Genomic DNA, 56,589 nt, shown 5'->3' with positions numbered 1-56,589 from the left:
CTAACGCGGGCAACCCTAGACCTATTCCGCCGCGCACCCCGTTAGGCTCGCCGCGTCACTCCGACGGCGGATGCCCCACGGCGCGCCGCACGCCCGGATGTGAACGGTGTCTCATCCTCCGCCTTTGTGTGACCTCTACAAGCCACAAGCCTCCTGAGCAGTCAGAACGCCTGCATGCCCCCATGGTTCTGTTCGGTGCTACCAGGAAAACGCTCCGAGGACTGTACGGAGTCGACGTCTCGCTTTCCTTGGCGGGCTTCGTAAGGTCGCTACATGACCGTTTTGGAAGAGACGACGGGCGAACCGGACGCGGTGCCCTCGGAGCCCACGGACGCTCGCGGGCGGGTGGCCGAGCTGCACGGGATCCGTGCGCAGGCGCTGGCCGGCCCGAGCGAGAAGGCGACCCAGGCGCAGCACGCCAAGGGCAAGCTGACCGCGCGGGAGCGGATCGAGCTGCTGGTGGACCCGGGTTCCTTCCAGGAGGTCGAGCAGCTGCGCCGGCACCGCGCGAGCGGTTTCGGTCTGGAGACGAAGAAGCCCTACACGGACGGTGTCATCACCGGCTGGGGCACGGTGGAGGGCCGCACGGTCTTCGTCTACGCCCATGACTTCCGTATCTTCGGCGGCGCCCTGGGCGAGGCCCACGCCATGAAGATCCACAAGATCATGGACATGGCCATCGCGGCCGGGGCCCCGCTGGTGTCGCTCAACGACGGCGCCGGCGCCCGGATCCAGGAGGGCGTCTCCGCGCTCGCCGGCTACGGCGGCATCTTCCAGCGCAACACCAAGGCCTCGGGCGTCATCCCGCAGATCTCGGTGATGCTCGGTCCCTGCGCGGGCGGCGCGGCCTACAGCCCCGCCCTGACCGACTTCGTGTTCATGGTCCGCGAGACCTCGCAGATGTTCATCACCGGCCCGGACGTCGTCAAGGCGGTCACCGGCGAGGAGATCACCCAGAACGGCCTCGGCGGCGCGGACGTGCACGCCGAGACCTCCGGTGTGTGCCACTTCGCCTACGACGACGAGGAGACCTGCATCGCGGAGGTCCGCTACCTCCTGTCGCTGCTGCCGCAGAACAACCGCGAGAACCCCCCGCGCGTCGCCACCGGCGACCCGGCGGACCGGCGCGGTGACGTCCTGCTCGACCTGGTCCCGGCCGACGGCAACCGGCCCTACGACATGACCAAGGTCATCGAGGAGATCGTCGACGACGGCGAGTACCTCGAGGTCCACGAGCGCTGGGCCCGCAACATCATCTGCGCCCTGGCCCGCCTCGACGGCCAGGTCGTCGGCATCGTCGCCAACCAGCCCCAGTCCCTGGCCGGCGTGCTGGACATCGAGGCCTCGGAGAAGGCCGCCCGTTTCGTTCAGATGTGCGACGCGTTCAACATCCCGATCCTCACCCTTCTGGACGTCCCCGGCTTCCTCCCGGGCGTCGACCAGGAGCACGGTGGAATCATCCGCCACGGCGCGAAGCTGCTGTACGCCTACTGCAACGCGACCGTGCCCCGGATCTCGCTCATCCTGCGCAAGGCCTACGGCGGGGCGTACATCGTCATGGACAGCCAGTCCATCGGTGCCGACCTCACCTACGCCTGGCCGACCAACGAGATCGCCGTGATGGGCGCCGAGGGCGCCGCCAACGTCATCTTCCGGCGTCAGATCGCCGGGGCCGAGGACCCCGAGGCCATGCGGGCCCGCATGGTCAAGGAGTACAAGTCCGAGCTGATGCACCCCTACTACGCGGCCGAGCGCGGCCTGGTCGACGACGTCATCGACCCCGCCGAGACCCGCGAGATCCTCATCAGGTCGCTCGCGATGCTCCAGTCCAAGCACGCCGACCTGCCGTCCCGCAAGCACGGCAACCCTCCGCAGTAACCCGGCGGACTCTCCCCGATACCCCTGCGGAAACCTCTCTCACGGAGACTGACACCCATGAACACTCCCGACATTCGCGTCGAGAAGGGCCATGCCGAGCCCGAGGAGGTCGCCGCGATCACGGCGATCCTGCTGGCCCGCGCCGCCGCCCGCACCTCCGAGCCCACCCAGGCCCACCGCCCCCACCGCAAGGCCGGCTGGCGCCGCCTGGAGCGCGAGAACGGCTTCCGCGCCCCGCACAGCTGGCGCTGAGCCCCAAGGCACAGTAAGCAGGAAGAGCCCCTCTCCGGTCACCGGGAGGGGCTCTTCTCCGTACCTGCTTCCAGGGAGTGGCCATGGCCCTGCCGACGGATCTCGTGGACCGGGTGGTGCGGATCGACGCCCGGCTGAGGCCGATCGCCGAGCGACCGGTGGACACCACCGCCCCCGACTGGCACATCCGGACGCGCGAGCGGCCACGGCCCCTGGACGAGGCGGGCGTCCGCGGGGAGGCCGAGGCCGCACTGCGCGCACTGCTCGCCCGTTACGAGCACGGCGACGATGAGGACCGCGCCGCCGTACGCGCCCTGCTCGACCGCTGCTCCTCGTTCCGCTGGGCCACGCATCTGCCGTACGGGCGCACACCCGACGGATTCCGGCAGCAGCTGCTGCATCTGTCCGCCCGGAACCACGACGGCGACACCCGGGACGAGCTGCTCACGCTGCACGACCTGAGCGCCGAGGCCCGGGAGGCCGGGGTCGACATCCGGCCGCTGCTGCTGGAGGTCGCCGAACTCTCCAGCGCCGAGGACAAGTACGGGATGGGCTCCATCCGGAGAATGCTCCTGGGAGCCGCAGGCTGAGACGGGCCCGCGGAGGGCACGCGAACGGCCCCTGTGCTCCCCCGGGGAGGGGCACAGGGGCCGTGACGTGTCGGAGATCTACCGCAGGCGGGCCATCAGCGCGTGCTCGACGAGCGTGATGAGCGCGGACTTGGCGTCCGAGCGGTGCCGGGCGTCCGTCGTGATGATCGGGGCGTCCGGGCCGATCTGGAGCGCCTCGCGCACCTCTTCGGGGTTGTACGGCTGGTTGCCGTCGAAGCCGTTGAGGGCGATCACGAAGGGCAGGCCGCTGTTCTCGAAGTAGTCGACGGCGGGGAAGCAGTCGGCGAGGCGGCGGGTGTCCACGAGGACGATGGCGCCGATGGCGCCGCGGACCAGGTCGTCCCACATGAACCAGAAGCGGTCCTGGCCGGGGGTGCCGAACAGGTACAGGATCAGGTCCTGGTCCAGGGTGATGCGTCCGAAGTCCATGGCCACCGTGGTGGTGGTCTTGTCCCCGGTGTGGGTGAGGTCGTCGATGCCCGCCGACGCGGACGTCATGACGGCCTCGGTACGCAGCGGGTTGATCTCCGAGACGGCCCCGACGAACGTGGTCTTGCCCACGCCGAAGCCACCCGCCACCACGATCTTCGCCGAGGTGGTGGAGCGGGAAGGACCGCCGCTAGAGCTTGCGAAGTCCACTGAGCACCCTTTCGAGCAGTGTCACGTCTGGCTGGCCGCCGGCGCTCTCGTCGCCGCCGGGCTGATGGATGGCGACCAGTCCCGCCTCCGCCAAGTCGGCGACGAGGATCCTGGCCACGCCGAGAGGGATGGTCAGGAGGGCCGAGATCTCGGCCACCGACTTGATCTCACGGCACAGATTGCAGATCCGCTGATGCTCGGGCAACTGGCCCTGCATCTGGTGCGGCTGCGCAGTGGTGTGCACCAGCGCCTCGATGGCGAGCTGGTAGCGCGGGCGCGTCCGGCCGCCGGTCATGGCGTACGGGCGCACCAGGGGGTTGTTCGACGCCCCGGCGGGCGCCGGCTCGGGGGTGCGGCGCTGCGGCTGCACGGGCTGGATGCGCGGGGCCTGCGGCTGGTCGTACGGCGACGGCCCGGGGCCCTGCGGGCTCTGGGGTGCGTACGGCCGCTGCTGGCTCGGTGCGGAGGGGAAGTTGTAACGGTTCGGGTTGTGGGAACCGTCGCCCGGGCCCTGGGGAGGACCGTACGACCAATTACCCGTATTCGAACCGCCTGGGGGTGTTGCCACTTTCTCTCCTCCTCCGACTGTGCCGGGCACCCATCACTATGGAGCCGCGTCCCGAAACCCTACGGCCTCGGGACGCCAAAACGCACCGTCCTACTGTCAGTTGAGCAGGCTCCCTTGGAGCTCCGCACGAAGGTCGGGCGTCAGAACCGTGCCGGCACGGTCCACCAGAAGGGCCATCTCGTACCCAATGAGGCCGATGTCCGCCTCCGGGTGCGCGAGCACCGCGAGCGAGGAACCGTCGGAAATGGACATGAGGAACAGGAATCCCCGCTCCATCTCCACAACCGTCTGGTTCACGCTGCCTCCCTCGAAGATCCGGGAGGCGCCCGCGGTCAGGGACGTCAGACCGGAGGCGACGGCCGCGAGCTGGTCGGCACGGTCGCGGGGGAAGCCTTCGGACATCGCCAGAAGGAGTCCGTCGGCGGAGACCACCACCGTGTGGGACACCCCCGGGGTGTTGTCCACGAAGTTGGTGATCACCCAGTTCAGGTTCTGTGCCGCCTGGCTCATCGGGCTCACACTAACGCTCCTGGTTGTAGGTGCTGTCAGGACCGAAGCCCTGGCCGTTCGTTTCACTGCCTGCGTTGCGTCCGCGCTGGACACCCCGACGCAGGTTGCTCAACCTGCCTCGGACGTCCTCCGGGGCGCGGGAGACCTGTGGGCCTCCCTGAGGGGTGCTCTCGGCGGTGCCCTCGACCAGATTGGCCTTGGGTACCCGCCGCGGCAGACCGGACGAGGTGACCCCGCCTGCCTTGGGCTTCCGGAGCTGCGAGGCCTGCTGCCAGCGTGCGTCGTTCGCCGAACGCCAGGAGCTGTCGCCGTTGCTCTCCGAAGTGGGGGCCGGCGCTTCCGCGGTCACGGGCCGTGCGGCGCCGTTCGAACCGTTCGCCGCGGTGGATCCGCGGCGGGGAAGCCCGGCGTCGGTCAGCTCGTGGACGGCGGAGGGGGCCGGTCCCGGACGGTCGAAGCCTACGCGGTCCTGCTCACCCGCGTCAGCGGCCTGCGTGGATTCCGCTTCCGGAGCGTACTGGTCCGGGTAGCCGTTCTGGTAACCGGACTGCTGCGGCCAGTCGTCCTGGTAGGAGTTCTCCTCGTACGCCGGCTGGGCCGGTTCCGCATACGCGGGGTCCGGGTAACCGCCGTTGGGCGAGAAGCCGTTGCTCTGCGGCGTCCCGTTCGGGGCCGAGAAGGACTCGCCCTGCGGCATCCCGTCGCCCGGCGCGAAGTACTGCTCGTCGTACGCAGGCCGCTGCTGCTCCTCGTACGGCGCCTGCTGCCGCTCCTCGTACGCCGTACGGCCGCTCTGGCCGTTCGCGGCCTCGTACGCCCCCTGCTGGTCCACGAACGCCGTCTGGCTGCTGTCGAAGCCCGTCGGGGCCGCGTCGAAGCCGTTGTCGTACGCGGGCTGCTGCTGCGGGGTGCCGTCGAAGCCCTCCGCGAAGGCGGGGATCTCCTGGGTCTGCTGCGGGTGACCGGCCTGGGACTCCAGGGCCGCCTTGCGCTCCTCGCGCATCAGCGAGCGGCCCACCGGGTCCAGGTCGCGCAGGTCGTCGGGGACGTCGTAGCGGCTGTCGTCGAAGCCGAGCTCGGCGGCCGTGCGCATCGGCAGGCCGGTGTTGAAGTCCTCGCCCGGCAGCTGCGGCTGCTGGTGCTGCTCCGGGATGATCTGCGAGACGGTGAACTCGTCGCGCTCGGGCTGCTCGCCGCCGCCACCGTGGGTGATGGCGTCCGGGAGCATGACCAGCGAGGTGGTGCCGGCCTGCTCGCCCGAGGGGCGCAGCTGGACCCGGATGCCGTGCCGGTCGGAGAGGCGCCCGACCACGAAGAGACCCATGCGCTGCGAGATCGCGGCGTCGACGGTCGGCGGGTTCGCCAGCTTGTGGTTGATGTCCGCGAAGTCCTCGGCGGTGAGGCCGATGCCCTTGTCGTGGATCTCGATCATCACGCGGCCGTCGGGGAGACGGGTCGCGGTGACGCGGACCTTGGTCTGCGGCGAGGAGAACGTGGTGGCGTTCTCAAGGAGCTCGGCGAGCAGGTGCACGAGGTCGGTCACGGCGCGGCCGTGGATCTCGGCCTCCGGGACGCCGGAGAGCTCGATGCGCTCGTACTGCTCCACCTCGGAGGAGGCGGCGCGCAGCACGTCGACCAGCGGGACCGGCTGGTCCCAGCGGCGGCCGGGCTCCTCGCCGGCGAGGACCAGGAGGTTCTCGCCGTTGCGGCGCATACGGGTCGCGAGGTGGTCCAGGCGGAAGAGGTTCTCCAGCTGGTCCGGGTCGGCCTCGTTGTTCTCCAGGTCGGTGATCAGGGTCAGCTGGCCCTCGATCAGCGACTGGTTGCGGCGCGAGAGGTTGGTGAAGATCGCGTTGATGTTGCCCCGCAGCAGGGCCTGCTCGGCGGCGAGCCGGACGGCCTCGCGGTGGACCTGGTCGAAGGCGCGGGCGACTTCGCCGATCTCGTCGCGGGTGTTGATCGGGATGGGCTGGACGCGGGTGTCGACCCGGCCGGGGTCGGTGCGCGAGAGCTGGTCGACCAGCATCGGCAGCCGCTGCTCGGCGATGCCGAAGGCGGCGTTGCGCAGCTGGCGCATCGAGGTGCTCATCTGGCGGGCCATGAGCGAGGCGATGATGAACGCGGCCAGCAGGGCGATGATGACGATCGAGGCGTTGATGATCGCGTCGCGCTGGGCGTCCGAGGCGATCGAGCCGGCGTCGTCCACCGCGCGGTTGATGAGCTCGGTCTCGACCTGGCTGTAGCCCTGGAACTTCAGGGTCGCGGCGGCCATCCAGGACTTGGCGGTGACGCCCTGGGCGGCGAGCTGGGCCGGGGTCTGACCGCTGCCGATCAGCTTGATCATGTCGGCCATCGCCGGCGGCGCGGCGTACTCCTGGCCCGCGGCCTCCGCCTTGGCCTTGGCGTCGGCGGCGGCCTTCTCGCCCTCGGCCTGCTTCTCCTTGAAGACCTCGTTGAGGCGCGCGGCGTCCTGCACGGTGCCACCGGAGCCGTACTCCTGGACGGCGACCTGCTCCAGGTAGGCGTAGGAGGTGAAGGAGATGAGCTGCGACTTGTACGTCGCCTCGTCCGGGCTCGGCCGCACCAGCAGGTGCATGCCGATCGCGCGCTGGAGGGACTCGGCGCCCTTGGCGAGGGCGATCGCGTAGACCGTACGGCCGTAGGCGGTGATGTTGCCGGTGCCGAGACCGAGTTCGTTGGAGAACTCCATCAGCAGGTGCTCGACCGCGACGTAGCCCTCTTCGGTCTGGACCGGGTCCATCTTCTTGGTGTAGGCGGCCGCGCGGATCTTCGTCAGCGTCGGCTCGGCCTCCTCCACCAGGTTCAGCCGGCGCTTGAGGCCCTCCTTGTCGGGCATCCCGACGGTCTCCTGGTGGAAGGCGGCCGCCTTCGTGTCCGTGAGCGCCCGGGCCTGCTTGACGACCTCGGAGTCCTTCTTGTTCTCCAGCAGCGGCTCGGCGGAGATGTCGCGCTCGTTCAGCAGCGCCTCGGCGTACTCGCCGGCGGCGGCCACGATCTTCGCGGTCTTCTCGGCGTCGCGCGCCTCCTGCCAGGTGTCGATCGAGCCCTTCACCTGGAAGCCGCCCATGACCAGGCCGACCAGCACGGGTATGAGCAGGATCGCGTTCAGCCTCGTCGGCACCCGCCAGTTGCGCGGGGACAGCCGACCACCGCTCTTCGGGGGCGCGGCCGTCGGCTCCGAGCCGGGCACAGGGGCGGGCGCCACTCCGCGCGGCGGCGGCGTGAAGTTGCCCCGGGCCGCAGGCTCGGGACTTTTCTTGCTTCGCCTCACTCGACCAACAACCTCTCGGCGGTCGGCACCTTCCGTGCCGCAGTGTCTCAGAGCCCGGTCAGCCATCGACCATCAGTACGTCATTGACTATTGGGCAGTTCAGGCATTCCAGCACGACGCCCTGCGCGATTCCAAACATGGAGAAGTGCCGGTTCGAAGTGATGTAAGCCCCACGTAAAACGGTCAAAAAGAGCGAGCCCCGTCAAAAGACGGGGCCTTCGTGCGCACAGCGAGACCAAGTGACCGCGACGCGTGTCGATACCACCCGATTCCTCTGCCGAAACGTTATGAACACCGGAGCCGGCCGTGTCAAAGGCCACAGCCGGCTCCGAAGTATCTACGACAAGTGCCGTAGAGGTAATGGGAACTTGAAAGTTACCGCAGGCGGGCCATCAGCGCGTGCTCGACGAGCGTGATGAGCGCGGACTTGGCGTCCGAGCGGTGCCGGGCGTCCGTCGTGATGATCGGGGTGTCCGGGCCGATCTGGAGCGCCTCGCGCACCTCTTCGGGCTGGTAGGGCTGGCTCCCGTCGAAGCCGTTCAGGGCGACGACGAAGGGCAGGCCGCTGTTCTCGAAGTAGTCGACGGCGGGGAAGCAGTCGGCGAGGCGGCGGGTGTCCACGAGGACGATGGCGCCGATGGCGCCGCGGACCAGGTCGTCCCACATGAACCAGAAGCGGTCCTGGCCGGGGGTGCCGAACAGGTACAGGATCAGGTCCTGGTCCAGGGTGATGCGTCCGAAGTCCATGGCCACCGTGGTGGTGGTCTTGTCCCCGGTGTGGGTGAGGTCGTCGATGCCCGCCGACGCGGACGTCATGACGGCCTCGGTACGCAGCGGGTTGATCTCGGAGACCGCTCCCACGAACGTGGTCTTGCCCACGCCGAAGCCACCCGCCACCACGATCTTCGCGGAAGTGGTGGCCCGGCCCCCGTCAGAGCTTGCGAAGTCCACTGAGCACCCTTTCGAGCAGCGTCACGTCCGGAGCGCCACCGTTGTTCTCGTCGCCGCCCGGCTGGTGGATGGCCACCAGTCCGGCCTCGGCGAGGTCCGCCACCAGGATCCGGGCCACACCCAGCGGCATGGCCAGCAGCGCCGAGACCTCGGCGACCGACTTCACCTCGCGGCACAGGTGGCAGATGCGCTGGTGCTCCGGGAGCAGCCCCATCAGTGCTGCCGGGTCGGCCGTGGTGCTGATCAGCGCCTCGATGGCGAGCTGATAGCGCGGCCGGGTCCGGCCACCGGTCATCGCGTAAGGACGCACCAGCGGCTGGTCGCCCTCATCCCCGTACGGCTCCGCGTACGGATCATGATGGGCGGGGGGCGGGGTCATGGATCCTCCGGGCGGGACAGCATTCTCGGTCAGTCGTGCCGTCCGTCGAGGCCGGTGGGGGGATTGTGTCGGCCGGACGGTGATTTCGTGAGGTGGGTGGTGCCGGGGCAGGTCAGTGGAGCAGACTGCCCTGGAGCTCGGCGCGCAGGTCCGGGGTGAGGACCGCGCCCGCGCGGTCGACCAGCAGCGCCATCTCGTAGCCGACGAGGCCGATGTCGCACTCCGGGTGCGCGAGCACGGCCAGGGACGAGCCGTCCGAGACGGACATGAGGAAGAGGAATCCTCGCTCCATCTCGACCACCGTCTGGGCCACGTTGCCGCCCTCGAAGATCCGGGAGGCACCGGCCGTGAGCGAGGTGAGCCCCGACGCGACCGCCGCCAGCTGGTCGGCACGGTCGCGCGGGAAGCCCTCGGACATCGCGAGCAGGAGCCCGTCGGCGGACACGACGACGGTGTGGGACACCCCGGGGGTGTTGTCCACGAAGTTGGTGATCAACCAGTTCAGATTCTGTGCCGCCTGGCTCATCTGACTCAACTAACGCTCCTGCGGGTGAGTGGGGCTCGGGAAACTGCCGGTCTGACCGTTGCCGGCCTGACGACCCTGCGCGATGCCCCGACGAAGATTGGTCAGCCGTCCGCGTACGTCGTCAGGCGCACGCGAGACCTGCGGACCGGTTTGGTGCTGTTGCTGCTGTGCGGTGCCCGGGACCAGGTTGGCCCGGGGCACCCGGCGCGGCAGACCGGAGGTGGTGACCCCGCCCGCGGCGGGCTGCCGGACGCGCTCCGCCTGACGGACGAGTTCGTCGTTGGGCGAGGTGCGCCACGAGGAGGTGGAGGGACCGCCGGCCGCGGGCCGCTGGGGTGCGGCCGGAGCCTGCGGCTGCTGCTGCGGTGCCTGCGGCGCCGGAGCCTGGCCCTGACCGCCCGCCTGCGGACCGCCGTGGAACCAGTTGGTCTCCAGCGTGTCGTACAGCGGGGTGCGTCCGTCGCCCGGACCCGGGGCCGGCGGCAGGGCCTCCGGCTCGGGACGGTGGGCGGGGCGCGGCGGAACCTGCGGCCGCGGCGAACCGTAACCGTTGGTGCCGTTGATCTGGGGGCGCTCGAACTGGCCCGTGGACGTCATGTCCTGGCGGCCGGGCAGCGCGTGCTGACCCGTGCCGGAACCGTCGTAGCCCGGCGCGGCGAACTGGCCGGTGGAGCCGTTGTCGTACGCCTGCGGAGCGAACTGGTTCGGGTTCGCCGGGGTGTTCTGCCCGCCCGGGGCGCCGAAGACGTCGGAGCGGGTGAACCCGTTCTCGTCGCGGTCGGCGGTGCCCGGGCGCTGGAACTGGCCCGTGTCCTGGGGACCGGTGGGAGCGACGGCGGGGAACTGGCCCGTGCTCTGCAGTCCGCCCGCACCGCGGCCGAAGTCGGCCGGGCCCTGGCGGTCGTCGATGCGCGGCATGCGCGAGGTCTGCGCGACGTCCGGCTCCTCGTGGCCGCGCGGGGCGTCCAGCGGGGTGCGCGGCACCGGCGGCTGGGCGTTCTCGTCGCCCCAGCTGGTCACGCGCGGCTGCGGGTTGCCGCCGGGCAGCTCGGCGCGCGGGCCGCCGCGCGGCGGGAGCTGCGGCTGACGGCCGCGCGGCTCGGAGTTGTTCTTGCGCTGCGGGGGGCGCCCGCCACCGAAGAAGTCCTGGTTCTGGCCGTTCACACCGGAGTTCTGCAGACCCTGCGGCGCACCCGGCGCCTGACCGCCGAAGCCGGCGCCCGCGCCGGCCGGGGCCGGACGGTCCTGCTGGGGCGGGACGGGGGACTGCGGTCCGCGCGGGGGCTGGCCGCCGGGACGGCCACCGCCGTCACGGCCGGGCAGCGCGGCCCGGGGCCCCTGGCCGGCGGCGAGGCGGCCGCCCCCACCGGGAGCGGAGCCGGGACCCGCGCCGAGGGCGCCGCCCCCGCCCGGGGCACCGGCGCCGAGCGCACCGCCCTGCGGGCCGCCGTTCTGGCGACGCGCGGCGGCGGCGCCCGCGGCGGCCTGCGCGGCGACGGGACCGCCGGCGGAGCCGCCCTGGCCGGGCTTGGGCTGGGGCTTCTTGCCGCCCTGGGCGACATCCACGGGCAGCATGACCAGCGCGGTCGTACCACCGGAGTCGGACGGGCGCAGCTGGATGCGGATGCCGTGCCGCTGGGACAGACGACCGACCACGAAGAGGCCCATGCGGCGGGAGACGGAGACGTCCACGGTGGGCGGCGAGGCGAGCCGCTCGTTGATCGCGGCCAGGTCCTCGGGGGACAGACCGATACCGGTGTCGTGGATCTCGATCAGGACCCGGCCGTCGGGCAGCGCGTGACCGGTGACCTTGACCTTGGTCTGCGGCGAGGAGAACGAGGTGGCGTTCTCCAGCAGCTCGGCGAGGAGGTGCACGAGGTCGTTGACGACCCGGCCGGCCACTTCGGTGGACGGCACGGAGGCCAGTTCGATGCGCTCGTACTGCTCCACCTCGGAGGCGGCGGCGCGCAGGACGTCGACCAGCGGGACCGGGCGGGTCCAGCGGCGGCCGGGCTCTTCACCCGCGAGGACCAGGAGGTTCTCACCGTTACGGCGCATGCGGGTGGCGAGGTGGTCGAGCTTGAAGAGCGAGGACAGCTGGTCCGGGTCGGCCTCGCGGGACTCCAGTTCGGAGATGAGCGAGAGCTGACGCTGGATGAGGCCCTGGGAGCGGCGCGAGAGGTTGGTGAACATCGCGTTGACGTTGCCCCGCAGCAGGGCCTGCTCGGCGGCGAGGCGGACCGCCTCGCGGTGCACGTCGTCGAAGGCCGCGGCCACCTGGCCGATCTCGTCCCGGGAGTGCACACCGACCGACTCCACGGACGTGTCGACGTCCTGCGGGTCGGACTCGGAGAGCTGCTTGACCAGCTCGGGCAGGCGGTCCTGGGCGACCTTGGTGGCGGTCTCCTGGAGGCGGCGCAGCGAGCGGATCATGGACCGGGCGACGACGAAGGCGCCGACGAGCGACACACCGAGGACGAGCAGGATCAGGGCACCGTTGATGATGGCGTCGCGCTCGGACTCGGCGCGCAGCTCACGGGCCTTCTGTTCCATGTCCTCGAGCAGGGTGTGCTCGATGTTGTTCATCTGGCGGATCTTGGTCGACGAGTCGTCGATCCAGTCCTGGTACGACCGCTGGTCCTGCGAGGTCAGACCGGAGGCGGAGGCGAACGCACGCGAGGCGTAGGTGTCGGACTCCTCGATGACCGGGTTGCCCTGCTCGATGGGCTTCAGCAGCTCCTCGGCGCCGTCGTCGCCGTAGATGCTGCGGAAACTCGCGAGTTCGGAGGCCTCGTTGTCGAAGGCGGCGTCGGCGTACTGCCGCTCGTTGTTGGAGAGCTCGCCGTACGACGTGTTGTTCGCCGGCAGCGCGGCCGCGAGGACGGCGCGCTGGACCGAGGCGTACTCCTTGGCGTTGGAGAAGGCGGCCAGCGCACGCGTGCGCTGGATCATCTCCGGGTTGCTGGTGGCCTGGGCCATGTCCTGCGAGAGGTCGAGCAGGCTCGTGATGAGCTGGTGGTAGGCGTCGACCGTCTGGGAGGAGTTGCCCTTCTCCGCGTACGCCGTGGAGCGGATCTTCTGGAGGTTCGCCAGGTCGGAGAGCAGACCGATGAGGCTGTCGCGGACGCCCTGGAGGTTGCCGTCCTTGGAGGCGGTGTTGATCTCCTCGGAGGCGTCCTGGAACGCGGTCACGGCCCGGTCCGTCTTGGTCCGGTAGCCCTTGATGCCGAAGTCGGTCGCCTTGGTGCCGTGCGACATGGGGCCGGCCGAGCGGTCGCGCTCCTCCTGGAGGGCGACGGAGAGCTCGGTGGCCTGCTTGGTCATGTCCGTCAGCAGCCGCATGTTGTCGAGCTGCTGGATGTCGTCCATGGACTCGTTGATACGCAGCGCGCCCAGGGTGGTGGCCGCGACCACCGGGAGGGTCAGCAGCGCCACGAGACGCGTGGAGATGCGCCAGTTGCGCAGGGCCACGCGGGGGCCGGGCCCCACGGAGACATGCGGCGGCTTGATCGTCGGAGTCGGCTGAAGGGGGCTCGGCGACGCGGACGCGCCGGGGCGCCCGGAGCGCTCACCACCGTCGCCGGACGGGTTCGGGCCCGGGTTCTGGGCGTGCTGGAGCGAGGAGCTGCCATTGCTGGGGGCAGTCCCGCCGTGCGGCTCCGGCTCCGCCGAAGCACTGCCATCCCTCTTGAAACGTCCCTGCACTAGCGTCGCAACCTCTGGACCAGGCGCCCTTCCGGATGAACGGAAGGACGGTGTCGGCGTATTGAAGGACGCCCTGAATTACGTCCCTCGAATGGTCGTGAGTGACCGGCGCTGGCTCCCCCTTCCAACCGCCACTACGGCGCTGTCGCGCCCCGGTGCGCCGGCTCGATCCAGCGGCGGTCCGTGAGATTCCAGCACAGTGCCGGATCTCCAACAAGGTGTGTTGGCCGGGCTGTGACATGCGTGACAACGCGTGAGGGGTACGTTACGGGGCGTGGAGCAGGTTCCCGTGTAAAGCGGGCATAAAGGCCCGAAACGCGAAGGGAGGGCGGGTGTCCCAGTCGCCATGATCAGGAGCGGAATGAGCGCTTCAGGGGGTCAATGTCCGTTTCCGAGCGGTCGATAGGTGGCACGGTTTGACCACTTTGATCATCGATTCGTGAGCAAACTCACACGGTGATCATGCTGCCTTCACGAGTTCCCCGGGAATCGCGTGTTTAGCCTGACGCTTTACAGGGATGGCATATCCGACAACCCGGCACCACGAGCAGACAGGGCCCCGTACAACAGTGAAGACGACGACGATGTTCCACAAGATCGCCAACCCGCGACGCACGACGCTGGCGCACCTCGCGGGCGCCGACGCCCTGCAGCTCCCGGTCCAGCAGGAGCACGCCGTCGACCTGCCGGCCCAGACCGCCAACCCCAAGCGCACCATCCTCATGGAGGCCCCGGTCGCGGCCTCCGTCGCGGAGTAGATCTGCCGTACAGATCCACGAGATCTTCACGATCTCCGCGGACAGATACGCGCACCGGCCGCCGAATGCTCAAGGCGGCCGCACACGGATGTCAAGGGCGTCCCCGGCCGGGGGCGCCCTTCCGCGTTAGCCTGGAGCGTCACACTCCAGCCAGCCAAGGGGCCAACCAACCCGTGCGCATCGCCAGGTTCTCCATCGACGGCAACGTCGCCTTCGGCGTGGTCGAGGGCGACAAGCCGGACGAGCTCGTCCTCGACATCATCAAGGGCATCCCGTTCGCGGAATTCGAGCTCTCCGGCACGAAGGTGCCGCTGAGCAAGGTCCGGCTGCTGCCGCCCGTCCTGCCCAACAAGGTGGTGGCGTTCGGCCGCAACTACGCCGAGCACGCGCGCGAGCTGGGCAACGAGGTGCCGGACGCCCCGTTCGCCTTCTTCAAGCCCTCCACCTCGGTGATCGGCTCCGGGGACGACATCCAGTACCCGCCGTTCTCCGAGGAACTGCACCACGAGGCCGAGCTCGCGGTCGTCATCGGCCGGATGTGCCGCGAGGTCCCGCGCGAGCGCGTGGCGGACGTGATCTTCGGCTACACCTGCGCCAACGACGTCACCGCACGGGACGTCCAGCGGCGCGAGAAGCAGTGGGCGCGGGCCAAGGGCTTCGACACCTCCTGCCCCCTCGGCCCCTGGGTGGAGACGGATCTGGACCTCGCCACCGCGTCCGACCTCACGATCCAGCTCACCGTCGACGGCCAGCAGCGCCAGCTCGGCCGCACCAGCGAGATGATCCACTCCATCGAGGATCTGATCGTCAACATCACCGAGGCCATGACGCTGCTCCCCGGCGACGTGATCCTCACGGGCACCCCGGCAGGGGTCGGCCCCCTGGCTGTCGGCGACGAGGTCGCCGTCACCATCGAAGGCATCGGCACTCTCACCAACAAGGTTGTCAAGCGTGGCTAGCGCACCCGGCTCACCCGTCCGCGTACGTTTCTGTCCTTCCCCCACCGGTAACCCCCATGTGGGCCTGGTCCGCACCGCCCTGTTCAACTGGGCGTTCGCCAAGCACCACCAGGGCACGCTGGTCTTCCGCATCGAGGACACCGACGCGGCCCGCGACTCCGAGGAGTCCTACGACCAGCTGCTCGACTCGCTGCGCTGGCTGGGCTTCGACTGGGACGAGGGCCCCGAGATCGGCGGCCCGCACGCGCCGTACCGCCAGTCGCAGCGCATGGACATCTACAAGGACGTCGCTGCCAAGCTCCTCGACGCCGGCCACGCCTACCGCTGCTACTGCTCCCAGGAGGAGCTGGACACCCGCCGCGAGGCCGCCCGCGCCGCCGGCAGGCCCTCCGGCTACGACGGCCACTGCCGCGACCTCACCGCGGAGCAGGTCACGGAGTACGAGGCCCAGGGCCGCGCCCCGATCGTCCGCTTCCGGATGCCCGACGAGACGATCACCTTCACGGACCTGGTCCGCGGCGAGCTGACCTTCACCGCGGAGAACGTGCCCGACTACGGCATCGTCCGCGCGAACGGCGCCCCGCTCTACACGCTCGTCAACCCGGTCGACGACGCCCTGATGGAGATCACCCACGTCCTGCGCGGCGAGGACCTGCTCTCCTCCACCCCGCGCCAGATCGCCCTGTACAAGGCGCTGATCGAGCTGGGCGTCGCGAAGGAGACCCCCTCCTTCGGGCATCTGCCGTACGTGATGGGCGAGGGCAACAAGAAGCTGTCCAAGCGCGACCCCGAGTCGTCCCTCAACCTCTACCGGGAGCGCGGTTTCCTCCCCGAGGGCCTGCTCAACTATCTCTCGCTGCTCGGCTGGTCCCTCTCCGCCGACCAGGACATCTTCACGCTGGACGAGATGATCGCGGCCTTCGAGATCGCGGACGTCAACCCCAACCCGGCGCGCTTCGACCTCAAGAAGTGCGAGGCGATCAACGCCGACCACATCCGCATGCTCGACGTGAAGGACTTCACGGAGCGCTGCGCCCCCTGGCTGAGGGCGCCGTTCGCGCCCTGGGCGCTGGAGGACTTCGACGAGGCGAAGTGGGAGGCGATCGCCCCGCACGCCCAGACCCGCCTCAAGGTCCTCTCCGAGATCACCGACAACGTCGACTTCCTCTTCCTCGCCGAGCCGGTCACCGACGAGGCCTCGTGGACGAAGGCGATGAAGGAGGGCGCGGACGCCCTCCTCGTCACCGCCCGCGAGAAGCTGGAGTCGGCCGACTGGACCTCGGCGGAGTCGCTGAAGGAGGCCGTCCTGGCCGCCGGCGAGGCCCACGGCCTCAAGCTCGGCAAGGCCCAGGCCCCGGTCCGCGTGGCCGTCACCGGCCGCACGGTCGGCCTCCCCCTCTTCGAGTCCCTGGAGATCCTGGGCAAGGAGAGGACGCTGTCGCGGATCGACGCGGCGCTGGCGAAGCTGGCGGGCTGACCCACAGGTGTTCGTGAGGGGCGGTACCCGGAGTCTCCGGGTACCGCCCCTCAGCGTTGTTCACTGCGCGTCGGCTGCGTCGATCAGGTACGCGAACTCGTCGGAGATCTCCAGGTCGACGACGACCATGACGGCGCCGGCGGCCATGTATTCCAGCATTACGCCGGACGTCGCGTAGGCCCTGCGCAGGTGCTCGTCGGGCCCGAGCGGCGCGGTCGCGCCTTTCCGGAACGGGTCACGCGCCAGTATCCGCAAGGCATGGTCCAACCGGGCTCGCCGCTCGCCGGGCAGACCGTCGTAGGCTGCGCGGGCCTCGACGGTGAACTGGACTCGGTGCTCGATCATGCTCCGCAGTGTGCCAGCCCGCGATACGGTCGGAGCCATGAGCATTCGTGCCGTGGTCTGGGACGTCGACGACACCCTCTTCGACTACACGACCGCCGACCGCGAGGGCATGCGGGGGCATCTGGTGGCCGAGGGGCTGCTGGCGGGGTACGGGACGGCGGAGCGGGCGCTCGACCGGTGGCGGGAGGTCACCGATCGGCAGTGGGCCCGGTTCTCCGCGGGGGAGACCAGCTTCGACGGGCAGCGGCGGGACCGGGTACGGATCTTCCTGGACCGGCCGGAGCTGACCGACGACGAGACCGACGACTGGTTCCGGCGCTACCTCACGCACTACGAGGCGGCCTGGTCCCTGTTCCCCGACGTCCTGCCCGTGCTGGACGCGCTCGCCGCCAGCCACCGCCACGCCGTGCTCTCCAACTCCAGCCTCCATGTCCAGGACCACAAGCTGCGCGTCCTCGGGGTGCACGACCGCTTCGAGACCATCCTGTGCGCCGCCGAGCTGGGCGTGTCCAAGCCGGAGGCCGCCGCCTTCCTGGCCGCCTGCGACGCCCTGGAACTGGCCCCGCACCAGGTGGCGTACGTCGGCGACCACCCGGAGATCGACGGGCGCGGTGCCGCCGACGCCGGTCTGCTGTCGGTGTGGATCGATCGGTACGGCGGTACGGCGACCGTCGAGGTGCCACCCGGCCGGCACCGGATCGCCACCCTCGCCGAACTGCCCGCGATCCTCGGCGCGGATACCCGTTTTGGAGCCCCGTCCACCTTCGGGTAATGTTCTTCCTGCGCCGAGGGGAGCAAGCCGCAAGGCCGGAAACCCGAAGCGCGAAACTAGAGCAAGATCCCCTCTAGGGATTGCGTTCCAGTGGCCTATGGTGTAATTGGCAGCACGACTGATTCTGGTTCAGTTAGTCTTGGTTCGAGTCCAGGTAGGCCAGCTCGCAGAGCTCATCTGCAACGCCCCCGTTGTGTAGCGGCCTAGCACGCTGCCCTCTCAAGGCAGTAGCGCCGGTTCGAATCCGGTCGGGGGTACTGGTTCCGATCATGCAGGATCGTGTCGGAACTGCTAGGGCCCCCGTTGTGTAGCGGCCTAGCACGCCGCCCTCTCAAGGCGGTAGCGCCGGTTCGAATCCGGTCGGGGGTACGACTGGTCTAAACCACATTGGTCTATGGTGTAATTGGCAGCACGACTGATTCTGGTTCAGTTAGTCTTGGTTCGAGTCCAGGTAGACCAGCTCGGACCTGCGGCGTTGTACATTAAACGCGTGCAGTGTCCAGGCCCCCGTTGTGTAGCGGCCTAGCACGCCGCCCTCTCAAGGCGGTAGCGCCGGTTCGAATCCGGTCGGGGGTACACAGTCCGACAGGGCCTCCACTTCGGTGGGGGCCCTTCGGCATGTCCGGAGCGGCAACTCCGTGTACGACGTGAGCAGTTCGGCGCCCCGGTCGTAGCCGTCGAGGGCGTGGGAAGAGTCTGCCGCGGCGTTGAGGCCGACTCTTCCTGGCCCGGGAATCCGGTGATCCTCAGCCGGTGCGGCGCAGGGCCTCCGACAGGCGGGCTGCCGCGTCGATGATCGCCTGGGCGTGCATACGGCCGGGATGGCGGGTGAGGCGCTCGATCGGGCCGGAGACCGAGACGGCGGCCACGACGCGGTTGGAGGGCCCGCGGACGGGCGCGGAGACGGACGCGACGCCCGGCTCGCGCTCACCGATGGACTGGGCCCAGCCGCGGCGCCGGACGCCCGAGAGGGCCGTCGCGGTGAAGCGGGCGCCCTGCAGGCCGCGGTGGAGGCGCTCCGGCTCCTCCCAGGCCATCAGGATCTGCGCCGAGGAACCCGCCTTCATCGTCAGCGTGGAGCCGACCGGGACCGTGTCCCGCAGGCCGGACAGGCGCTCCGCCGCGGCGACGCAGATACGCATGTCGCCCTGGCGGCGGTAGAGCTGGGCGCTCTCGCCGGTCACGTCCCGCAGGTGGGTCAGCACCGGGCCCGCGGTCGCGAGGAGGCGGTCCTCGCCGGCCGCCGCGGCCAGCTCCGCGAGACGCGGACCGAGAATGAAACGGCCCTGCATGTCGCGCGCCACCATCCGGTGGTGTTCCAATGCCACGGCCAGCCGGTGAGCCGTGGGTCGTGCGAGTCCGGTGGCCGCGACCAGCCCCGCGAGGGTGGCCGGACCGGACTCCAGGGCGCTCAGGACAAGGGCTGCCTTGTCCAGAACGCCCACGCCGCTACTGTTGTCCATGAAACGATATTCCCGTCTCACTCTGTGAAACGCAAGTTCATTTTTCCGTGAGACGCGCAACCCTGGAGGCATGGCGGCCCGAAGACCGACGGGCCTGGCGGCGGGTGCCCGGGGAACAGGGGCCCGAGGGCGTCGCCTCCACAAGATCTCTAGTTGGGCCGGTGCGTCATTGCCGGCCGGAGGGAAAGCGATGGGTAGGACACTCGCGGAGAAGGTCTGGGACGACCACGTCGTCCGGCGCGCCGAGGGCGAGCCCGACCTCCTCTTCATCGATCTGCACCTGCTGCACGAGGTGACCAGCCCCCAGGCCTTCGACGGGCTGCGTCAGAACGGCCGCCAGGTCCGCCGTCTCGACCTGACCATCGCGACCGAGGACCACAACACCCCGACCCTCGACATCGACAAGCCGATCGCCGACCCGGTCTCCCGCGCCCAGCTCGAGACCCTGCGCAAGAACTGCGCCGAGTTCGGCGTGCGGCTGCACCCGCTCGGCGACGTCGAGCAGGGCGTCGTCCACGTGGTGGGCCCCCAGCTGGGCCTGACCCAGCCGGGCATGACCGTCGTCTGCGGCGACTCCCACACCTCCACGCACGGCGCCTTCGGCGGCCTGGCGTTCGGCATCGGCACCTCGCAGGTCGAGCATGTGCTGGCCACCCAGACGCTGCCGCTGGTCCGCCCCAAGACCATGGCGATCACGGTCGACGGCGACCTGCCCGACGGCGTCACCGCCAAGGACCTGATCCTGGCGATCATCGCGAAGATCGGCACCGGCGGCGGCCAGGGCTATGTCCTGGAGTACCGCGGCTCCGCCATCGAGAAGCTCTCGATGGAGGCCCGGATGACCATCTGCAACATGTCGATCGAGGCCGGCGCCCGCGCGGGCATGATCGCCCCCGACCAGACCACCTTCGACTACCTCGAGGGCCGTCCGCACGCCCCGAAGGGCGAGGACTGGGACGCGGCCGTCGCGTACTGGAAGACGCTGAAGACGGACGAGGACGCGGTCTTCGACGCCGAGGTCGTCATCGACGCCGCCGCCCTCTCGCCGTTCGTCACCTGGGGCACCAACCCGGGCCAGGGCGCGCCGCTTTCGGCGGACGTCCCCGACCCGGCTTCGTACGAAGACGCCTCGGAGCGCCTCGCCGCCGAAAAGGCCCTGGAGTACATGGGGTTGGAGGCCGGACAGCCGCTGCGCTCCATCAAGGTGGACACCGTCTTCGTAGGTTCCTGCACCAACGGCCGCATCGAGGACCTGCGCGCCGCCGCCGAGCTCGTGAAGGGCCGCAAAGTCGCCGACGGCGTACGGATGCTGGTCGTCCCCGGCTCCGCCCGGGTCGGTCTGCAGGCCGTCTCCGAGGGCCTGGACGTGGTCTTCAAGGAGGCCGGCGCCGAATGGCGGCACGCGGGCTGCTCGATGTGCCTCGGCATGAACCCCGACCAGCTGGCCCCCGGCGAGCGCTCCGCCTCCACCTCCAACCGCAACTTCGAGGGCCGGCAGGGCAAGGGCGGTCGTACGCACCTGGTGTCGCCGCAGGTCGCGGCCGCCACGGCCGTCCTGGGCCACCTGGCCTCCCCGGCCGACCTGTCCGCCGACACCCCCGCGCCCGCTGGAGTCTGATCAGTCATGGAAGCATTCACCTCGCACACCGGCCGGGCCGTCCCGCTGCGCCGCTCCAACGTCGACACCGACCAGATCATCCCTGCTCACTGGCTCAAGAAGGTCACGCGGGACGGGTTCGAGGACGGACTGTTCGAGGCCTGGCGCAAGGACGGGGAGTTCATCCTCAACCGGCCCGAGCGGCAGGGCGCGACCGTGCTGGTCGCCGGCCCCGACTTCGGCACCGGCTCCTCCCGTGAGCACGCCGTCTGGGCGCTCCAGAACTACGGCTTCAAGACCGTGATCTCCTCCCGCTTCGCCGACATCTTCCGCGGCAACTCGCTGAAGAACGGCCTGCTCACGGTGGTCCTGGACCAGAAGATCGTGGACGCGCTGTGGGAGCTCACGGAGAACGACCCGCAGACCGAGATCACCGTCGACCTCGAGGCCCGTGAGGTGCGCGCCGAGGGCGTCACCGCCGCCTTCGAGCTGGACGAGAACTCCCGCTGGCGGCTGCTGAACGGCCTGGACGACATCTCCATCACCCTCCAGAACGAGCAGGACATCTCCGCGTACGAGGCCAAGCGCCCGTCCTACAAGCCGAGGACGCTCCAGGCCTGACCCGGAGCCCCCGGGGCAAGTCGAGTTTCGGCCAGCCCAACCCCCTTCCTGTACCCCCGATCGGTCCGATCGGGGGTACAGCCGTGTCCGGGCCCGGAACCGCCCCCGAACCTTCGCTTTTCTTGCCAACTTCCCACGTTAGAGCCGTGGTTGCCGGGGTACGCGCCCTCTGTGGACGCTGCTCGCGGCGATGCCGTGAGGGCCGTTCGAGGGGGCAGTTGCCCCCTGGGCGGGCGACAACTCGCCCCAGATGGCACAATCTGTGCATGGAACACGACGGCCAACTCGAGCTCTATACGGCGGTCGCGAACCAGCTCAAGGAAGCGCACACAAGAGTGCGCGCACTGCAAGTCCCGGAGGGCGTACGGATGGCGCTGACCCGGAAGCTGCTGGTCATTACGGCCGCGGCCAAGCACGATCTCGCCGATGCGACAAGGCGTCTGGAGCGGTTCATGACGGACCTCGACGAGGGTCGAATGCCCGAAGAGGAGCGTTGATCGCCTCCGGAACAGCCGACTTCGTTGCGGCACAAGGGTGATTAGCCCGTTTCGTGTTTGATTTGCGGTATATATCTGCCTAACGTGCGAAAAAGCTTGAACACTTTCGTTCTGGCGAGGTCTCCGAAGGGGAAGACGTGAACAAGGCGCAGCTCGTAGAAGCGATTGCCGACAAGCTGGGCGGTCGCCAGCAGGCCGCCGACGCGGTCGACGCGGTCCTGGACGCCATCGTCCGCGCGACCGTCGCGGGGGACCGGGTCTCGGTCACCGGCTTCGGTTCGTTCGAGAAGGTCGACCGGCCGGCCCGCTACGCTCGCAACCCCCAGACGGGCGAGCGGGTTCGGGTCAAGAAGACGTCCGTGCCGCGCTTCCGCGCAGGTCAGGGCTTCAAGGACCTGGTGAGCGGCTCCAAGAAGCTGCCGCGCGGCGGCGAGGTCGCCGTGAAGAAGGCCCCCAAGGGCAGCCTCACCGGCGGCGCCTCCGCCACGGTCAAGAAGGCCGCGGCGAAGAAGGCCACCACCAAGGCCGCCGCCGCGAAGAAGACGACCGCGGCGGCGAAGAAGACGACGGCCGCCGCGAAGAAGACCACGGCCGCCGCCAAGAAGACCACCGCGAAGAAGACGACCGCCGCGGCGAAGAAGACCACGGCCGCCGCCAAGAAGACGACCGCCACCAAGTCGGCCGCCGCGAAGAAGACCACCCCGGCGAAGAAGGCCACCGCCAAGAAGGCCCCGGCCAAGAAGTCGACCGCCCGCAAGACCACCACCGCCAAGAAGGCCACCGCCCGCCAGTCGTAGACACCGACAGCAGCAAGGGCACTCACGCGCCGGGCCGGACTCCCTCACGGAGCCCGGCCCGCGGCGTGTTCAGAACGTCTGGAGGGTCACCAGGGTGATCCGCGGGCCGTCCTTCGGCCCCTCCACCTCGATCCGCACCCGCTGGCCCGGCCGCAGCAGCCGCAGCCCGCCCGCGTCGAACGCCGGCGCGTCGAAGGGCACCGGGGTGCCGTCGTCCAGCAGCACCTGTCCGCTGCGGGTGTCGGGGTCGTACGTGTATGCGGTCGCCTGCATGGGTCGAGCCTACTGCCCGATACCGAGCAGCCGCGCCGCCGCCGCGGCCGTCCGGGGACCCACCCCGAGGGCCAGCGCCGCCCGCAGATCCTCGCCGGTGTCCACGTCCTGGCGCACCGAATCGACCGAGACGGGCCGGAGTTCCTCGGCGCCCGACGCGTGATGCCGGGCGCGGGAATCCGTGCCGAATGCCGGGAGCAATTCCCGGTCCGCCGAGACGGCCAGCAGAGTGGTGCCGATTCCCGCCGCATCGGCGAGAAATGCGCGCGGGAATTCCGCCGCCGCATCCAGAACCCGGGCCAATTCCCCCGGGCGAAGTGCGGGGAGATCCGCATTGAGGGCCGCGAGCGGAGTTCCGGGACGCAGCCGCCGTACCGAGGCGGCACCGTGTGCGAGCGCCGCGTTCAGGCCGGTGCGGGGCTCGTCGGGCACGATCCGGGCGCCCAGGGCGGCCAGCGCGTGCCCCGCCGGCTGATCGTCCGTGACGACCACCACATCCCGTACCGCCGCGCAGGCCAGCGCCGCCGCCACCGTGTCCTCGGCGAAGGCGAGGGCCAGTCCCGGGCGCAGCTCGTCGCCCGCCGTGTCCGCGAGCCTGCTCTTGGCCAGCGCCAAGGGCTTCAGGGGTATGACCAAGGTCCACTGCACCGGCGTACCGTCCCCTCTCCTGTCGCGGCCATTGTCACCCGGCCCATCGGCACGCCGACGCGGCGGGCGTACGGTGTTCTCGACAGACCGGCGGCCTGGGGCGACACTTGTGCGGCTCACAGGCTCCGAGGAGAAGCCCCGAGCGAAGTACCGAGAGAAGTACCGGGAGAAGTCCCAGAGGGAAGGTGTCCGCGTGCCCCGCCGCAGAATCGGCTTCTGGTACCGCTTCGCAGCGGTCCTCTGCAAACCCTGGCTGGTGGTTCTGATCAAGCGGGACTGGCGCGGAATGGAGCACATTCCGGCCGAGGGTGGATTCATCACCGCCGTGAACCACAATTCCCACATCGACCCCTTCGCCTACGCGCACTACCAGTACAACAGCGGACGAGTGCCGCGATTCCTGGCGAAGAGCGGGCTCTTCAAGAAGGGGTTCGTCGGCGCCGCGATGCGCGGCACGGGCCAGATCCCGGTCTACCGCGAGTCCACGGACGCGCTCAGCGCCTTCCGGGCCGCGATCGACGCGGTGGAACGCGGCGAGTGCGTCGCCTTCTACCCCGAGGGCACCATCACCCGCGACCCGGACCTGTGGCCCATGACGGCCAAGACCGGCGCCGCGCGGGTCGCCCTGCAGACCAAGTGCCCCGTGATCCCCGTCGCCCAGTGGGGCGCCAACGAGCTGCTGCCGCCGTACAGCGGCAAGCCGCATCTCCTCCCGCGCAAGACCCACCATGTGCTCGCCGGCCCGCCCGTGGACCTCTCGCGTTTCTACGGCCAGGAGATGACCGCGGAGGTCCTCAAGGAGGCCACCGAGGTCATCATGGCCGCCGTCACCCGCCAGCTGGAGGAGATCCGCGGCGAGAAGGCGCCCGAGACGCCCTACGATCCGCGTCAGGAGCGCATCGAGCAGCGGCGCCGCACCGAGGCGGAGACCGGTGTGCAGACCGCCGTCCAGGCCGGTGCCCAGCCCAGTCACGAGGGGGAGAACAGCAAGTGAGCATGTCCGTCAAGGCGGCCGTCTTCGGTACCGGATCCTGGGGGACCGCCTTCGGCACGGTCCTCGCCGACGCGGGCTGCGAGGTGACGCTGTGGTCGCGCCGCCCCGAGCTCGCCGAGGCGGTCAACTCCACCCGGACCAACCCGGACTACCTGCCCGGCGTCGAGCTCCCCGAGAACCTCCGCGCCACGTCGGACGCGGCCGAGGCCGCCCGCGGCGCCGACTTCACCGTCCTCGCGATCCCCTCCCAGACCCTGCGCGCCAACCTCGCCGAGTGGAGCCCGCTGCTCGCCCCGCACACCGTCCTCGTCTCCCTGATGAAGGGTGTCGAACTCGGGACGACCATGCGGATGAGCGAGGTCATCGAAGACGTCGCCAAGGTCGGCCGGGACCGCGTCGCCGTGGTCACCGGCCCCAACCTGGCCCGTGAGATCGCCTCCCGGATGCCGGCCGCGTCCGTGGTCGCCTGCACCGACGAAGCTGTCGCCCAGAAGCTCCAGACCGCCTGCCACACGCCGTACTTCCGCCCGTACACCAACACCGACGTGGTCGGCTGCGAACTGGGCGGCGCGGTCAAGAACGTCATCGGCCTGGCCGTCGGCATCGCGGACGGCATGGGGCTCGGCGACAACGCCAAGGGCTCCCTCATCACCCGCGGGCTCGCCGAGACCACCCGGCTCGGCCTGGCGATGGGCGCCGACCCGCTGACCTTCGCCGGGCTGGCGGGCCTCGGCGACCTGGTGGCGACCTGCTCCTCGCCGCTGTCCCGCAACCACACCTTCGGCACCAACCTGGGCAAGGGCATGACCCTCCAGGAGACCATCGCGGTCACCAAGCAGACCGCCGAGGGCGTCAAGTCCTGCGAGTCGGTGGCCGATCTGGCCCGCCGGCACGGTGTCGACATGCCCATCACCGAGACGGTCGTGGACATCGTGCACGAGGGCAAGCCGCCGGTCGTCGCGCTCAAGGAGCTGATGTCGCGCAGCGCGAAGCCCGAACGACGCTGAGCGAACCCGGCGGGTGGACGCTGACTCCCGGCCCTACCACCGGGTACTCTCATGCCGATATGAGCACCGAGAATCTCCCCCAGAGCCCTGGGCAGCAGAGCCCCGAGCAGCCCCCGCGCAAGCCGCGGGTGGCCGTCGTGTCCGGTGGCCGCAGCTCCGAACACGGGATCTCCGTGGTCACCGCCGGCGCCGTCCTGAAGGCCATCGACCGGACCAAGTACGAGGTCCTCCCGATCGGCATCACCCGGGACGGGCGCTGGGCCCTCATCGCCGACGACCCCGAGCGCATGGCGATCACCGACCGCCGCACGCCCGACATCGAGGCGCTCGCGGAGTCGCGGGAGGGCGGCGTGGTGCTCCCCGTCGACCCGGCCAACCGCGAAGTCGTCTACAGCGAGCCGGGATCGGTGCCCAAGGCGCTCGGCGAGGTCGACGTCGTCTTCCCCGTCCTGCACGGCCCCTACGGCGAGGACGGCACCCTCCAGGGCCTGCTGGAGCTCTCCGGTGTCCCGTACGTCGGCTCGGGCGTGCTCGCCTCGGCCGTCGGCCAGGACAAGGAGTACATGAAGCGGGTGTTCACCTCCTTCGGGCTCAAGGTCGGCCCGTACGTGGTGATCCGGCCGCGCGAGTGGCAGCAGGACGAGTCCACCGCCCGCAAGAAGATCGTGGACTTCGCCGGTGAGCACGGCTGGCCGCTGTTCGTGAAGCCCGCGCGCGCGGGTTCGTCGATCGGCATCACCAAGGTCGACGACCTGTCCGGCCTGGACGAGGCGATCGCCGAGGCGCAGCGCCACGACCCGAAGATCCTGATCGAGGCGGCCGTACGGGGCCGCGAGATCGAGTGCGGGGTGCTGGAGTTCGAGGACGGCCCGCGGGCCTCCGTCCCGGCGGAGATCCCGCCGCCGGACGCGCACGCGTACTACGACTTCGAGGCGAAGTACATCGACTCCACCCCGGGCATCGTTCCCGCGCCGCTCACCCCCGAGGAGACCGCCGAGGTCCGCGCGCTCGCGGTGGACGCCTTCGAGGCGGCCTCCTGCGAGGGCCTGGTCCGCGCGGACTTCTTCCTCACGGAGGAGGGCGACTTCGTCATCAACGAGATCAACACCATGCCGGGCTTCACCCCGATCTCGATGTACCCGGCGATGTGGCAGGCGACGGGCATCAGCTACGAGGAACTGGTCGACAGGCTGATCCAGGCGGCACTCCGCCGCTCGACGGGGCTCAGGTAGCCCACCCGAAGGGGCGCGGGGCTGAATCGACATGCGGCTCCGCCGCGTGGGCGCGACCAGCCCCCACGGTCCGCACCCGAACGACGGCCTAGTCGGCGATCCCTTCCGGCACCGCCTTCTTGATCGCCGACGCCAGGTCGATCAACACCCCGGAACTGTCCGTCCCCTCCGGCACCGTCACCTCGACATAGGCGAGACGGCCGGCGGTGGTGAAGCGGTACCCCCCACCGCCCCGCTTCTCCATCAGCCAGTCGACCCCGTTGACGCCGCCGGCGACGGCATCCGCGTCCTGGCCCTGGGCCACCTTCGGGTCCACCATCTTCGGCGGCCGTTCCACACCGCAGCGCAGTATGATCGCCGGGTCCCCCCAGCCCGCGGTCAGCGCGGAGGCGGGCTCGGGATCCCGGCGGCTTCGGCCGTCCACCTTCGACGGCAGTGCCTCGTCCAGGTTCCGGCACAGCTTCACGGTCTTCGCCGTGGGACGGGGAACCGCCGCCGACGCGCTGTCGTCTGCCGAGGAGCAGCCCACGGCGGCACAGAGCAGAACGAGGGCGGGCAGGCGGGCGGGCAGACCACCGGGCCGGTGACGGAAAAGGTTCACCGGCCAAGGGTAGACGGGGGCTACAGATGCACGACCGGGCAGGTCAGGGTGCGGGTGATCCCGTCCACCTGCTGCACCTTGGCGACCACCAGTCGGCCGAGGTCGTCCACCGTGTCCGCCTGGGCCCGCACGATCACGTCGTACGGACCCGTCACGTCCTCGGCCTGGACGACCCCAGGAATCTTGCTGATCTCCTCGGCGACGGTCGACGCTTTGCCGACCTCCGTCTGGATCAGGATGTACGCCTGTACCACGGAACCTCCAGGGCGGCCACGAGGATCATGTGGGGAAAAGGAACGCCACGGTATCGCGTCGCCGAGCGCCACGGGGAGACCCGCGGGGCGCGCGGCCTCCGTGCCGGGGTGCAGGGAAGGCAGAGGTTGACGGTCACGTCGACCGTATCGAGGACACTGGTGCTGCGCGACCGGGCACGGACAGGGACAGAAGGGGCGACAGGGTAATGAAGGGCACTGTTGGTGAGCTCGGGGAGTTCGGGCTCATCAGGGAGCTCACCTCCCGTCTCACCACCACCTCGGCGGTGCGGGTCGGCCCCGGCGACGACGCCGCGGTGGTGGCCGCGCCCGATCGCCGGGTCGTGGCCAGCACCGACATCCTGCTGGAGGGCCGGCACTTCCGCCGTGACTGGTCCACCGCCTACGACGTCGGCCGCAAGGCCGCCGCCCAGAACCTGGCCGACATCGCCGCCATGGGCGCGGTGCCGACCGCGCTGCTGCTCGGCCTCGTCGTGCCCGCCGAACTGCCGGTGACCTGGCCGAGCGAGCTGATGGACGGCATCCGCGACGAGTGCCAGGTGGCGGGTGCCTCCGTGGTCGGCGGCGATGTCGTACGGGGCGACACGATCATGGTGTCGATCACCGCGCTCGGCGATCTGCGCAACCAGGAGCCGGTCACCCGGGCGGGCGCCCAGCCCGGCGACCTGGTCGCGGTGACGGGCTGGCTCGGCTGGTCCGCCGCCGGGTACGCGGTCCTCTCCCGCGGTTTCCGCTCCCCGCGCGCCTTCGTCGAGGCCCACCGCCGCCCCGAGCCGCCGTACCACGCGGGCCCGGCCGCGGCGGCCCTCGGCGCGACCGCGATGTGCGACGTCAGCGACGGACTGATCGCCGACCTCGGGCACATCGCCGAGGCCAGCAAGGTCCGCATCGACATCCGCTCCGGCGCCATCGACATCCCCACCCAGATGAACGACATCGGGTCGGCCGTCGGCGTGGACCCCATCCAGTGGGTGCTGACCGGGGGAGAGGACCACGCGATCGTGGCGACCTTCCCGCCGGACGTGAAGCTGCCCGCCCGCTGGAAGGTCATCGGCGAGGTCCTCAACCCCTCCGCGCTGCCCCAGGTGACCGTCGACGGGGCGCCCTGGACCCGGCAGGGCGGCTGGGACCACTTCGGGGACATAGAAGGGGCGTGAGGGGCGTGGAGGGCGTGGAGGGCGTGGAGGGCGTGAGGGGCGCGAGTGCCGTGCGACCGCGCGTCCTGACGGTGGCCGGCTCCGACTCCGGCGGTGGCGCCGGCATCCAGGCCGACCTGAAGACCATGCTCGCGCTCGGCGTGCACGGGATGAGCGTCCTGACCGCCGTCACCGCGCAGAACTCCCTCGGTGTGCAGGGGGCTTGGGAGCTGCCCGCCGAGGCGGTGCGCGCCCAGTACCGCAGCGTCGTGGACGACATCGGCGTCCAGGCCGTGAAGACCGGCATGCTCGCCTCCGCCGAACTCGTCGACACCGTGGCCGCCTTGATCGCCGCCACGGATGCCCCGGTCGTCGTGGACCCGGTGGGCGTCTCCAAGCACGGGGACCCCCTGCTCGCCGCCTCCGCCCTGGACTCCGTACGGACCCGGCTGCTCCCGGTGGCGACCGTCGCCACGCCCAACCTCGACGAGGTCGCCCAACTCGCCGGCGTCCGGGTCGAGTCGGAGGAGCAGCTGCGGGAGGCCGCGGCGGCCGTCCTGGCGTACGGACCGCGCTGGGTGCTGATCAAGGGCGGCCATCTCCCCGGCGACGCGGTGGACCTGCTGACCGACGGCACCGAGGAGCACTGGCTGCGCGCGCCGCGCCACGACAACCGGCACACGCACGGCACGGGCTGCACCCTCGCGTCCGCGATCGCCTCGCACCTCGCACGGGGGCGGTCCGTCCCGGAGGCGGTGACGGCCGCCAAGGAGTACGTCACCGGCGCGATCGCCGCCGGCTTCGCACTCGGCGCCGGGATCGGCCCCGTCGACCACGCCTGGTCCCTCACCCGCCGCGCCCCCGAGGCCACGGCCACTCCGGAAGCTCGAGGTCCGTCGCCGACTTCTCGGTGACCCTCCGCAGGAACGCCGCCATCGGCCGGGAGGCGAGCAGCCGGCACATCCGGTCCCGGCCGCGGATCCGCCGCTCGGCGGCCGGTGCGAAGAACGGGCCCGCGTTCGTGGTCCCCTACCCGGCGTCCCCGAGCAGCGCCCCCCGGCCGTGGGTGAGCCGGTCGAGGTGGATCTGGGCGATCGCGTCGAAGTACAGCTCGTCGGCCCCCTCCAGCGCCCGGAGCACGGTCGGCCCCCGTCCGGCCGGTCGAAGCGGTGGACGTCGACGGCGTCCGGCGCCGTACAGGCCCTCGGTCGGTCGAGCAGCAGCAGGGCGCAGGGGCCCGGAGTCCGTCAGGTCAGCCTGCTGTCAGGTACGGCAAAAAGCCGGCCCACCGAGGTGGACCGGCCAGATGCAGCGAACCAGCATGGCCGCGCACTCAGCAGTGCGTCAGCGCGAGACCTTGCCGGCCTTGATGCACGAGGTGCAAGCGTTCACGCGCTTCGGCGTCCCGCCGACCACGGTACGCACACGCTGGATGTTCGGGTTCCAGCGGCGGGACGTACGGCGGTGCGAGTGCGAGATGTTGTTGCCGAAGCCCGGCCCCTTGCCGCAGACGTCGCAGTTGGCAGCCACGGGTCACTCCAAAGACTTCAGATGCACTTACGGTTGGATCCCGGCATGCCGGGATCGAGATCGCAGGATCAAAGATCTGAGTGGCGTAGCCAGGGGAATGGCCCGATGGGATCGGGCAACCGGAGCAGCATACAACGACTGCGCCAGTAGAACGAAACTACCACGGCTGCTCTACGCTGCGTGCAGTCCAGCAGCTCAGGGAGGCGCAGGTGGCGCAGGTGCCGCAGACATTCTTCGATGCTCTCGCGGTGCGCACCTGGTGCTCGCTCGCGCTCACGGCACTGGGCCGCGCGCGCGAGGAGATCGACGCGATCAACGTCTACCCCGTCGCGGACGGCGACACCGGCACCAACCTCTATCTGACCATCGAGTCCGCCACGACCGCCGTGGAGGCCGTGTTCGCGGGCCACGAGACCGCTCCGGCCGCCGTGCGCAGCCCGTCCCTCGCCGACGCCGCGCGCGCGATGGCGCACGGCGCGCTCATAGGGGCGCGCGGGAACTCGGGGACGATCCTCGCCCAGCTCCTGCGCGGCATGGCCCAGGTCCTCGCCGAGGAGGGTGAGGCCTCTCACACCGACGGGGACGGACTGCGGCTCGCCCTGCGGCGCGCCGCCGACTCCGCCCGCCAGGCCGTCGCCCACCCCGTCGAGGGCACGGTCCTCTCCGTCGCCTCGGCCGCCGCCGACGCCGCCGCGGGCACCGGGGGCGACTGCGGGACCGTCGCCCGCGCCGCCTACCGGGGGGCGTGCGCGGCCCTGGCCGCGACCCCGGCCCAGCTCACCGTCCTGGAACACGCCGGGGTGGTCGACGCCGGCGGGCGGGGACTGGTCGCCGTCCTGGCGGCGCTGGTGGAGACGTTCACGGGAGAGGCACCGGTGTTCTCCGGGCTCTCCGGGGGAGCCGTGCACGCGCGCGAGGAGGCCGGTCCTGAGCCGGGCGCCGCGGACTGCGCCGACACCCCGGGCGGCGCGGACGGGCCCGCCTTCGAGGTGATCTACCTCCTGGAGGCCGAGGACCCGGCCGTCGCCCGGCTGCGGCTGCGGCTGGACGCCCTCGGGGACTCCCTCGTCGTGGTCGGCGGCGACGGCCTGTGGAACGTCCACGTCCATGTGGACGACGCGGGCGCCGCCGTCGAGGCGGGCGTCGAGGCCGGACGGCCCTACCGGATCCGCATCACCCACTTCGGCGCCGGTGACGCCCACGCGCGCGGGGGCGACCGTCCGGTCCGCGAGCGCGTCCAGCGGGCCGTCGTCGCCGTCGTGCCCGGCGAGGGCCTGGCCGGCCTGTACAGCGAGGCGGGCGCGACCACCGTCCTCGCCCGCCCCGGGGAGCCGCCCGCCAGCGGGGAACTGGTGGAGGCCGTACGACGGGCCCACGCGCGCGAGGTCGTCCTGCTGCCCAACGACGCCGATCTGCGTCACACCGCCGCCGCGGCCGCCGAACAGGCCCGCTCGGAAGGCATCCGGGTGGCCCTGATCCCCACCCGCTCCGCCGTCCAGGGCATCGCCGCGCTCGCCGTGCACGAGGCCGGCCGCCGCTTCGACGAGGACGTCGTCTCCATGACCTCCGCGGCCGGCGCCACCCGCTACGCCGAGGTCGCCGTCGCCGAGCGCCAGTCGTGGACCATGGCCGGCATCTGCCAGGCCGGCGACGTCCTCGGGCTCATCGACGGCGACGTCGCCGTCATCGGCGCCGACGTCATCGCCACCGCCGAGCGCACCCTGGACCGCATGCTCTCGGCGGGCGGCGAACTGGTCACCCTGGTGCTCGGCGACGACGCCCCCGAGGGCATCGCCGAACGCCTGGAGACCCGGGTGCGGGAGGCCTACCTCGCCGTCGACACGGTCGTCCACCGCGGCGGACGGCAGGGCGCGCTGCTGCTGATCGGCGTCGAGTAGCCGTTACGCGCCGGACTCGTCGGGCTGCTCCAACGCCACCTGCAACAGCTGCTCCGCCTCGGCCCGCCGGGCCGCGACCGTCCCGTCGTCGTCTCCCGGGCCCTCCCCGTCACCGTTCCCGGTCTCGTCGTCGTACCCCTCCGCGTACGCCCGCAGCACCGCACGCGCGCGTGCCGCCGCCTCCGCCGGCCGGCCCAGGTCGGTCTCCAGCCAGCCCGCGGCCAGCTCGGCCGCGGTCCGCGCGTGCAGCGCGTCGCCGTCCAGCGCGACGAACACCGCGACCGCCTCCGCCATCTGCGACAACGCCTCCTCCAGGGCGCCCCGGATCGAGTCGTCGTCGGCGTCCTCCGCGGCTGAGCGGGCCAGCAGGTCCCCGAACTGGCGGTGGGTGTGGCCGAGTTCGTCGACCAGCCGCAACCGTGCCTCCTCCTCGTCGTCCTCCACCACGGCGAGCGCGTCCACGCACTCCTCCACCGCGCCGGCCATCAGCGCCCGCGCCCCCTCCGTCCCGTCCTCGGTCCGCAGCGCCAGCCACGCCCGGGCGCGCAGCGAACGCACCAGCCCGTGCACGTTGCCCAGAGCACGCCACAGCTCACCCGCACGCACGTACGCCCGGTCCGCCTCCTCGTGCAGCCCCGCCTGCCCCAGGGACTCGGCGGCCAGATGCGCGAGCGTCGCGTGGTCGTGCTGCTCGGGCCAGTGGCGGGCGATCTCGGCGGCCTGGAGCCGGCGCTCGGCGGCGTCCCGGTGCTCGCCCAGCTCGCTCAGACAGTCGCCCAGCCACCACTGCGTCTGGACCACCGCCCCGTCACCGTGCGTCTCCTCCCGCAGATCGGCCAGCGCCGACTCCAGCACCTCCGCGGCCTCCGCCCAGCGCCCCAGCCGGACCAGATACCCGCCGAGCTGGTGGCGCGCCCACGCACCGAACGTCGGGCCCTCGCCCGCCTCGTCGGCCCAGTGCGCCGCCTCCAGGGCGTGCTCCGCGGCCTCCGCCGCCTCCCCCCGCTCCCCGACGACCTCGGCGAGCTGAAGATGCAGCTGGGCCCGCCCGACCGGCTCCAGCACGGGCCCGCCGTGCTCCAGGGCCGCCCGCAGCGCCCGCTCCGCCTCCGCCATGTCGCCCAGATGGTGCGCGAGACCCGCCAGCCGGGCCTCGTACTCACACGCGAACCACGGCAGCCCCGCCCCGGTGAACTCCGCCGCGGCCCGCGCGAACAGCTGGGCGCCCGTCTCGACGTCCCCGGAGTGCGTCGCGAGCTCCCCGAGCATCGCGTGCCCCTCGGCCAGCCGCGCGGTCAGCCGCACATCGTCCCCGGTCCGCCCCTCGACCAGTGCGAGCAGCTCCCGTACGGCCGCCTCCGCCTCGCCCAGGACCGTCTCCGCCATCGGCCCGTCGGCCTCGTGGACCCGCCGCATCAGGATCCGCGCCCGCGCCATCAGCACCCCCGCCGCCTGCCGCACCTGGGTGCCGCCCTCGGCGTACAGCGCCAGCACGTCGTCGTACGGCCCGGCCACCGCCGCGAGCGCCTTGCCGACGTCCTCACCGGCGAGCGCACGGACGTACGCCCCCCGCGCGCGTGCCGCCAGCGACTCCCCGGGGTCCTCCGCCTCCGCGTACAGCTCCGCGGCCCGCTCGAACGTTTCCGCACCCTGCGGGCCCAGCGCGATCGCCTCGTGCTCGGCGATCTCCGCGCGGTCGCGCGCGTCCAGCGCGACCCCCTCCGTGCCCTCGGCCGCCCGCGCCACCGCCGCCCACGCCTCCACGGCCTGCGGCCGCAGCGTGTCCGACAGCCGCCGGGCCTCGGCGAGCAGCTCCGGCAGCTCGGACCCCGCCGGCTCCGCCGCCGCGGTCGGCACCGGCGCGCCCACCGCGGCCGGCCGCACCGCACGCACCCCCAGCGGCAGCCGCTCCACCAGCGGGCGCTGCGCCATCCGCGCGCGGGCCCGCTCACCGACGTACTCCGTGCCGTTGCGCTCGTCGAACCGCGCCGCCAGCGCCAGCGCCTCCCCGCGCGCGTGGGCCGCCAGCTCACCCGCCGTCCACTCCCGCCCGGCCGGACCCGGCACCCGCTCCCCGCCCAGACCGAGCGCCGACAGCCGCTCCGTCAGCAGCACCACGACACTCAGGAACTCCAGCTTGCTGCGCGGATGCCCGTCGTCCGTGAAGTACGCCGGCCGCTCCGCGAGCAGTTCGAGACCCCGCGCCTCGTTCCCGGTCAGCGCACAGAACTCGACGTGGTCCGCGTACGCGCCCCGCATGCTCTCCATCGGCCGCACCAGCCGGAAACCCCGCAGATGGTGGGCGCGCGCCTCCTCCAGCCGCCCCAGCCGCAGCAGCGGCACCAGCGACGAGGCCAGCACCGTGTGCGGCTCGTGCGCACAGGCGTACTCACCCTCCAGGACCGGCGCCCACACCCGCAGCGCCTCCTCGTCCCGGCCCCGCTCCGCCAGCCACCAGCCCTGGCCGTGCAGCTCGCACGCGTGACAGTCCGCCATCGCGTCCCGGTCCGCCGCCAGCCAGGCGGCGTACGCCCGCTCCGCGCGCGGGACGTCCCCCACGTGCGCGGCCACACTGAACTCGGCACTGCGCACCGCACGCTCCGAGTGCCCGGCCAGCCGGTAGCGGTGCTCCATCTCGCCCAGCCACTTCTCCACCGACGCCAGCGGCACATGCGGCTGGTCGAGCATCCCGGCCGACATCCACTTGAAGACCCAGTGCAATGAATGCGTCTCGTAGTCGTCGAAGTCCCCGGGCCGCTCGTCCCACAGGCGCAGCAGCCGCGCGAACGGGACGAACATCTTGTCCTTCTCGGAGCTGTAGTTGTAGACCTTCAGCTGGTGCCCGAGCGCCTCGATCACCGCCAGCGGGATGTTCAGCCTCTCGGCCTCCGCCAGCAACCGCTCCGCGCGCGCGTTGCGAGCCGGACCCTCCGGCTGCTCGCCGTTCTCCGCCATCGCCCGGCGGAGCGCGTCGAAGTCCCTGATCTCACTCATCGGTGGTCGTCCTCCCCGTGTGCGGACTCCCCGTGCGTGGCCCACTCCAGAAGGCCGATGAACGCCCGGTTCAGCAAGGCCGAGTCCGCGGGCCTGAGCGGCCGCTGCGCCATCAGCAGCGCCTGCCCGTACAGGGACTCCGTGGCGGTGCCGATCAGTTCCGCCTCCCGCAGCGAACTGATCCGCCGGATCAGCGGGTTGAGATGGTTCAGCACCAGCCGCGCGCGGGGGGCCCCGCCGCGCAGCGAGCCCAGGATGCCCGCCCACAGATCGTCGGCCTGCGCCTCGGCCTCCGCCCGCGCCTGCTCGTGCCGCGCCGCCCGGTCGTCCAGGTGCAGCGCGGGCACCGACAGCGGATGGAACGCCCGCAGGACGACATCACAGCCCAACGGGTCCAGCTTCGCCCGCGCGGCCGCCAGGAACCCCGCCAGCGCCAGTTCCTCCGCCGGGTCCACCGCGTCCAGATGCGCCGTCACGGTGTCCGCGTCCAGCTCGGCGACCACCGTCCCCGGCCGCACCGACGGCAGCGCCTCGACCAGCTCGCTGTCGTACGTGTAACCGCCGTTGACCACCCCGACGCCCTGCGCGGCCGCGATCGGCGCCACCTGCCGGAACTCCTCCACCGTCCGCGTGAAGTGCACCACCGGGTGCCGCTGCGCGAACTCCTCCAGCGACAGCTGCCCGTCGCTCGTCTCGAACGGCAGCCACGGCAGCATGGTCCGCAGCATCTCCGGGTCGTGCCGCGCCAGCGACTTCACCCCCAGGTGGTGCACGGCCAGGAACGCCGAGAGCCGCTCCGGATCACCCGCCGCGAGCCCCGTCAGCCAGGCCCGGATCCGCTCCCCGAGCGCCTCCCGCACGGCGGCCAGCGTCTCGTCCTCGTACAGCGCCTCGCGCGAGGCCGTCGGCCGCAGACTGTCCGTGTCCAGCACACAGCGCACGAAGAACGCCCAGTCGGGCAGCAGCTGTTCGGCCCGTTCGGTCAGCAGCATGCCCTTCAGGTGCACCCGGTGCGTGGCCCGCTGGGCAGGACTCACGGCCGCCGGCAGCACGTACGCCACCCCGCGGATCCCCGCCAGCGGCACGTCCAGCTCGATCGTGTCCAACGGCGTGAACCCGAACAGCCCCTGGCAGTGCCGGGCCAGCGCCACCCGCCGGTTCGCGGGGGAGGGGTACGGCCGGTCCCAGGGCGCCGGCAGATCGGTGACCGCCTCCTCGCCCACCCGGACGTCGTAGGGCAGCAGCGAGCCGAAGTCCCGCGCCAGCTTCAGCACGCGCTCCTCGGTGAGCCACTCCCCGGCCCCGGCGCGCGCCACCAGCTGCACGGTGGTGCCCGGCTCGGGCCGTTCGTCGTGCGGCAGGGTCCGCACGGTGTACGAACCGTCGTCGCGCGCCATCCACTCCACGGGCGGCGCGGCGGGCGTACGGGCACTGCGGCTGACGACCCGGATCCGCTCGGCGACCACGAAACAGGCCAGCAGCCCGATGCCGAACTGCCCGAGGAAGTCGGAGCGCGCCTCCTGGAGGCCCTCCGCCCGCTTGGAGCTGCGCCCGATGGTCGCCAGCAGGTCGTGCACATCGGCCTCGGTGAGCCCGACGCCGGAGTCCTCCACCCGCAGGGTCCCGCCCGAGGCGTACAGCCTGACCCGTGCCGGGGCGCCGGGCTCCTCGGCCCGCCGGGCGGTGATGGCGTCCACGGCGTTCTGCAGCAGTTCCCGCAGATAGACCTTGGGGCTGGAGTAGAGGTGATGGGACAGCAGGTCCACCAGACCACGCAGGTCGACCTGGAACGTGTGAGGTGACGGTGATGCCTGTGATGACTGTGAGGTCTGGGAGTCCATCGCTGCAGCGCCGCGAAGTGGGGACGAGCACGGCGCGGGGTCGGGCGGTCCCGGTGGGGCGGTGACCGCGGATGATGGCCGGAGGCGCGTCATCCTAGAGCCCGAACGAGCCGTCTGACCAGGTGTTTCAGGACACGTATCGAGCAATGTCAGTGGCGTGGTGTGCAATGGATCTCGTGCCCGCACTCGAAGAACCACTGAAAAAGGTGCTCGGCCCACCGACCGCGAAGGTGATGGCCGAACACCTAGGCCTGCACACCGTCGGCGACCTCCTGCACCACTATCCCCGCAGATACGAGGAGCGCGGCCAGCTCACCCACCTGGCCGACCTCCCCATGGACGAGCACGTCACGGTGGTCGCCATGGTCGCCGACGCCCGGCTGCTCTCCTACGCCTCGGCCAAGGCTCCCCGCGGCAAGGGACAGCGGCTGGAAGTCACCATCACCGACGGCAGTGGCCGAGTCCAGCTGGTCTTCTTCGGCAGCGGCGTCCACAAACCCCACAAGGACCTCCTGCCGGGCACCCGCGCGATGTTCGCCGGCAAGGTCTCCGTATTCAACCGCCGCATCCAACTGATGCATCCGGCGTACGAATTGCTGCGCGCCGACAGCGACGAGACCGTGGAGACCTGGGCGGGCGCCCTGATTCCCCTCTACCCGGCGACGGCCAAACTGGAGTCCTGGAAGATCGGCAAGGCGATTCAGACCGTCCTGCCCAGCGCCCAGGAGGCCGTCGACCCCCTCCCGCCCGCCCTGCGCGAGGGCCGCGGCCTGGTCACCCTCCCCGAGGCCCTCCTCAAGATCCACCGCCCCCACACCAAGGCCGACATCGCCGACGCCCGCGCCCGCCTCAAGTGGGACGAGGCCTTCGTCCTCCAGGTCGCCCTGGCCCGCCGCCGGCACGCCGACGCCCAACTCCCCGCCGTCCCGCGCCGCCCGTCCCCCGACGGCCTCCTCACCGCCTTCGACGACCGCCTCCCCTTCACCCTCACGGAGGGCCAGCGGAAGGTCTCCAGGGAGATCTTCGCCGACCTCGCCACGGCCCACCCGATGCACCGCCTCCTCCAGGGCGAGGTCGGCTCGGGCAAAACCATGGTGGCCCTGCGCGCCATGCTCGCCGTCGTCGACGCCGGGGGACAGGCCGCCATGCTGGCGCCCACCGAGGTGCTCGCCCAGCAGCATCACCGCTCGATCGTGGAGATGATGGGCGAGCTGGCCGAGGGCGGCATGCTGGGCGGTGCCGAGCGGGCCACCAAGGTCGTGCTGCTGACCGGCTCCATGGGCGCCGCCGGCCGCCGCCAGGCCCTGCTCGACCTGGTCACCGGCGAGGCCGGCATCGTCATCGGCACCCACGCGCTCATCGAGGACAAGGTCCAGTTCCACGACCTGGGCCTGGTCGTGGTCGACGAGCAGCACCGCTTCGGCGTCGAGCAGCGCGACGCCCTGCGCGGCAAGGGCAAACAGCCCCCGCACCTCCTCGTCATGACGGCCACCCCCATCCCGCGCACGGTCGCGATGACCGTCTTCGGCGATCTGGAGACCTCCGTCCTCGACCAGCTCCCGGCCGGCCGCTCACCCATCGCCAGCCATGTGGTCCCCGCCGCCGACAAACCCCACTTCCTGGCCCGCGCCTGGGAACGGGTGCGCGAGGAGGTGCAGAACGGCCATCAGGCGTACGTCGTCTGCCCCCGCATCGGTGACGAGGAGGAGGACCCCAAGAAGGCCAGGAAGTCGGCGGAGGACGAGGCCGAGAAACGCCCCCCGCTCGCCGTCCTGGACGTGGCCGACCACCTCTCCAAGGGCCCCCTGCACGGCCTCCGGGTCGAGGTGCTCCACGGCCGGATGCACCCCGACGACAAGGACGCCGTCATGTGCCGCTTCGCCGCCGGGGACACCCATGTCCTGGTCGCCACGACCGTCATCGAGGTCGGCGTCAACGTCCCGAACGCCACCGCCATGGTGATCATGGACGCCGACCGCTTCGGCGTCTCCCAGCTCCACCAGCTCCGAGGCCGCGTCGGCCGGGGCTCCGCCGCCGGACTCTGCCTCCTGGTCACCGAGATGCCCGAGGCCAGCGCCGCCCGCCAGCGGCTGAACGCCGTCGCCTCCACCCTCGACGGCTTCGAACTCTCCCGCCTCGACCTCGAACAGCGCCGCGAGGGCGACGTCCTCGGCCAGGCCCAGTCCGGCGCCCGCACCTCGCTCCGCGTCCTGGCGGTGATCGAGGACGAGGAGGTCATCGCGGAGGCGAGGGAGGAGGCGGTCGCGGTGGTCGCCGCCGATCCCGAACTGACGGGACTCCCGGGCCTGCGCACGGCCCTGGACGCCCTGTTGGACGAGGAGAGAGAGCAGTACCTGGACAAGGGGTGAAGGGCGGTTCCGGTCAGGGGCGCGGGGAACTGCGCGAGCAACCACGACGGACCTGCTGCCAGACTGAATCCGAAACCACCCTCGACCAAGGACCAAAGATGACCCGCGTGATCGCCGGCAAGGCCGGCGGACGCCGCCTCGCCGTCCCGCCGGGGACCGGCACCCGGCCCACCTCGGACCGCGCCCGGGAAGGCCTCCTCTCCACCTGGCAGTCCCTCCTCGGCGGCCCCCTCGACGGCGAACGCGTCCTCGACCTCTACGCCGGATCAGGGGCGGTGGGACTGGAGGCCCTCTCCCGGGGCGCGAGCCACACCCTCCTCGTGGAGGCCGACGCCCGCGCCGCCCGCGTCATCCGCGAGAACGTGCGAAACCTCGCCCTCCCCGGCGCCGAGGTCCGCGCGGGCAAGGCGCACCAAGTGATCCAGACGGCGCCCACGCAGCCGTACGACGTCGTCTTCCTGGACCCGCCCTACGCCGTCACGGACGACGATCTTCGGGAGATTCTCCTCACACTCCGCTCGGGGGGCTGGCTCGCGCCCGAGGCGCTCGTCACCGTGGAGCGCAGCACCAGAGGCGGTGAGTTCGGCTGGCCGGACGGTTTCGAAGCGCTCCGGGCCCGTCGTTACGGCGAGGGAACGTTTTGGTACGGTCGCGCCGCCTCTACGTGCGAAGACGCACGATGACCGGACCGGAGAGCGAGGGATCACAAGTGCGCCGCGCCGTCTGTCCCGGGTCGTTCGACCCGATCACCAACGGACATCTCGACATCATTTCCCGCGCCTCCCGTCTCTATGACGAGGTCTATGTCGCGGTCATGATCAACAAGTCGAAGAAGGGCCTCTTCGAGGTCGACGAGCGACTCGACCTGATCCGTCAGGTCACCGCCGAGTACGGCAACGTACGCGTGGAGGCCTTCCACGGCCTCCTCGTCGACTTCTGCAAGCAGCGCGACATCCCCGCCATCGTCAAGGGCCTGCGCGCGGTCAGCGACTTCGACTACGAACTGCAGATGGCCCAGATGAACAACGGGCTGTCCGGAGTCGAGACGCTCTTCGTACCGACCAACCCCACCTACAGCTTCCTGTCCTCCTCCCTGGTCAAGGAAGTGGCGACCTGGGGCGGCGACGTCTCCCACCTGGTCCCGCCGCTCGTCCTCGAGGCCCTCAACGAACGCCTGCGCAAGGACTGATGGGGCTACAGTCGTCCCGTCCGTCTCCAACACAGCTGTAGAGAGTGGCGAGCACCCGGTGGACGTACAGAAGAAGCTCGACGAGATCGTCACGGCGGTCTCCAGTGCCCGGTCGATGCCCATGTCGGCCTCGTGCGTGGTCAACCGCGCCGAGCTGCTCGCCCTGCTGGAAGAGGTGCGCGCGGCCCTGCCCGACTCGCTCGCCGAGGCCCGCGAGCTGATCGGCGACCGCGACCAGATGGTCGAGCAGGCCCGCCAGGAGGCCGACCGGATCATCTCCACCGCGCACGTCGAGCGCGGCTCGCTGATCTCCGACACCGAGATCGCCCGCCGCTCCCAGGCCGAGGCCGACCGGATCCTCGCCGAGGCCCGCCGGGAGGCCGAGGAGGTCCGCGCGGAGGCCGACGACTACGTCGACTCCAAGCTCGCCAACTTCGAGGTCGTCCTCACCAAGACCATCGGCTCGGTCGGCCGGGGCCGCGAGAAACTCCTGGGCACCGGTCCGGGGCTGGACGAGCAGGGCTACGTGGACCCGGAGGAGGACGACGCCCCCGAGCGCAGCCACGACCCCGAGACCCTGCGCCGGGACGCCGACACCTACGTCGACACCAAGCTGGGCGCCTTCGAGGCCGTCCTCACCAAGACCCTGGAAGCCGTCGGCAAGGGGCGGCAGAAGCTGCACGGGCGGATCGCCAGCGACGACCTCGGCGCCCTCGCCGACGACAACACGACCTTCCAGCACTCCTCCGACGCCGACTACCTCGCCGACCTCGCGGCCCTCGCCGAGCGGGACAACGCGGCCCCGGCCGCCGTCGGACAGGGGACGCCGCAGCCGTCGTACGAGGAACAGCCGGTCGCCTACGCCTACCCGCAGCAGGACCAGTACGGCTACGACCAGACGTACGCCCAGCAGGACCCGTACGGCTACCAGCAGGCGGATCCCTACGCGGTGGCGTCCTACCAGGGCTACGACGCCCAGCAGAGCGGCTACGACCCGCACCAGCAGTCCCACCAGCCCCAGCAGTCCCACCAGCCCCAGCAGGCCCAGCAGCCCCAGCAGGCCCAGCAGGCCCAGCAGGCCCAGCAGTCCTATGCCCTCGACGAGACCAGCCTCTTCGACACGGGCATGATCACGCCGGAGCAGCTGCGCGCCTACGAACAGGGCCGCGGGCTCTAGAACCCCCCGGATTGGGCTGTGGGCGAAAGCTCCAGTATCCTGGCTCTTCGGTCGCGAGTACGTCCGCGATCACCGCTGCCCGCAACACCGAAGGGCGGCGGCCCTCAGAGTTCGAAAGATCGAAAGCAGGAATGGCCCCCAACGCTCGCCTCGACCACCGCAACCCCCTCGTGTTCGACACGCACGAGCTGGGCCGGCGTCCCGGCGCGCTGCAGCGGCTGGCCCGCACGGTCGACGCTCCCAAGGACTTCGGCGTCCAGGGAGTCATCGGAGTGCCGGAAGGCGCCCCGGTGGAACTCGAACTCCGCCTCGAGTCGGTCATGGACGGGGTGCTCGTCACAGGCACCGCCCGTGCACGGGCCGAGGGGGAGTGCGTAAGGTGTCTGGAGCCGCTCGAGCTCGCTCTCGAAGCGGACTTCCAGGAGATGTTCTCGTACCCCGACGCCGACGACCGTGGCCGCGTGAAGGCGGAACCGGTCGACGACGCTGAGGACGACGAGGACACGCTCTTCCTCGAGGACGGCCTGTTCGACCTCGAACCCGTGCTGCGCGATGCGGTGGTGCTCGCACTGCCGATGCAGCCGGTGTGCCAGGACGACTGTCCCGGTCTGTGCTCCGAGTGCGGGGCCCGGCTGGCGGACGACCCGGACCACCATCACGACGCCGTCGACATCCGTTGGGCGGCACTGCAGGGACTCGCCGGTTCACTCGAAGACGGCGAGAAGGACGAGATGAGCGGCGCTGACGCGGAAGCGGGCGTCGACGAGAAGCAGGAGAAGTAGCCGTGGCTGTTCCGAAGCGGAAGATGTCGCGCAGCAACACGCGCCACCGCCGGTCGCAGTGGAAGGCTGCGGTCCCCACCCTGGTTGCGTGCGAGCGCTGCCACGAGCCCAAGCAGCAGCACATCGCGTGCCCGTCTTGCGGCACCTACAACAAGCGCCAGGTCCTCGAGGTCTGAGCGGCTGGTGAGAGGCTCCGTGTCTAGCCCCAAGAAGGCGGAAGACGCCATGGCGGATTCCACCGCCAAGAAAAAGGCGGACAGCACGGCCTCGTCCCACACGCTTCTGGAAGGGCGGCTCGGCTATCAGCTCGAGTCCGCCCTTCTGGTGCGTGCGCTGACCCACCGTTCCTACGCGTACGAGAACGGCGGTCTGCCGACGAACGAGCGGCTGGAGTTCCTCGGGGACTCCGTGCTCGGCCTCGTCGTCACGGACACGCTGTACCGCACCCACCCCGATCTCCCCGAGGGCCAGCTGGCCAAGCTTCGGGCCGCGGTGGTCAACTCGCGTGCGCTGGCGGAGGTCGGCCGTGGCCTCGACCTGGGCTCCTTCATCCGGCTCGGCCGGGGTGAAGAGGGCACGGGCGGCCGGGACAAGGCATCCATCCTCGCCGACACCCTTGAAGCGGTGATCGGTGCGGTCTATCTCGATCAGGGCCTCGACGCGGCCTCCGAACTGGTGCACCGCCTGTTCGACCCGCTCATCGAGAAGTCCTCGAACCTCGGTGCCGGCCTGGACTGGAAGACCAGTCTCCAGGAGCTCACCGCGACCGAAGGGCTCGGCGTGCCCGAGTACCTGGTCACGGAGACCGGTCCCGACCACGAGAAGACCTTCACTGCTGCCGCCCGCGTCGGAGGCGTCTCGTACGGCACCGGCACCGGCCGCAGCAAGAAGGAGGCGGAGCAGCAGGCCGCCGAGTCCGCCTGGCGGTCCATCCGGGCCGCGGCGGACGAGCGCGCCAAGGCGGCGAAGGCGGCCCAGGCCGCGGAAGCCGTCGAGGCCGACTCCGGCGCGGACTCCGAGTCCGCCTCCGCCTGATAGGAACACGACAGTACGGCGCCCGTCCCTCACCATCGAGGGGCGGGCTCCGCACATCCGGGGGATCGCCATGCCCGAGTTGCCCGAGGTCGAGGTCGTCCGGCGCGGTCTGGAGCGCTGGGTCGCCCAGCGCACGGTCGCCGACGCCGAGGTGCTGCACCCGCGAGCCGTACGCCGTCATCTCGCCGGTGCCGACGACTTCACGCACCGGCTCGAAGGCCATCGCATCGGCACTCCCAGCCGTCGCGGCAAGTACCTCTGGCTGCCGCTGGAGGACACCGGCCAGGCGATCCTCGCCCACCTCGGGATGAGCGGCCAGCTCCTGGTCCAGCCCCAGGGTTCACCCGACGAGAAGCACCTGCGCATCCGCGTCCGCTTCGCCGACGCGCTCGCCACCGAGCTCCGCTTCGTCGACCAGCGCACCTTCGGCGGTCTGTCGCTGCACGACACCACCCCCGACGGGCTGCCCGACGTCATCGGGCACATCGCCCGTGACCCCCTCGATCCGCTGTTCGACGACGAGGCCTTCCACCAGGCCCTGCGCCGCAAGCGGACCACGATCAAACGGGCCCTGCTCGACCAGTCGCTGATCAGCGGCGTCGGCAACATCTACGCGGACGAGGCCCTGTGGCGCTCGCGTCTGCACTACGACCGCCCGACGACCGGCTTCACCCGGCCCCGCACCCTGGAACTCCTCGGACACGTCCGGGACGTGATGAACGCGGCCCTCGCCGTCGGCGGCACCAGCTTCGACAGCCTGTACGTCAACGTCAACGGCGAGTCGGGCTACTTCGACCGCTCCCTGGACGCGTACGGCCGCGAGGGGCTGCCCTGCAAGCGGTGCGGCACCCCGATGCGCCGGCGCCCGTGGATGAACCGGTCCAGCTACTTCTGCCCGAGGTGTCAGAAGGTTCCGCGCGTGACGTCGTAGCGCTCCCGGGCCGCCAGGACGTCGTCCATCCGGCCCTCCACACAGTGGATGAGGGCCAGCAGCCGCTCGGCGACCTCGCGGCCGAGCGGGGTCAGTTCGTAGTCCACGCGCGGCGGGTTGGTCGGCTGGGCGTCACGGTGCACCAGTCCGTCGCGCTCCAGCGCGTGCAGGGTCTGGGAGAGCATCTTCTCGCTCACGCCGTCGATCCGGCGGCGCAGCTCGTTGAAGCGCAGCGATCCCTCGTACAGCGCCCCGAGCGTCAGGCCGCCCCAGCGGCCCGTGACGTGCTCCAGAGTGCCGCGCGAGGGGCAGGCCTTGGCGAACACGTTGAACGGGAGGTCCAGGTCCTCCGCGCGCTCCTGGGTGCTGGTCATGACATCAGCGTACGCGACAGCAGCGCTAACCGACAGGTTGCACTAACTAAAAGTTAGTGCTTTCCTTTGGTCACTGTCTCCGAGCTGCCCTTTCGAGGAGTTCCCATGTCGTTCACGCCCAAGCCCGTGGTTTCCGTCGCCTATCACTCCGGTTACGGCCACACGGTCGTCCTCGCCGAGGCGGTCCGCGCCGGTGCCGTCGAGGCGGGTGCCGAGGTGCATCTGATCAAGGTCGACGAGATCACCGAGGAGCAGTGGACCCTGCTCGACGGCTCGGACGCGATCGTGTTCGGCTCGCCCACGTACATGGGTACGGCGTCCGGTGCCTTTCACGCCTTCGCGGAGGCCACCTCCGCGCGCTGGGCCACCCAGGCCTGGAAGGACAAGCTCGCCGCCGGCTTCACCAACTCCGGCTCCAAGAGCGGCGACAAGCTGCACACGCTCCAGTTCTTCCAGATCCTGGCCGCTCAGCTGGGCATGCACTGGGTCAACCTCGGTCTGCTGCCCGGCTGGAACAGCAGCACCTCCTCCGAGCACGACCTCAACCGCCTCGGTGTGTTCCTCGGCGCGGCCGCGCAGACCAACGTCGACGAGGGCGCGGAGGCCGTCCACAAGGCCGATGCGGCCACGGCGGAGCACCTGGGCCGGCGGGTCGCCGAGACCGCGACGGTCTTCCTGGCCGGCCGGGCCCAGGCTGCATGATCGTTTCTGCGTGACGCTGGACGACCGCGGGTCTAGTACCCGAAGTCCTGGGTCCACCAAGGGCCGCCGGAGCCGAAGTGCACCCCGACGCCCAGCGTCTTGAAGTCGCAGTTCAGTATGTTCGCCTTGTGGCCGGGGCTGTTCATCCAGGCCTCCATGACGGCGGCCGCGTCGGCCTGGCCACGGGCTATGTTCTCGCCGCCGAGGCTGGATATGCCGGCCTTCTCGGCCCGGTCCCACGGGGTCAGCCCGTCGGGGTCGGTGTGGTCGAAGAAGCCCCGCGCGGCCATGTCGTCGCTGAACTTCTCGGCCAGCTCCGCCAGCGAGCTGTTCGCGGACACGGCGCTGCAGCCGACCTTGGCCCGCTCCTCGTTGACGAGCGCGAGCACCTCGGCCGCCGCCTGCGCCTCGGCCGAGACCGTCACGGCGGACTCGGACTTCTGGGGCGCCTTGGTGACCGTCTTCGCCTTCGAGGCGGCGGTCTCCGGCTCCTCCGAGGGGGTGACCTCGGGCTTCTTCTCGGCCGTCTTGCTCGGCGAGGCCGAGGCGGAGGACTTCGAGGCGGACGGGGTGGGCGAGGTCGAGGCCGAGGCGGAGCGGCCCGCGTCCCGGCCGGTCGAGGTGCCGGCGCGGCCGCTCTCGGCGGAGCCGGAGGTGCCGCCCTGTTCGGCGTTGGAGTTGCCGGGGGTGTCGGCGGCCTGCACGTTGTCGCCGGGGCCGGTGCCGCCGCCGAGCCGGTAGCTCTCCAGGCCGGGCACCACGCCGGTGGCCACCGCGACGGTGCCGAGGGCGACCGCGGCGGAGACGCCGAGCAGCCCCGCCTTGACCGGGGTGGCCGCCCTCTTCTTGCGGCGGCGGCCCGCCCCGCCCCGTCCGCCGCCGTCCGGCGTGAAGCCACCGGCCGCGAACCCGCCGTCCGTGAATCCGCCGTCCGTGAATCCGCCGTCCGTGAATCCGTCGGCGGTGAAGCCGGTGCCGTACCGCTCCTCCGTCGCGTACAGGTACTCCCTGCTTCTCGCGACGGTGTCGGCGTACGCCTCCGGGTTCAGGTACGGCGCGATGCCGAGCGTGTCGGGGCCGTCCCGATAGGAGTCCCAGGAGTCGGGGCCGTCCGGGTCCGAGCCGTGCGTCTGTGCGACCCCCGTGGCGCGGCTCGTGGCGGCGCGGCCGGCGGCGGAGCGTCGGTGGCGTCCCATGTCCTTGCCTTCCTCGTCCATCGGTCAACCCGTCTCATACGATCTTGGGCGTAACCCATCTCACCCGATCGAGTGAGTTTCATATGAGAATCATTGGGTCGGGACGGTACCGCATGGCGCCCGGGGAGGAAGTGCCCCGAGGGACATTGCCCGGTTAGGTTGCACCCATGAGCGAGGATGTGCGACTGGTCGCCTGGGTACGCGGACACGTCCAGGGTGTGGGTTTCCGCTGGTTCACACGGGCCAAGGCCCTGGAGATCGGCGGGCTGAGTGGCTTTGCTCTCAATGTGGCCGACGGCCGGGTCCAGGTGGTCGCCGAAGGGTCCAAGGAGGGCTGCGAAGGCCTGCTGGACTGGCTGACGGGTGACGACACGCCCGGACGCGTGGACGGTGTCACCGAGATATGGGACACACCGCGCGGCGGCTACGACGGCTTCGCGATCCGCTGACCGCCCCCGCGCCGGGCAGCCGCCGGGAGGGGGAGGGACGTGCCACCGGCATGTGCCCCGGAGGGAAAGGAGCAGGTGGTTGCCAAGAATCGCTTGCACTGGCATGCTCCGCAGGCAAGGATGATCGCCACGTCTCCAGGGCCCCGCGTCCGTCGCAGCGCCGCCGTCCCGGCCGCGCTCCGGAGGGTTGCCCGCCAATACGGGGCGTGATCGTGTTGACCGTCAAACTTTTTGGTGAGACGCTGAAAGCACCCCGCGCACCTAGCTGTTTGGCATGGATGAACGGCAGCACGAACAAGATCTAGCCAAGACCGCGGGTGCGAATCCCTCACGACCCACACCGCTTCGGTCGGTCACTCAGTGTGGAGGACCATCCATCATGGCAAAGGCGCTTCTCGGTTACGTCGGCGGCTCCGACCCGCGACTCCTCGCCGAGATGCGACGGCTCCAGCAGCGCGTCCAGGACCTGGAATCCGAGCTCGGACGAATCCAGGCCGAGAACGACGCGCTCACGGCTGCCGCTTCTCACGACAGGTTCATGGAGAGCATCGACGCACACCAGGCGGAGCCTGCGCTCACCTGATCGCTGCACCGCTCCACGACAGCACCACGCAGTGGTCGGGCGACTCGTCTCAACCGCGTCGGACCGCTAAGTTGTCAGAAGTTGCAAGGGACGCCTCGGCGTCCCTTCTTTCTTTCCCCCGCGCTGTGTGTGCCCGTCCCCGTCCGTCCAGCGCCCCGCCCCCTCGGTCTTCTTAACGTGTGGTGTGCCCTGTGCGTTCATGGGTGAAACCGCGGGGTCGCCGGGCGTTCATGGAGTGAGACACCCCCGGAAGGTAGAGTCCAGCGCCGTGCACCTCAAGGCCCTGACCCTCCGGGGGTTCAAGTCGTTCGCCTCGGCGACCACGCTCCGGTTCGAACCGGGGATCACGTGCGTCGTCGGTCCGAACGGCTCGGGCAAGTCCAATGTCGTGGACGCGCTCACCTGGGTCATGGGCGAGCACAGCGCCAAGTCACTGCGCGGCGGCAAGATGGAGGACGTCATCTTCGCCGGCACCACCGGCCGTCCCCCGCTCGGCCGCGCCGAGGTGTCCCTGACCATCGACAACTCAGACGGGGCCCTGCCCATCGAGTACACCGAGGTCACCATCACGCGGATCATGTTCCGCAACGGCGGCAGCGAGTACCAGATCAACGGCGACACCTGCCGCCTCCTCGACATCCAGGACCTGCTCTCCGACTCCGGCATCGGCCGCGAGATGCACGTCATCGTCGGCCAGGGCCAGCTCGACTCCGTGCTGCACGCCGACCCCATGGGCCGCCGCGCCTTCATCGAGGAGGCGGCCGGAGTCCTCAAGCACCGCAAGCGCAAGGAGAAGGCGCTCCGCAAGCTCGACGCGATGCAGGCCAACCTCGCGCGCGTGCAGGACCTCACCGACGAACTGCGCCGCCAGCTCAAGCCGCTGGGCCGCCAGGCGGCGGTCGCCCGCCGGGCCGCCGTGATCCAGGCCGACCTCCGGGACGCCCGCCTGCGCCTCCTCGCCGACGATCTCGTCCGGATGCGGGACGCGCTCCGGGCGGAGGTGGCCGACGAGGCCGCGCTCAAGGAACGCAAGGAGGCCGCCGAGCAGGAACTGCGCAAGGCCCTCCAGCGCGAGGCGCTCCTGGAGGACGAGGTCCGCCGGCTCTCCCCGCGCCTCCAGCGCGCCCAGCAGACCTGGTACGAGCTCTCCCAGCTCGCCGAACGCGTCCGCGGCACGGTCTCCCTCGCCGACGCCCGCGTGAAGAGCGCCACCTCCGCGCCCCCCGAGGAGCGGCGCGGCCGCGACCCCGAGGACATGGAGCGCGAGGCCGCCCGGGTCCGGGAACAGGAGGCCGAGCTGGAGGCCGCCCTCGAAGCGGCCCAGCACGCCCTCGACGACACCGTCGCCCACCGCGCCGACCTGGAACGCGAACTCGCCGTCGAGGAACGGCGGCTGAAGGACGTCGCCCGCGCCATCGCCGACCGCCGCGAGGGCCTTGCCCGGCTGAACGGCCAGGTCAACGCCGCCCGTTCGCGCGCCGCCTCCGCCCAGGCCGAGATCGACCGGCTGGCGGCGGCGAGGGACGAGGCCCAGGAGCGGGCGTTCGCGGCACAGGAGGAGTACGAGACCCTCCAGGCCGAGGTCGACGGCCTCGACGCGGACGACGCCGACCTCGCCGAGCAGCACGACGCGGCGAAACGCCGCCTCACCGAGGCCGAGGCCGCCCTCACCGCGGCCCGCGAGGCGGCCACCGCGGCGGAACGCGAACGCGCCGCGACGCGAGCCCGCCATGAGGCTCTGGCGCTGGGCCTGAGGCGGAAGGACGGCACGGGAGTACTGCTGGGGGCACGGCTCACCGGAGTCCTGGGCCCAGCGGCGGAGCTGTTGACGGTGACACCGGGCTATGAAGTGGCCCTGGCAGCGGCGTTCGGGGCGGCGGCGGACGCTCTGGCCGTGGCTTCTCCGTCGGCCGCGGCCGACGCGATCCGGTTGCTGCGCAAGCAGGACGGGGGCCGAGCGGCTCTGTTGCTGGCGGGCGACGACGCGCCCCAAAGGGGCGCGGGGCTGTACCCATATGCGGCTTCGCCGCGGGGCGCGACCAGCCACAACGAACCCGCAGACGCCCAACAACGCCACGCAGCCGATTTCGTCCGCGCACCTTCCGACCTGATGCCCGCCGTACGCCGTCTCCTCCACGACATCGTCGTCGTCGGCACCCTGGAGGACGCGGAGGAGCTGGTCTACCGGCACCCCGAACTGACAGCGGTCACCGCCGAAGGCGACCTCCTCGGCGCCCACTTCGCCCACGGCGGTTCCGCCGGCGCCCCGAGCCTGCTGGAGGTGCAGGCCTCCGTGGACGAGGCGGCCGTACAGCTGGAGGAGCTGGCCGTACGGTGCGAGGAGCTCACCCTGGCCCAGCAGACGGCCGGCACCCGGCGCAAGGAGAGCGCCGCGCAGGTCGAGGAGCTGGGGGAGCGGCGCCGGGCCGCCGACCGGGAGAAGTCGGCCGTGGCACAGCAGCTCGGCCGGCTCGCGGGCCAGGCGCGCGGTGCCGCCGGGGAGGCCGAGCGGTCCACGGCCGCCGCCGCCCGTGCGCAGGACGCGCTCGACCGCGCGCTGGAGGAGGCGGAGGAACTCGCCGAACGGCTGGCCGTGGCCGAGGAGATGCCCGTCGAGGAGGAGCCCGACACCTCGGTGCGCGACCGGCTCGCCGCCGACGGCGCGAATGCCCGCCAGACCGAGATGGAGGCGCGGCTCCAGGTCCGTACGCACGAGGAGCGGGTGAAGGGACTGGCCGGCCGGGCCGACTCGCTCGACCGGGCCGCCCGCGCGGAACGCGAGGCACGCGCGCGTGCCGAACAGCGGCGGGCCCGGCTGCGCCACGAGGCCGCCGTCGCCGAGGCCGTCGCCTCGGCCACCCGCCAGCTGCTCGCGCACGTCGAGGTGTCCCTCGGCCGCGCGCAGGCGGAGCGGGCCGCCGCCGAGGCCGCCAAGGCGCGCCGGGAGCAGGAGCTGGCCGCGGCCCGCACCGCCGGGCGCGACCTCAAGGCCGAGCTGGACAAGCTGACCGACTCGGTGCACCGCGGTGAGGTGCTCGGCGCCGAGAAGCGGATGCGGATCGAGCAGCTGGAGACCAAGGCGCTGGAGGAGCTGGGCGTGGAGCCCGAGGGGCTCGTCTCCGAGTACGGGCCCCATCAGCTCGTACCGCCGTCGCCGCCCGCCGAGGGCGAGGTGCTGCCGGAGGACCCGGAGCACCCCCGCAACCAGCCGGTGCCGTTCCGCCGCGCAGAGCAGGAGAAGCGGCTGAAGGCGGCCGAGCGGGCGTACCAGCAGCTCGGCAAGGTCAACCCGCTGGCGCTGGAGGAGTTCGCCGCGCTGGAGGAGCGTCACAAGTTCCTCAGCGAGCAGCTGGAGGACCTGAAGAAGACCCGCGCCGATCTCCTTCAGGTGGTGAAGGAGGTCGACGAGCGGGTCGAGCAGGTCTTCACCGAGGCGTTCCGGGACACGGCCCGGGAGTTCGAGGGCGTCTTCAGCCGGCTCTTCCCGGGCGGGGAGGGACGGCTGATCCTGACCGACCCGGACAACATGCTGACCACGGGCGTGGACGTGGAGGCCCGGCCGCCGGGCAAGAAGGTCAAGCGGCTCAGCCTGCTCTCCGGCGGGGAGCGGTCGCTGACGGCCGTCGCCATGCTGGTGTCGATCTTCAAGGCCCGGCCCAGCCCGTTCTACGTCATGGACGAGGTCGAGGCCGCTCTCGACGACACCAACCTCCAGCGGCTGATCCGCATCATGCAGGAGCTGCAGGAGTCCTCGCAGCTCATCGTGATCACCCACCAGAAGCGCACCATGGAGGTCGCCGACGCGCTGTACGGCGTGTCCATGCAGGGCGACGGGGTGTCGAAGGTGATCAGCCAGCGGCTGCGCTGACCCACCCGGCTACCCCGACTTCGCATCTTCACTCCTTGAACGCTTCCCCCTCATGCCTGCCTGTTTTCTCACATCACTCCGGCTAGTGATTTCAGAACTTGAAGGCATAGGGTCTGCATCATTGTTCTTGCCTTCAGGCAGCGTTGCCGATGGCCTTAGGAGTTGAACGTGACGAGCACAGCGCAGGCACAGAAGTCAGGAGCCGCAACGGCTCCTCCCGATCATCTCGGGCACGTCATCTTCATCGCGGCGGCGGCGGCGATGGGCGGATTCCTCTTCGGTTACGACAGCTCCGTGATCAACGGTGCCGTCGAGGCCATCCGGGACCGCTACGACATCGGTTCCGCCGCCCTCGCCCAGGTCATCGCCATCGCCCTGATCGGCTGTGCCATCGGCGCCGCGACCGCCGGCCGGATCGCCGACCGCATCGGCCGTATCCGGGTCATGCAGATCGCCGCCGCGCTGTTCACCGTGAGTGCCGTCGGTTCGGCGCTGCCGTTCGCGCTGTGGGACTTCGCCCTGTGGCGGGTCGTCGGCGGTTTCGCCATCGGCATGGCCTCCGTCATCGGCCCCGCCTACATCGCCGAGGTGGCTCCGCCCGCCTACCGCGGCCGGCTCGGCTCCTTCCAGCAGGCCGCGATCGTCATCGGCATCGCGGTGTCGCAGCTGGTCAACTGGGGGCTGGTGAACGCGGCCGACGGCGACCAGCGCGGACGGCTGATGGGCCTGGAGGCCTGGCAGGTCATGCTCGGCGTGATGGTCGTCCCGGCCGTCCTCTACGGCATGCTCTCCTTCGCCATCCCGGAGTCCCCGCGCTTCCTGATCTCCGTCGGCAAGCGGGAACGGGCCCGGGAGATCCTCGCCGAGGTCGAGGGCGAGAGCGGCGATCTGGACGCCCGGGTCGCCGAGATCGAGCACGCCATGAACCGCGAGCACCGCTCCACGTTCAAGGACCTGCTCGGCGGCGCTTTCTTCTTCAAGCCGATCGTCTGGATCGGCATCGGCCTCTCCGTCTTCCAGCAGTTCGTCGGCATCAACGTCGCGTTCTACTACTCCTCGACGCTGTGGCAGTCGGTCGGCGTCGACCCGGCGGAGTCGTTCTTCTACTCCTTCACCACGTCGATCATCAACATCGTCGGCACCGTCATCGCGATGATCTTCGTGGACCGCATCGGGCGCCGCCCGCTCGCGATCATCGGCTCGGTCGGCATGGTGGTCGGCCTCGCGCTGGAGGCCTGGGCCTTCTCCTACGACCTCGTCGACGGCAGGCTCCCGGCCGCCCAGGGGTGGACCGCCCTGGTCGCCGCCCATGTCTTCGTCCTCTTCTTCGCCCTGTCCTGGGGTGTGGTCGTCTGGGTCATGCTCGGCGAGATGTTCCCCAACAAGATCCGCGCCGCCGCGCTGGGCGTGGCCGCCTCCGCGCAGTGGATCGCGAACTGGGCCATCACCGCGAGCTTCCCGTCCCTCGCCGACTGGAACCTCTCCCTGACCTACGTCGTCTACGCGGCCTTCGCCGCCCTCTCGATCCCCTTCGTCCTCAGGTACGTCAAGGAGACGAAGGGCAAGGCCCTGGAGGAGATGGGCTGACCACCCTCCCCACAAGCCCGGGGAGAAGGGCTCAAACCCCGCCGCCCCTCTCCCCGCCCCACCCGCCGCCCCCGCTCCGGCCACCCCGGCGCGGGGGCGGCGGCGTAGGGTCCGGCACGGGCCACAGGGCTCGACCGGCTTGCCGCCCGACGCGGCTCAGCGCGGCTCGACGGCTTGCCGTCCGGCGCGGCTCGACGGGGCTCGACCGGCTTGCCGTCCGGCGCGGCTCGACGGCCTGGCCGCCCGGCGCAGGGCGCCGCGCCCCGCGGCAGGGCGCCGTCTCTTGCTGGTCACTGTGGTCCGGCGGTCGGCCCCTCTGGCGCGGGTGATCGCGGTCCGGTGGTAGGCCGTCAGGCGCGGGGCGGTCGCGGCTCGGCGGTCGCCCGTCAGGGGCGGGGCGCTGCGTCCGGCCCCGGTGTGCGTGACCTCGGCCCGGCGGTCTGTCCGGAGCGGACACTTCTGCCCGGCGGTCAGCGCAGCCCGACAGTCGCCGTCAGGTGTGGGTGCCGCGGCTCGGCGGTCGGCCGTCGTTTGCGGGTCGCTGCGGTCCGGCGGGCGGATCGCTGGCGCAGGTGATCGCGGTCCGGCGGTCGGCCGTCAGGGGGCGGGTCGCTGCGTCCGGTGGTCGGTCCTCCGGTGCAGGGGATCGCGGTCCGGTGGTCGGCCGTCAGGGGCGGGGTGCAGCGGCCCGAAAGCGTGCCGTCCGGTGCTGGTCACTGTGGTCCGGCGGTCGGCCCCTCTGGCGCGGGTGATCGCGGTCCGGTGGTCGGCCGTCCGGCGCGGGGCGGTCGCGGCTCGGCGGTCGCCCGTCAGGGGCGGGGCGCTGCGTCCGGTCCTCCGGTGTGCGTGACCTCGGCCCGGCGGTCTGTCCGGAGCGGACACTTCTGCCCGGCGGTCGGCGCAGCCCGACCGTCGCCGTCAGGTGTGGGTGCCGCGGCTCGACGGTCGGCGGTCGGATCGCCGGCGTGGGTGATCGCGATCCGGCCGTCGGCCGTCAGGGGCGGGTGCCGCGGCCCGGCAGTCGGCGGGCCTTGCGGGGCATCGCGGTCCGGTGGCCGGCCCTCGGCACAGGTGACCGCAGCCCCGTGGTCTGTTCGGCGTGGGGTGACGCGGGCGGGTCAGTCGGCCAGTGCCGGAAGTACCCGTTCCGTGAACAGGCGTAGGCTTCGCCAGCCCTCCTCCAGGGGCATTCCGCCTGCCAGTGGGTGCAGGACGAGGTTGTCGAGGTCCTGGGCCACGCACTCGTCCGGGGTGAGGATCCGGTAGACGCCCTCCGCGCGCAGCTCCTCGACCGTCGCCGCCCCCGAACGCACCGCCGAGCGGATCTCGCCGGACTGCCAGGAGGCGTAGGTCCGGGCCTCGTGGAGGAAGTGGCCGCCGTACTCGGCCCAGGCCCGGTCCGGGTCCTCCGCGATGTGGAGCAGGGGTGTCTCGGCGCCGGGCATCATCGTCCAGCCCTGCGTCCCGTACTCCACGAGCCGCTCCTTGTAGTACGTCTCCAGCTCCGGCAGGTGCGCGCTCGGGAAGAACGGCAGCCCGAGCCGGGCGGCCCGGCGGGCGGCGGCCTTCGAGGAACCGCCGACCAGCAGCAGGGGGTGCGGATCGGACGCCGGGCGCGGGGTGACCCGTACCGTACGGCCCCGGTACTCGAACTCCTCGCCGGTCCACGCCTTCAGCACGGTCTCCAGCAGCTCGTCCTGGAGCCGCCCGCGCCGCGTCCAGTCGACGCCCGCGCGGTCGTACTCCTCGCGCCGGTAGCCGATCCCGGCGACCGTGAGCAGCCGGCCGCCGCTGAGCAGGTCCAGGACCGCGATGTCCTCGGCCAGCCGCAGCGGGTCGTGCAGCGGGCCGATCACCGCCGACACCGTGACCGCCAGCCGCCGGGTCGCCCCCAGCACCGCCCCCGCGAAGACGAACGGCGACGGCAGCCAGTTGTTCTCGACGCCGTGGTGCTCCTCCGTCTGCACGGTGGTCACCCCGTGCTCGTCGGCGTACGCGGCCATCTCCAGCGCGGCCCGGTACCGGGCGCCCAGCTCGGCGGGGGAGGCGCCGGGCGCGACGAGGTTGAAACGGACGACGGTGACGGGCATGACGGGCCCCCTTCGGCGGATGTGGAGGGACCGTAGCTGACGGTGCGTCAGGTGGCCAGAGGTGCGAGACACCCGCCCCGGGGAGCCGGGCCGTCGCCGGGGGCGGGATGGATACTGGACGGGTTATGGAAACCGTCATCCTTGCTGTAGTCATCGCCGTGGTCGTGCTCGCGGTGCTCGGCGGGCTCGTCGTCGGCAGCCGGCGCAAGAAGCCGCTGCCCCCGCCGCCCCCCGCCGCGCCCGACATCACCGCGCCTCCGGCCGAGCCGCACGTCGGCGACGAGGCCGAGACGCCGCGCGAAGAACCGCGCCGCACGATCGAGGAGGTGGATCTTCCCGACGGCGGCCCGACCGGAGTCGCCGTCGAGGAACCGCCCGCCGTCGAGGCCCCGGAGATCGAGATCCCGGAGCCCACCGCGGGGCGTCTCGTACGCCTGCGCGCCCGTCTCTCCCGCTCCCAGAACGCCCTGGGCAAGGGGCTGCTCACGCTGCTCTCGCGCGAGCACCTCGACGACGACACCTGGGAGGAGATCGAGGACACCCTGCTCACCGCCGACGTCGGCGTCCTGCCCACCCAGGAGCTGGTGGACCGGCTGCGCGAGCGGGTGAAGGTGCTCGGCACCCGCACCCCCGACGAGCTGCGCGGCCTGCTGCGCGAGGAGCTGCTCAAGCTGGTCGGCACCGACGTCGACCGCACAGTGCGCACCGAGCCCGAGGACCGCAAGCCCGGCATCGTGATGGTCGTCGGCGTCAACGGCACCGGCAAGACCACCACCACCGGCAAGCTCGCCCGGGTGCTGGTCGCCGACGGCCGTACGGTCGTCCTCGGCGCCGCCGACACCTTCCGCGCCGCCGCCGCCGACCAGCTCCAGACCTGGGGCGAGCGGGTCGGCGCGCACACCGTGCGCGGGCCCGAGGCCGGCGACCCCGCCTCCGTCGCCTTCGACGCGGTGAAGGAGGGCAAGGAGATGGGGGTGGATGTCGTCCTCATCGACACGGCGGGCCGGCTGCACACCAAGACCGGGCTCATGGACGAGCTGGGCAAGGTCAAGCGGGTCGTCGAGAAGCACGCCCCGCTGGACGAGGTGCTGCTCGTCCTCGACGCCACCACCGGGCAGAACGGTCTGGTCCAGGCCCGGGTGTTCGCCGAGGTCGTCGACATCACCGGCATCGTGCTGACCAAGCTCGACGGCACCGCCAAGGGCGGCATCGTCGTCGCCGTCCAGCGCGAGCT

Annotated in this window: 51 protein-coding genes and 5 tRNA genes (1 of these 56 running past the window's edge); 36 read left to right on the top strand and 20 right to left on the bottom strand. The window is 71.2% G+C overall.

Going from position 1 to position 56,589, the window contains the following annotated elements; genetic code table 11:
• The first annotated feature begins 273 nt into the window (after positions 1-273).
• The 3 genes from ABZ490_RS19140 to ABZ490_RS19130 all read left to right on the top strand — a co-directional run bounded on the left by ABZ490_RS19140 (position 274) and on the right by ABZ490_RS19130 (position 2,720).
• The gene (locus tag ABZ490_RS19140) at positions 274-1,878 is read left to right on the top strand and encodes an acyl-CoA carboxylase subunit beta (RefSeq protein ID WP_358991200.1); all 1,605 of its coding nucleotides are present in this window, start codon (positions 274-276) and stop codon (positions 1,876-1,878) included.
• Positions 1,879-1,935: 57 nt separating this feature from the next.
• Positions 1,936-2,130, top strand: coding sequence for an acyl-CoA carboxylase subunit epsilon (locus ABZ490_RS19135; RefSeq protein WP_055633957.1), 195 nt, complete (start codon positions 1,936-1,938; stop codon positions 2,128-2,130).
• A gap of 83 nt (positions 2,131-2,213) precedes the next feature.
• Positions 2,214-2,720 carry a hypothetical protein gene (locus ABZ490_RS19130; protein WP_358991196.1) on the top strand — a complete coding sequence of 169 codons (507 nt, stop codon included), beginning with the start codon at positions 2,214-2,216 and terminating at the stop codon, positions 2,718-2,720.
• A 78-nt stretch (positions 2,721-2,798) separates the two neighbouring features.
• On the opposite strand, the gene ABZ490_RS19125 is transcribed toward ABZ490_RS19130, so the two are convergent.
• The 8 genes from ABZ490_RS19125 to ABZ490_RS19090 all read right to left on the bottom strand — a co-directional run bounded on the left by ABZ490_RS19125 (position 2,799) and on the right by ABZ490_RS19090 (position 13,311).
• Entirely contained in the window at positions 2,799-3,380 is a 582-nt protein-coding gene (locus ABZ490_RS19125) for an ATP/GTP-binding protein (protein ID WP_055633955.1), read from the bottom strand.
• Positions 3,361-3,948, bottom strand: coding sequence for a DUF742 domain-containing protein (locus ABZ490_RS19120; RefSeq protein ID WP_055633954.1), 588 nt, complete (start codon positions 3,946-3,948; stop codon positions 3,361-3,363). The genes ABZ490_RS19125 and ABZ490_RS19120 overlap by 20 nt, the downstream gene beginning before the upstream one ends.
• A 96-nt stretch (positions 3,949-4,044) precedes the next feature.
• The gene (locus ABZ490_RS19115; RefSeq protein WP_356035147.1) at positions 4,045-4,458 is read right to left on the bottom strand and encodes a roadblock/LC7 domain-containing protein; all 414 of its coding nucleotides are present in this window, start codon (positions 4,456-4,458) and stop codon (positions 4,045-4,047) included.
• Positions 4,459-4,468: 10 nt separating this feature from the next.
• Entirely contained in the window at positions 4,469-7,750 is a 3,282-nt protein-coding gene (locus tag ABZ490_RS19110; RefSeq protein ID WP_358991191.1) for a nitrate- and nitrite sensing domain-containing protein, read from the bottom strand.
• A 375-nt stretch (positions 7,751-8,125) separates the two neighbouring features.
• On the bottom strand, positions 8,126-8,701 hold the full coding sequence (locus ABZ490_RS19105; RefSeq protein ID WP_054239771.1) for an ATP/GTP-binding protein: 576 nt from the start codon (positions 8,699-8,701) through the stop codon (positions 8,126-8,128).
• A complete protein-coding gene (locus ABZ490_RS19100) occupies positions 8,682-9,080 on the bottom strand; it encodes a DUF742 domain-containing protein (RefSeq protein WP_055633953.1) in 399 nt (132 codons plus the stop codon). The genes ABZ490_RS19105 and ABZ490_RS19100 overlap by 20 nt, the downstream gene beginning before the upstream one ends.
• 112 nt (positions 9,081-9,192) lie before the next feature.
• Positions 9,193-9,606, bottom strand: a complete 414-nt coding sequence (locus ABZ490_RS19095) for a roadblock/LC7 domain-containing protein (RefSeq protein WP_003973453.1) — start codon at positions 9,604-9,606, stop codon at positions 9,193-9,195.
• A 9-nt stretch (positions 9,607-9,615) separates the two neighbouring features.
• On the bottom strand, positions 9,616-13,311 hold the full coding sequence (locus tag ABZ490_RS19090) for a nitrate- and nitrite sensing domain-containing protein (protein WP_358991187.1): 3,696 nt from the start codon (positions 13,309-13,311) through the stop codon (positions 9,616-9,618).
• 518 nt (positions 13,312-13,829) lie between these two features.
• Here ABZ490_RS19090 and ABZ490_RS19085 point away from each other — a divergent pair.
• The 3 genes from ABZ490_RS19085 to gltX all read left to right on the top strand — a co-directional run bounded on the left by ABZ490_RS19085 (position 13,830) and on the right by gltX (position 16,505).
• Positions 13,830-14,069: a hypothetical protein gene (locus ABZ490_RS19085; RefSeq protein WP_358991436.1), complete on the top strand. Its 240-nt coding sequence runs from the start codon at positions 13,830-13,832 to the stop codon at positions 14,067-14,069.
• Positions 14,070-14,242: 173 nt separating this feature from the next.
• On the top strand, positions 14,243-15,028 hold the full coding sequence (locus ABZ490_RS19080; RefSeq protein WP_358991184.1) for a fumarylacetoacetate hydrolase family protein: 786 nt from the start codon (positions 14,243-14,245) through the stop codon (positions 15,026-15,028).
• Positions 15,021-16,505 carry a glutamate--tRNA ligase gene (gene gltX, locus ABZ490_RS19075; protein WP_358991181.1) on the top strand — a complete coding sequence of 495 codons (1,485 nt, stop codon included), beginning with the start codon at positions 15,021-15,023 and terminating at the stop codon, positions 16,503-16,505. The genes ABZ490_RS19080 and gltX overlap by 8 nt, the downstream gene beginning before the upstream one ends.
• Positions 16,506-16,565: 60 nt before the next feature.
• On the opposite strand, the gene ABZ490_RS19070 is transcribed toward gltX, so the two are convergent.
• On the bottom strand, positions 16,566-16,850 hold the full coding sequence (locus tag ABZ490_RS19070) for a hypothetical protein (RefSeq protein ID WP_358991179.1): 285 nt from the start codon (positions 16,848-16,850) through the stop codon (positions 16,566-16,568).
• A gap of 37 nt (positions 16,851-16,887) precedes the next feature.
• Between ABZ490_RS19070 and ABZ490_RS19065 the strand changes: the two genes are divergently transcribed.
• From ABZ490_RS19065 to ABZ490_RS19040, 6 genes are all read left to right on the top strand, one after another.
• Positions 16,888-17,622, top strand: a complete 735-nt coding sequence (locus ABZ490_RS19065; protein WP_358991176.1) for an HAD family hydrolase — start codon at positions 16,888-16,890, stop codon at positions 17,620-17,622.
• A gap of 91 nt (positions 17,623-17,713) precedes the next feature.
• Positions 17,714-17,785 (top strand) — tRNA-Gln (locus tag ABZ490_RS19060).
• A 21-nt stretch (positions 17,786-17,806) separates the two neighbouring features.
• A tRNA-Glu gene (locus ABZ490_RS19055) sits at positions 17,807-17,879 on the top strand.
• 39 nt (positions 17,880-17,918) lie between these two features.
• A tRNA-Glu gene (locus tag ABZ490_RS19050) sits at positions 17,919-17,991 on the top strand.
• A gap of 19 nt (positions 17,992-18,010) precedes the next feature.
• A tRNA-Gln gene (locus ABZ490_RS19045) sits at positions 18,011-18,082 on the top strand.
• Positions 18,083-18,125: 43 nt separating this feature from the next.
• Positions 18,126-18,198 (top strand) — tRNA-Glu (locus tag ABZ490_RS19040).
• Positions 18,199-18,368: 170 nt separating this feature from the next.
• Here the strand turns inward: ABZ490_RS19040 and ndgR are convergent.
• Entirely contained in the window at positions 18,369-19,085 is a 717-nt protein-coding gene (gene ndgR / locus ABZ490_RS19035; RefSeq protein WP_055634332.1) for an IclR family transcriptional regulator NdgR, read from the bottom strand.
• Between the two features lie 190 nt (positions 19,086-19,275).
• Between ndgR and leuC the strand changes: the two genes are divergently transcribed.
• The 4 genes from leuC (at position 19,276) to ABZ490_RS19015 (ending at position 22,597) form a co-directional block, all read left to right on the top strand.
• Positions 19,276-20,703 carry a 3-isopropylmalate dehydratase large subunit gene (gene leuC, locus ABZ490_RS19030; protein WP_358991172.1) on the top strand — a complete coding sequence of 476 codons (1,428 nt, stop codon included), beginning with the start codon at positions 19,276-19,278 and terminating at the stop codon, positions 20,701-20,703.
• Between the two features lie 6 nt (positions 20,704-20,709).
• Positions 20,710-21,303 (top strand): 3-isopropylmalate dehydratase small subunit, encoded by a 594-nt coding sequence (gene leuD, locus ABZ490_RS19025; protein ID WP_358991169.1) that lies wholly within the window; start codon positions 20,710-20,712, stop codon positions 21,301-21,303.
• A gap of 266 nt (positions 21,304-21,569) precedes the next feature.
• Positions 21,570-21,800: a hypothetical protein gene (locus tag ABZ490_RS19020; RefSeq protein ID WP_055634329.1), complete on the top strand. Its 231-nt coding sequence runs from the start codon at positions 21,570-21,572 to the stop codon at positions 21,798-21,800.
• Positions 21,801-21,937: 137 nt separating this feature from the next.
• A complete protein-coding gene (locus ABZ490_RS19015; RefSeq protein WP_358991166.1) occupies positions 21,938-22,597 on the top strand; it encodes an HU family DNA-binding protein in 660 nt (219 codons plus the stop codon).
• 69 nt (positions 22,598-22,666) lie between these two features.
• Here ABZ490_RS19015 and ABZ490_RS19010 read toward each other — a convergent pair whose 3' ends face one another.
• Both ABZ490_RS19010 and cofC read right to left on the bottom strand, forming a co-directional pair.
• Positions 22,667-22,870, bottom strand: coding sequence for a hypothetical protein (locus ABZ490_RS19010; RefSeq protein ID WP_358991164.1), 204 nt, complete (start codon positions 22,868-22,870; stop codon positions 22,667-22,669).
• A gap of 9 nt (positions 22,871-22,879) precedes the next feature.
• Complete coding sequence (gene cofC, locus ABZ490_RS19005) at positions 22,880-23,518, bottom strand: 2-phospho-L-lactate guanylyltransferase (RefSeq protein ID WP_358991161.1); 639 nt, start codon at positions 23,516-23,518, stop codon at positions 22,880-22,882.
• Positions 23,519-23,711: 193 nt separating this feature from the next.
• On the opposite strand from cofC, the gene ABZ490_RS19000 reads away from it, so the two are divergent.
• Genes ABZ490_RS19000 through ABZ490_RS18990 form a run of 3 tightly spaced genes read left to right on the top strand, consistent with a single transcriptional unit; the run spans position 23,712 to position 26,751 of the window.
• On the top strand, positions 23,712-24,512 hold the full coding sequence (locus ABZ490_RS19000; protein WP_358991158.1) for a lysophospholipid acyltransferase family protein: 801 nt from the start codon (positions 23,712-23,714) through the stop codon (positions 24,510-24,512).
• Positions 24,509-25,519: an NAD(P)H-dependent glycerol-3-phosphate dehydrogenase gene (locus ABZ490_RS18995; RefSeq protein WP_358991155.1), complete on the top strand. Its 1,011-nt coding sequence runs from the start codon at positions 24,509-24,511 to the stop codon at positions 25,517-25,519. The genes ABZ490_RS19000 and ABZ490_RS18995 overlap by 4 nt, the downstream gene beginning before the upstream one ends.
• A gap of 59 nt (positions 25,520-25,578) precedes the next feature.
• Entirely contained in the window at positions 25,579-26,751 is a 1,173-nt protein-coding gene (locus ABZ490_RS18990) for a D-alanine--D-alanine ligase family protein (protein WP_358991152.1), read from the top strand.
• 88 nt (positions 26,752-26,839) lie between these two features.
• Here ABZ490_RS18990 and ABZ490_RS18985 read toward each other — a convergent pair whose 3' ends face one another.
• Positions 26,840-27,352 (bottom strand): DUF3515 domain-containing protein, encoded by a 513-nt coding sequence (locus ABZ490_RS18985; RefSeq protein ID WP_358991149.1) that lies wholly within the window; start codon positions 27,350-27,352, stop codon positions 26,840-26,842.
• 20 nt (positions 27,353-27,372) lie between these two features.
• A complete protein-coding gene (locus tag ABZ490_RS18980) occupies positions 27,373-27,606 on the bottom strand; it encodes an Lrp/AsnC ligand binding domain-containing protein (RefSeq protein WP_030793842.1) in 234 nt (77 codons plus the stop codon).
• A 206-nt stretch (positions 27,607-27,812) separates the two neighbouring features.
• Between ABZ490_RS18980 and ABZ490_RS18975 the strand changes: the two genes are divergently transcribed.
• Positions 27,813-28,781 (top strand): thiamine-phosphate kinase, encoded by a 969-nt coding sequence (locus tag ABZ490_RS18975; protein WP_358991145.1) that lies wholly within the window; start codon positions 27,813-27,815, stop codon positions 28,779-28,781.
• A gap of 50 nt (positions 28,782-28,831) precedes the next feature.
• Complete coding sequence (gene thiD / locus ABZ490_RS18970; protein ID WP_358991418.1) at positions 28,832-29,674, top strand: bifunctional hydroxymethylpyrimidine kinase/phosphomethylpyrimidine kinase; 843 nt, start codon at positions 28,832-28,834, stop codon at positions 29,672-29,674.
• Positions 29,675-30,104: 430 nt separating this feature from the next.
• Here the strand turns inward: thiD and rpmB are convergent, their stop codons facing one another.
• Positions 30,105-30,290, bottom strand: a complete 186-nt coding sequence (gene rpmB / locus ABZ490_RS18965; RefSeq protein WP_003993230.1) for a 50S ribosomal protein L28 — start codon at positions 30,288-30,290, stop codon at positions 30,105-30,107.
• A 209-nt stretch (positions 30,291-30,499) separates the two neighbouring features.
• Between rpmB and ABZ490_RS18960 the strand changes: the two genes are divergently transcribed.
• Positions 30,500-32,188 (top strand): DAK2 domain-containing protein, encoded by a 1,689-nt coding sequence (locus ABZ490_RS18960; RefSeq protein ID WP_358991142.1) that lies wholly within the window; start codon positions 30,500-30,502, stop codon positions 32,186-32,188.
• Positions 32,189-32,191: 3 nt separating this feature from the next.
• Here ABZ490_RS18960 and ABZ490_RS18955 read toward each other — a convergent pair whose 3' ends face one another.
• Together ABZ490_RS18955 and ABZ490_RS18950 are read right to left on the bottom strand one after the other, a co-directional pair.
• Entirely contained in the window at positions 32,192-35,182 is a 2,991-nt protein-coding gene (locus ABZ490_RS18955) for a tetratricopeptide repeat protein (RefSeq protein WP_358991139.1), read from the bottom strand.
• Complete coding sequence (locus tag ABZ490_RS18950; protein ID WP_358991136.1) at positions 35,179-37,023, bottom strand: HSP90 family protein; 1,845 nt, start codon at positions 37,021-37,023, stop codon at positions 35,179-35,181. The genes ABZ490_RS18955 and ABZ490_RS18950 overlap by 4 nt, the downstream gene beginning before the upstream one ends.
• A gap of 167 nt (positions 37,024-37,190) precedes the next feature.
• Between ABZ490_RS18950 and recG the strand changes: the two genes are divergently transcribed.
• The 8 genes from recG to mutM all read left to right on the top strand — a co-directional run bounded on the left by recG (position 37,191) and on the right by mutM (position 44,506).
• Positions 37,191-39,392, top strand: a complete 2,202-nt coding sequence (gene recG / locus ABZ490_RS18945) for an ATP-dependent DNA helicase RecG (protein ID WP_358991133.1) — start codon at positions 37,191-37,193, stop codon at positions 39,390-39,392.
• Positions 39,393-39,490: 98 nt separating this feature from the next.
• Positions 39,491-40,075 (top strand): 16S rRNA (guanine(966)-N(2))-methyltransferase RsmD, encoded by a 585-nt coding sequence (gene rsmD, locus ABZ490_RS18940; protein WP_358991130.1) that lies wholly within the window; start codon positions 39,491-39,493, stop codon positions 40,073-40,075.
• A gap of 26 nt (positions 40,076-40,101) precedes the next feature.
• On the top strand, positions 40,102-40,581 hold the full coding sequence (gene coaD / locus ABZ490_RS18935; protein ID WP_055632099.1) for a pantetheine-phosphate adenylyltransferase: 480 nt from the start codon (positions 40,102-40,104) through the stop codon (positions 40,579-40,581).
• A 58-nt stretch (positions 40,582-40,639) separates the two neighbouring features.
• The gene (locus tag ABZ490_RS18930) at positions 40,640-41,758 is read left to right on the top strand and encodes a cell division initiation protein (protein ID WP_358991127.1); all 1,119 of its coding nucleotides are present in this window, start codon (positions 40,640-40,642) and stop codon (positions 41,756-41,758) included.
• A gap of 131 nt (positions 41,759-41,889) precedes the next feature.
• The gene (locus ABZ490_RS18925; protein ID WP_358991124.1) at positions 41,890-42,540 is read left to right on the top strand and encodes a YceD family protein; all 651 of its coding nucleotides are present in this window, start codon (positions 41,890-41,892) and stop codon (positions 42,538-42,540) included.
• A 2-nt stretch (positions 42,541-42,542) separates the two neighbouring features.
• The gene (gene rpmF / locus ABZ490_RS18920; RefSeq protein ID WP_003951102.1) at positions 42,543-42,716 is read left to right on the top strand and encodes a 50S ribosomal protein L32; all 174 of its coding nucleotides are present in this window, start codon (positions 42,543-42,545) and stop codon (positions 42,714-42,716) included.
• Positions 42,717-42,723: 7 nt separating this feature from the next.
• Positions 42,724-43,575 carry a ribonuclease III gene (gene rnc, locus ABZ490_RS18915; protein WP_358991121.1) on the top strand — a complete coding sequence of 284 codons (852 nt, stop codon included), beginning with the start codon at positions 42,724-42,726 and terminating at the stop codon, positions 43,573-43,575.
• A 70-nt stretch (positions 43,576-43,645) separates the two neighbouring features.
• Positions 43,646-44,506 carry a bifunctional DNA-formamidopyrimidine glycosylase/DNA-(apurinic or apyrimidinic site) lyase gene (gene mutM, locus ABZ490_RS18910; protein WP_358991118.1) on the top strand — a complete coding sequence of 287 codons (861 nt, stop codon included), beginning with the start codon at positions 43,646-43,648 and terminating at the stop codon, positions 44,504-44,506.
• Here the strand turns inward: mutM and ABZ490_RS18905 are convergent.
• Positions 44,479-44,880, bottom strand: a complete 402-nt coding sequence (locus ABZ490_RS18905; RefSeq protein WP_358991115.1) for a helix-turn-helix domain-containing protein — start codon at positions 44,878-44,880, stop codon at positions 44,479-44,481. The two genes, mutM and ABZ490_RS18905, sit on opposite strands and share 28 nt — an antisense overlap.
• A 105-nt stretch (positions 44,881-44,985) precedes the next feature.
• On the opposite strand from ABZ490_RS18905, the gene ABZ490_RS18900 reads away from it, so the two are divergent.
• Positions 44,986-45,582, top strand: a complete 597-nt coding sequence (locus ABZ490_RS18900) for a flavodoxin family protein (protein WP_358991112.1) — start codon at positions 44,986-44,988, stop codon at positions 45,580-45,582.
• A 32-nt stretch (positions 45,583-45,614) separates the two neighbouring features.
• On the opposite strand, the gene ABZ490_RS18895 is transcribed toward ABZ490_RS18900, so the two are convergent.
• Positions 45,615-46,778: a CAP domain-containing protein gene (locus ABZ490_RS18895; RefSeq protein ID WP_358991109.1), complete on the bottom strand. Its 1,164-nt coding sequence runs from the start codon at positions 46,776-46,778 to the stop codon at positions 45,615-45,617.
• Positions 46,779-46,945: 167 nt separating this feature from the next.
• Between ABZ490_RS18895 and ABZ490_RS18890 the strand changes: the two genes are divergently transcribed.
• From ABZ490_RS18890 to ABZ490_RS18875, 4 genes are all read left to right on the top strand, one after another.
• Positions 46,946-47,227, top strand: coding sequence for an acylphosphatase (locus ABZ490_RS18890; RefSeq protein WP_358991106.1), 282 nt, complete (start codon positions 46,946-46,948; stop codon positions 47,225-47,227).
• Positions 47,228-47,606: 379 nt separating this feature from the next.
• A complete protein-coding gene (locus ABZ490_RS18885; protein WP_030793895.1) occupies positions 47,607-47,810 on the top strand; it encodes a hypothetical protein in 204 nt (67 codons plus the stop codon).
• Positions 47,811-48,078: 268 nt separating this feature from the next.
• Positions 48,079-51,678, top strand: coding sequence for a chromosome segregation protein SMC (gene smc, locus ABZ490_RS18880; RefSeq protein WP_358991102.1), 3,600 nt, complete (start codon positions 48,079-48,081; stop codon positions 51,676-51,678).
• Positions 51,679-51,846: 168 nt separating this feature from the next.
• Entirely contained in the window at positions 51,847-53,265 is a 1,419-nt protein-coding gene (locus tag ABZ490_RS18875; protein WP_358991099.1) for a sugar porter family MFS transporter, read from the top strand.
• 1,118 nt (positions 53,266-54,383) lie between these two features.
• Here the strand turns inward: ABZ490_RS18875 and ABZ490_RS18870 are convergent.
• Positions 54,384-55,355: an LLM class flavin-dependent oxidoreductase gene (locus tag ABZ490_RS18870; protein ID WP_358991096.1), complete on the bottom strand. Its 972-nt coding sequence runs from the start codon at positions 55,353-55,355 to the stop codon at positions 54,384-54,386.
• Between the two features lie 125 nt (positions 55,356-55,480).
• Here ABZ490_RS18870 and ftsY point away from each other — a divergent pair, with 125 nt between their 5' ends.
• Positions 55,481-56,589 carry the 5' portion of a signal recognition particle-docking protein FtsY gene (ftsY, locus tag ABZ490_RS18865; protein WP_358991093.1) on the top strand. It continues 97 nt past the right edge of the window, so the window shows 1,109 of its 1,206 coding nt (coding positions 1-1,109); it begins with the start codon at positions 55,481-55,483; the stop codon falls past the right edge of the window.

It is taken from the genome of Streptomyces sp. NPDC005811, from assembly GCF_040630405.1.
Classification (GTDB): Bacteria; Actinomycetota; Actinomycetes; order Streptomycetales; family Streptomycetaceae; genus Streptomyces.
Note: the sequence above shows the minus strand (reverse complement) of the source record. Positions and strands in the feature narration are given on the sequence as shown.

Bases quoted from the DNA above. Each gene is read 5' to 3' on its own strand.
- ABZ490_RS19140 (WP_358991200.1), top strand. From the start codon at position 274: ATGACCGTTTTGGAAGAGACGACGGGCGAACCGGACGCGGTGCCCTCG.
- ABZ490_RS19135 (WP_055633957.1), top strand. From the start codon at position 1,936: ATGAACACTCCCGACATTCGCGTCGAGAAGGGCCATGCCGAGCCCGAG.
- ABZ490_RS19130 (WP_358991196.1), top strand. From the start codon at position 2,214: ATGGCCCTGCCGACGGATCTCGTGGACCGGGTGGTGCGGATCGACGCC.
- ABZ490_RS19115 (WP_356035147.1), bottom strand. From the start codon at position 4,458: ATGAGCCAGGCGGCACAGAACCTGAACTGGGTGATCACCAACTTCGTG.
- ABZ490_RS19100 (WP_055633953.1), bottom strand. From the start codon at position 9,080: ATGACCCCGCCCCCCGCCCATCATGATCCGTACGCGGAGCCGTACGGG.
- ABZ490_RS19095 (WP_003973453.1), bottom strand. From the start codon at position 9,606: ATGAGCCAGGCGGCACAGAATCTGAACTGGTTGATCACCAACTTCGTG.
- ABZ490_RS19085 (WP_358991436.1), top strand. From the start codon at position 13,830: ATGGCATATCCGACAACCCGGCACCACGAGCAGACAGGGCCCCGTACA.
- ABZ490_RS19070 (WP_358991179.1), bottom strand. From the start codon at position 16,850: ATGATCGAGCACCGAGTCCAGTTCACCGTCGAGGCCCGCGCAGCCTAC.
- ABZ490_RS19065 (WP_358991176.1), top strand. From the start codon at position 16,888: ATGAGCATTCGTGCCGTGGTCTGGGACGTCGACGACACCCTCTTCGAC.
- ndgR (WP_055634332.1), bottom strand. From the start codon at position 19,085: ATGGACAACAGTAGCGGCGTGGGCGTTCTGGACAAGGCAGCCCTTGTC.
- leuC (WP_358991172.1), top strand. From the start codon at position 19,276: ATGGGTAGGACACTCGCGGAGAAGGTCTGGGACGACCACGTCGTCCGG.
- leuD (WP_358991169.1), top strand. From the start codon at position 20,710: ATGGAAGCATTCACCTCGCACACCGGCCGGGCCGTCCCGCTGCGCCGC.
- ABZ490_RS19020 (WP_055634329.1), top strand. From the start codon at position 21,570: ATGGAACACGACGGCCAACTCGAGCTCTATACGGCGGTCGCGAACCAG.
- ABZ490_RS19010 (WP_358991164.1), bottom strand. From the start codon at position 22,870: ATGCAGGCGACCGCATACACGTACGACCCCGACACCCGCAGCGGACAG.
- ABZ490_RS18990 (WP_358991152.1), top strand. From the start codon at position 25,579: ATGAGCACCGAGAATCTCCCCCAGAGCCCTGGGCAGCAGAGCCCCGAG.
- ABZ490_RS18975 (WP_358991145.1), top strand. From the start codon at position 27,813: ATGAAGGGCACTGTTGGTGAGCTCGGGGAGTTCGGGCTCATCAGGGAG.
- ABZ490_RS18955 (WP_358991139.1), bottom strand. From the start codon at position 35,182: ATGAGTGAGATCAGGGACTTCGACGCGCTCCGCCGGGCGATGGCGGAG.
- ABZ490_RS18950 (WP_358991136.1), bottom strand. From the start codon at position 37,023: ATGGACTCCCAGACCTCACAGTCATCACAGGCATCACCGTCACCTCAC.
- recG (WP_358991133.1), top strand. From the start codon at position 37,191: ATGGATCTCGTGCCCGCACTCGAAGAACCACTGAAAAAGGTGCTCGGC.
- rsmD (WP_358991130.1), top strand. From the start codon at position 39,491: ATGACCCGCGTGATCGCCGGCAAGGCCGGCGGACGCCGCCTCGCCGTC.
- ABZ490_RS18925 (WP_358991124.1), top strand. From the start codon at position 41,890: ATGGCCCCCAACGCTCGCCTCGACCACCGCAACCCCCTCGTGTTCGAC.
- mutM (WP_358991118.1), top strand. From the start codon at position 43,646: ATGCCCGAGTTGCCCGAGGTCGAGGTCGTCCGGCGCGGTCTGGAGCGC.
- ABZ490_RS18905 (WP_358991115.1), bottom strand. From the start codon at position 44,880: ATGACCAGCACCCAGGAGCGCGCGGAGGACCTGGACCTCCCGTTCAAC.
- ABZ490_RS18900 (WP_358991112.1), top strand. From the start codon at position 44,986: ATGTCGTTCACGCCCAAGCCCGTGGTTTCCGTCGCCTATCACTCCGGT.
- ABZ490_RS18895 (WP_358991109.1), bottom strand. From the start codon at position 46,778: ATGGGACGCCACCGACGCTCCGCCGCCGGCCGCGCCGCCACGAGCCGC.
- ABZ490_RS18890 (WP_358991106.1), top strand. From the start codon at position 46,946: ATGAGCGAGGATGTGCGACTGGTCGCCTGGGTACGCGGACACGTCCAG.
- ABZ490_RS18885 (WP_030793895.1), top strand. From the start codon at position 47,607: ATGGCAAAGGCGCTTCTCGGTTACGTCGGCGGCTCCGACCCGCGACTC.
- ABZ490_RS18870 (WP_358991096.1), bottom strand. From the start codon at position 55,355: ATGCCCGTCACCGTCGTCCGTTTCAACCTCGTCGCGCCCGGCGCCTCC.